The following is a 57,220-nucleotide window of genomic DNA, read 5'->3' on the forward strand; positions in this document are numbered from 1 at the left end:
ACCGATAATGCCGTCAAGCACCGATTTTTCTTTGCTAATCTTGGTGGCAAGCTCTGGATTGTTCCATAGTTCAGGATTTTCCAGTTCCAGATTGACTTCTTCTAAGCGTTCTTTTTTGCCTTCAAAGTCAAAGATACCCCCGTAGCTCTTGCCCACGAGCAGCTAGGTCTTTGATTTGTTCTTGATAAATGGCGATTTCCATAATAACTCCAATAAAACTTTTTTGGTACAAAATATACCAAACACTCATCACAGCACGATAAAATGGCAAATTATACCAAATTTTTTGCCCTGATTGCTAATTTTATGCCATTGCCCAATCTTCAATCCGCCAGCCTTGCTCTTGGGCGTATTTAGTCAATATGGCATCAGGATTGACACACACCGCCTCGTCAGCAAAAGACAACAAGGGAATGTCATTTTTTGAATCAGAATAAGCAATCAATCGGTCAAACCGTACACCTTCATCAGCATATTGGCTGATTAGGCGATTCAGATGATATAGTTTGCCCTCCTTAAAGTTTGGGCGGTCAGCAACTCGACCAGTATAAGCATCATCAATCACTTCCAGCTTGGTTGCCAAAGTATGCTTTTCATCAATCCCAAACAGACCTGCAATCGGCACGACCACAAAATCATTGGTCGCTGAAATAATAACCACCGTATCGCCAGCTTGTCTGTGTTTGTGGATTTGTTGTATGCCCAAAGGTCGCATGTTTGGCTTAATCCAACTATCCAGATACGCTTGTCGATGAGCGTGCAACTTACTCATGCTCTGCGTTTTTAGAAAACCTGCCACAAATTCATTATACTCAACTGCATCTAGCGTGCCAGCAATATAATCTTGATAAAATTTATCATTGGCATTGGCATAGAACTTTGCATCAATCAAGCCTTGCTCGACAATAAACTGCCCCCAGCTATGGTCACTGTCCATATTCAACAAAGTCATATCCAAATCAAATAATGCCAAATTTGCCATTATTTTAGCTCCTGTTTTGCTTATCAAATCCGTCCTAATTATCCCCCATCTGCCCAAAACTTGCAATAAAAAACCAGTCCATACCGACTGGTTTTTTGTAGTCAAAACAAAATTATCTCATGTTTTGCATTTGAGCAAGTAATTGAGCAATCTCATCATTTGCCGCACTTTCTGTTTGCAAATCGCCCTGCGGTGTCAGACCATTAACCACTTGGGGTAATAGTTCAGCAATGCCCTGACAAACCTCATGTTGGCTAGCACCTGTTTGTTGGCAAGCGGCATCAATCTCTTCTGCACCGAATAATTGTTGGATATCGCCAGCATCGATGCCATCATTATCTTGGTCAATATTGACCCAAGATTGAGCCTGACTGCCCATACCCTGATTGGATAGTTTGCCAAGCAGACCTGACAGACCGCCATTTTTTTGGATAAATGCCAACACGATGGGTAATAAAGCAATCAATAGCGCGCCTTTATTAAAGCCACCTTGCTGACCAGCAGACTGGCTACCAAGCACATTACCCAAAATACTGCCCAAATCAGTTGGGCTGGCGGTGGTCTTTTGACCGCCAAGTACACTGCCCAATACAGCATCTAGACCGCCTTGTTGTCCAGCAGACCGACCACCAAGCACATTGCCTAATAGACCACCCAGACCAGCATTCGACTGATTGCCGCCTTGCATAGCACCTGCCAAGCCGCCAAGCAGACCGCCTAGACCAGCTTGATTTTGGGTGGGCTGCTGTGTTTGACCTTGTACGGCATTTTGGATTACTTGGGTAACGATACTTTGTAATAGACTCATTCTGATATTCCTAAAAAAAATCATCTGGCAAGATTGCCAACTTTGACACACATCATAACAAATCCAATCAACAATCCTTGTATTTATTATGCGTTTATCTGTATCATTCTTGTTATCGTCATGCCAATCATCGATATTGACTGGGGCTAAATTTGGATAAAACAACCAATTTGGCAAACTTATTTTTTGGCAACATGTCATCAAAAATCAGTACCGTCATCGACCGCTTTTTTGGCAAAATGATAAAAAACTGCAAACCAATCACTTGTGCCACGCCCAAATCAGCGTGCCATACTTTGACCAAATAGCCTTGCCATAGCTGCTTAGGCTGAGCAAACAAAACACTCTCAATCTGCCAAAGTTCATCAATGCTTTGTGTGCCAAGTGATACAATGCGTCGCTCTATTGCCCACCATACCATCAAGCCCACACAAACCGATAGCCAAACCAACCAATGCCACCAAGACAAATTGGCTGCCAATAGCAATATCGAAAAACAGGCAACCACTCCCAATAAAATCCACCATCGGCGATAAGAAAACCCCAAATCAATCTGCAAATCCAGACGATTTTTTGAGTGTGATGATGGACGATTTGGCATAAATCAACTGGCGTATTTGAGTGCTTTTAGTTTTTGAATCAATGCCCATACCGCCTCTTCGGCTGGTCGCTCTTGCTCCAAAAAAAACAGCAGCAAATCAGGGTCTTCATAGCCAAGCAAGGTTTCAAACGCTTTTTGCTCATCAGCATCTGCATTTAGATAGTGCGACTTGACATAAGGGTCAATATAAAAATCCAGCTCTTTTAATCCACGGCGTGCCTGATAAATGATACGGCGTTGAGCATCGGTTGGGGTCATGATTCACTCCATCAAAAAAAAGGTTCTGGTTCAAAAAGTATGCTACAAAAAACCCAGTTTGGCATACTTTTTAGACCACTACCCAAAAAATCAACCACTTGCTTTGGCAAATGATAAATATTTAAAAAAATTTTAAGATAACCACAAACAGCCAGCCACATCAGCGTTTTATTTTTGGCGGTGTTATCTTGTTTTGGTGTCATCGCCATATATTAACAGATTTGGGCATCACTTGGCAAAATCGCCAAGCCAAAAAAATCATGACCTTGCAAACTAATTTCATTAAAACAATCATCTTTTTGCCCATGATTGATGTATTATTCAAAAAAAATAAACGCCCAATCATGAGCGTTTTTATATCAAATCATTGAGCTTGACTGGTAAATTTGCGTTTTAATCTGACCATCAGCCAAATCAAGACAATCACACCAATCACTGCAATCGCCATACCCAGCACAGGCATAAAAATCGTCAATGCTGACAAACCAACCGCAGCACCTGTCTCTGCCATGCCAAAAGCAGGATTGGCAGTGCCAGCTGTCGTGGCGGTCGATACCGCACGAGTGGCTGCCGAAGTACCTTTAATAGTGGCGGCAGCTCCACCGCCAGCCACGATTGCCAACGCCCAAGTGGTTGCAGGGCTAAAATCAGTCAGCGTGCTTGCCATCACCAAAGTACCAGCCACGCCCGCCAATGGCACAGCAATGGTGTCTAACAGATTATCCACCACAGGCACCAGATAGCCAATGGATTCCACCACGCTTGCCACACCCAAAATCACTAAGGCGTACACACTGCCGACCCACTGCCAAGTCTCATTGAGCGGAATGACGCCAAAATAGGACGCCAGCGACAATCCAAACAATGGCACAAAAACTCGAAAACCAGAACTTGCCGCAAGCCCGATACCTAAGCAAATACTCAATATCATCTCGATGGTCATGACGATTTCTCACTTACATTGGTTGATGGTTGCTGGGTATTGGTGGGCGATGACGATTTGCCAAAAACAGCAATCTCCTTGATGATTTCATCAATGATACTGATGCCATGTCCATTGATGCCAGCATTTTGAGCATTGACAAACACGACCACCACATACCAATTATCCGCACCATCTTTGGCATAACCTGCCACCGATGCCACATCATTGAGCGTGCCTGTTTTTAGCCATGCACGCCCAATGGCTGGGCTGTCTGGGTGTCTTTTGGCAAATGCCGCCATCGTGCCAGCCTGCCCCACCACAGGCAATGACGCCAATAATGGTTCAAATACCTCAGATTGATAAGCATATCTTAATAGGTTTGCCATCGAAGTTGGGCTGATTTGGCAATCACGGCACAAACCAGAGGCTCGGCTCATTTTAGGTGGTTTGCCATCAATCTTCTTTTGCCACCAGTCATTGATAAAAGCAAATGCCTGTGTATAATCACTGCGTGTCGCCCCAGCAAATAATGGTAGACTCAACGCCAGTTGTTCAGTCATCACATTATTAGAAAACTGGTTGATGTCGCGCACCTGCTCAGCAAGCGATTTGGAAAAATGACGCACGATGGGAAATTTGGCTTGCCGTTCTGCCAATTTGTCAGCATCAAACTGCTCGTCAATAAAACGCACCTTGCCAGCAAATGTTGGGTCCAACTTTTGCCATTCGCCCTTGACCGCTTTAATGGCAAACTCTGACGAATCCCCAAAAGCCAGCCACTTGCTATTTTTGGCACATTGATTGGAAATTACACCATGAAGGCTTAGCTGGCTTTTGCTCAACTCCATTTTTGGTTCATTGGCTCGGTTGCACTCCCCAGATGATGCAGCGATACTGCTTGGTGATTCAAAATCTGCCAAAGTTGGCGATACCTGCACCAAAGCACGACTTTCGCCAATCGCAGGAGTAATCTCCACTTCAATCGTACCAAAATTCACCAAAAACGCATGCGGTGATGCATTATAAGCACGGGACGACTGTCCGTCAAAAGCCCCTGTATCAAATGCCACATTGCCAAAAGCACGATCGTCAATGATGATGTCGCCTGTGATGTGCCAAACGCCCTTTTCTTTTAAGGCACCAAGCAGATTGCGTAGTTGTCCATAGGTCATCGCAGGGTCACCAGATGCCACGATGACAACATCGCCATAAAGCACACCACCCACGACCACGCCATGCTGATAAATGGTGGTTGTCCAACGATAATCCGCCCCCATATTATCTAGGGCGGCAATGGTGCTGACCAATTTTTGAGTAGAGGCTGGTGTTTTGACATCATCAATCTGATGATGGATTTGATAGCCTGCCACCGATTTGTCCATCGGTTCAACCAGCACGCCCACCGCCGATGGCTCAATGTGTGCCTCAGTCAGTTTGGCTTGTATATTACTGGGCAAATCAGCCCAAGCCTGAATACTTGCCAGCAAACAAATGGGTAGTGATTTTTTTATCCAGCCAGTGGCAACATTCATAGAATACATCAATCTCATGATTTATATTAGCTAAAATATTTTTGCAAACCTTCATTAATGCCAGCACTAATAGCACCTTTGAGTGGCTTGGCAAAAAACCCCAAGTTGGCTTCAAAAACAATCTTATCAGCCGTCAAAGTAGCCTTGGCATCAACGCCAGCCTTACTGATGCTGGCAGTGTCTTGCTCGACCCCTTCAACATAATTGGCTGTCAGACCAAATTGCGACTCAGCCTCTGCCAGCCACTGTTTGGCATACTGTCTGGCGGTCAAAAAATCAAATTGATGTTGTTTTTCAATCAAAATATCACTCATCATACACCTTTATCATGGTAATCAGCCCGTCTATTGTAACTGAATCTTGACCAAAATATGAGTATTATTGTGATGATAATTTGTAATCATCATCACAAAACCCCTTTAATCACAATATTTAAAGGGGTTTTGTTGATACAGACAGCGGGCGATATATCAAGTTTTTGGCAAAGTCACGCCCGTTTGTCCTTGATATTTACCGCCACGGTCTTTGTAAGAGGTTTCGCACACATCATCAGCATCTGATTGGAAAAATAGCATCTGAGCCACACCTTCGCCTGCATAAATACGAGCTGGCAGATTGGTGGTGTTACTAAATTCTAGGGTAACATGACCTTCCCATTCAGGCTCTAAGGGCGTAACATTGACAATGATACCGCAGCGAGCGTAGGTGGATTTACCAAGACAGATGGTCAAAACATCTCGTGGAATCTTAAAATATTCCATCGTCCGAGCCAAGGCAAATGAGTTTGGCGGAATGATACACTCATCGCCCACGATGTCAATGAAGCTGTTTGGGTCGAAATTTTTTGGGTCAACGATGGCAGAATGCACATTGGTAAACACTTTAAACTCTCTGGCACAACGCACATCGTAGCCATAGCTTGAAGTGCCATAACTGACCAGTTTGTCGCCCTGCTCATTATAGCGAACTTGATTTGGCTCAAATGGCTCAATCATGCCATGCTCTTGTGCCATTTTGCGAATCCAGCGATCGGATTTGATAGACATAGTTTGCCCTTTTTTGATAACTTTGGTCGATTTGGTGCATTATATGCTATTTACCATCATTTTTGTAGCCATTGATTGCAAATCATTGATTTTTGGTTGGCTGACCGACCAAGACCCTCGCTCATTAGCAACCATCGCACGCCACCAAAAAAATTCACAGTCCAGTACACAAAAAATGTCAGCACCGCACAATGGCAATTCTTGATGAATTTGACTATAATAATTCTTATCAAGTCCCAAAAAATAATCTTAACTGACGCACATCGCTAACATCTTACCAAATTTTATGAAAAAAAAGCCACGCTCAACCACCCCAAAAACCACCAATCAAGTTCGCATCATTGGCGGTATGCATAAACGCCGACTGCTTAGCTTTATTGATGCTGATGGATTAAGACCCACGCCAGACCGTATGCGTGAGACATTATTTAATTGGCTTATGGGGCATCTCAGTGATGCCACCGTGCTTGATGTTTGTGCTGGTAGCGGTGTTTTGGGTGCAGAATGCCTATCTCGTGGAGCAAAATTCGCCACATTCATTGAATACCAAACCGCCCAAGCCAAGCTACTAAGCGACAACCTAAACACCCTGCGTCTTAGCGAGCAAAGCCAAGTCATTGCAGGCGATGCCTTGACCAAATTACCCAGCTTAACACAAACTTATGACATCGTATTCATTGACCCACCATACGCACTTAATCTATGGCAAAAACTGCTCAATATCTTGCAGGACAATAAACTGATACACCAAGATAGCCTGATTTATTTGGAAGCTGATAAAAGCATTGAGACCATCATCAATCTTGATGATTATCACATCATCAAAAACACAAAAACAGGTCAAGTGCACAGCTATCTATTGCAAATCGCCTAAAAAACACACAAACAATCGCCCAAATACAAATTTTTATTGCCAAGTCATTGGGTGTGGCATAGAATAAAGCCTTCTTAATCACTATTGATAGAGCGTGATAATATGAAATCACTAAAAATCGTTATTCTGCTGACCGCTTGTTTTAGCTTGCAAGCCTGCGTGCATAAACTAGTTACCGTCCCTGCCAAAATCGCCTATAAAACCACCAAAGGCGTGGTCAAAGGTACGGTTGCTGTTGGTAAAGCCATCATTCCTGGCGACAGTAGCGACAAAGATAAAAAATAATCTGCCAGACAGCCCATCAAGCACCAAAAATTCTTTTTGGTGTTTTTGTTAAAATATGAAAAAACATTGAACGAAACAGTTGCATTAAATTGCCAAAATAGGCTATAATGTGGGCTGTTTTTTGAGAGCCCTTCGTTTCCCAACTCTGAAAAACAAATAAAATCAGGCAATCGCTTGAATTTTTTATTTGTATTACTCTCAAACTCAACTTAAATAGGTTTTATATGACTACTACTATCAGTGCCAAACCAGCTGAAGTTGTACATGACTGGTATGTCGTGGACGCCGAAGGCAAAACGCTAGGTCGCCTAGCTACTGAAATTGCATCTCGTCTGCGTGGCAAACACAAGCCATCGTACACCCCACATGTTGATACTGGCGATTATATCGTGGTTATCAATGCTGACAAGATTTCTGTTACTGGCAAAAAAGCTCAGGATAAGAAATACTATCGTCACACTGGTTATCCAGGCGGCATCAAAGAGACCAATTTCACCAAACTTCTTGCTCACAAGCCAGAAGATGTGTTGCATAAAGCTGTTAAAGGCATGCTTCCAAAAGGTCCTTTGGGCTATGCAATGATTAAAAAGCTAAAACTGTATGCAGGTACTGAACATCCGCACGCAGCACAGCAACCTAAAGTACTAGACATCTAATAAGGAGACATTATGGAACGCAATTACGGCACTGGTCGCCGCAAGACTTCTACCGCTCGTGTCTTCTTGTCTAAAGGCACAGGTAACATCGTTGTAAACGGTAAATCACTAGACGAATACTTTGGTCGTGAAACTTCTCGTATGGTTGTTCGTCAGCCGCTAGAACTTCTAGAACTAACTAATAGTGTTGATTTGTACATCACTGTTGTTGGTGGTGGTATCAACGGTCAAGCAGGTGCAATCCGTCACGGCATCACTCGTGCATTGATTGAATCTGACGAAAGCTACAAACCAGCTCTTCGCGCTGCTGGCTTTGTTACCCGTGATGCTCGTGAAGTTGAGCGTAAAAAATTGGGTCTACGCAAAGCTCGTCGTCGTCCACAATTCTCAAAGCGTTAATTTTTTATCGTTTTTTGGAAAAATCCCCATTTTATTGGGGATTTTTTTATGTCAGTCATTATTTTCACAAAAAAAATCGTCAAACACCCCTGTTTTACCCATAGAAAAATTAGGGAAAATTTGGTAAAATATTCAGTTGCAAATAAGCAATATTTCTAAACATTGGTAAAGATTGAGAGATGTTGATGTATTTGATTATTTTTTATAATCATTTTAATAAAAATATCTTTGCAATCACTCCTTTTTTATGAATTCATTAAAATTTTTGCGACTTTTTTACTCAACTTTGTAAGAGAGTAATTTATTTTATTACAAAAATAGCTTAAAATAGTCATATTTAGCAAAATAGGCACAGCAAATGTGGTTTTTTATGGCGAAATTGTTTTGCCATAGCCACACACCCAGTATGGGAATTACCCCTTTCTTTTTTGGAGGAAGTTCTAATGAGCCATGCCGAAGGCGTCAATGTAAAACGCCGTAGAGTCCTAATCGCAACCACCGCTGCCGTTGGTGCTGTCGGTGTTGGTGCGATTGCCACCCCATTTGTCCGTTCTTGGTATCCAAGTGCCAAAGCAGAAGCTGCTGGTGCAGCTGTCGTTCAAGACATTGCTGGCGTTGAAAACGGTCAAATGATTACCGTTAAATATCGTGGCAAACCAATCTTTGTTGTTAAACGCACCGAAGAAATGATTGCAAACCTAGAAAAGGTAACACCAAAACTGAGCGATCCAAACTCAGAAGCATCTGTGCAACCTGAAGAATGTAAAAATCCAACACGCTCACTACAACCGCAGATTTTGGTTGTTGAAGGTGTTTGCACCCATTTGGGCTGTGCACCAACATTCCGACCTGAGGTTGGTGCTGCTGACTTAGGCGGTGCAGACTGGTATGGTGGTTTCTTCTGTCCTTGTCACGGTTCACTATATGACTTAGCGGGTCGTGTTTATAGCGGCGTTCCTGCACCAGCAAACCTACCTGTGCCAATTTATAGTATTGATGGTACAATCCTAACTGTTGGAGAGGTGTAAGATGAGTATCGCTAAGAAATTCATGGGCTGGATAGATGCTCGCTATCCAGCAACAGAGACCTATGAATATCATATGTCAAAATACTATGCACCAAAAAACTTTAACTTTTGGTACTTCTTTGGTGTTTTGTCAATGGTTGTCTTGGTGAACCAATTGGTTACTGGTATCTGGCTAACCATGATGTTCAACCCAAGTGCCGAAGGTGCATTTGCTTCACTAGAATACATCATGCGTGATGTCAAAGGTGGCTGGCTCATTCGCTACATGCACTCAACAGGTGCATCAGCTTTCTTTATCGTGGTATATCTACACATGTTCCGTGGCTTGATGTATGGCTCGTACAAAAAACCTCGTGAGTTGGTTTGGCTTATCGGTATGGGTATCTACCTATGCTTGATGGCAGAAGGCTTCTTTGGTTATCTACTACCTTGGGGTAACATGTCGTACTGGGGTGCTCAGGTTATTCTAAACCTACCAGCGGCTATTCCATTCATCGGTGATGCTTTGGCAGAATGGGTGCGAGGCGACTACCTGATTTCTGGTATTACTCTAAACCGTTTCTTTGCTCTTCATGTAATTGCTATTCCTTTGGTATTGGTTGGCTTGGTATTCATGCACTTGGTTGCCTTGCACCATGTTGGCTCAAACAACCCAGATGGCATTGACATCAAAAAACTAAAAGACAAAAACGGTGTACCACTAGATGGTGTACCATTCCACCCTTACTACACCGTGCATGATATGGTTGGTATCGTGGTGTTCTTCATCTGTTTCTTTGCAGTGGTATTCTTTGTACCAGAAGGTGGTGGTTATTTCTTAGAAAAACCAAACTTTGAAGTGGCAAATGCTCTAAAAACACCGCCACACATTGCTCCTGTTTGGTACTACATGCCATTCTATGCCATCTTGCGTGCTGTACCACACAAACTAGGCGGTGTCATCGCAATGGGTGCTGCAATTGCTGTGTTGTTCGTATTGCCTTGGCTAGACCGTTCACCAGTGCGTTCAATTCGATACAAGGGCATTTTGTCAAAAATCGCTTTGGCAATCTTTGTGGTTAGCTTCATTATTCTGGGCTACTTAGGTGGCACGGCTTCCACACCAACAGCAACCATTATTGGTCGTATCTGTACCGTCCTATATTTCTTGTATTTCCTATTGATGCCATTCTACACCTCAATTGAGAAATGCAAACAACCACCTGAACGAGTAACCGGAGGTCACTAATGAAAGCGTTTAATTCAATGACCAAATTTGGTGCTGGTCTTATCTTGGCTACTCTTGGTGCTTTTGCTGGCACCAATGCTCAGGCTGCAGGTGGTCACGGCTGTGGCACTTACACCCAAACTGATGGTACAGAAGTTACCTTAGAATGTAGCAAAGCTCCAATTGACCTAACCAATAAAGCTTCATTGCAGCGTGGTGCAGCCATGTTCATGAACTATTGCGTTGGCTGTCATTCAGCTCAGTATGTTCGTCATTCACGCATTGCTCAAGATTTGGATATTCCACCAGAATTGGTTGAAAAATACTTGATGGTAACCACCAAATCTATCGGTGATCATGTAACCGCTCAAATCAATCCCGAAGTGCAAGGCGAATGGTTTGGTGCTGCACCGCCTGATTTATCACTAGAAACTCGCTTGCGTGGCGATGACTGGGTTTATACTTACCTACTAAGTTTCTATGAAGACCCAAGCCGCCCTTGGGGTTCAAATAACCTAGTTCTTGCCAATGCGGCAATGCCACATGTGCTGTATAATCTACAAAATGAACTGGGTAAAGCTGAATACGAAAAGCGTGTTGGCGACCTAGTGAACTATATGGCATGGATGGCAGAGCCTGTACGCCATGACCGCAAAATCTACGGTGCATTTGTGATTATTTTCCTACTTATTCTACTAATTCCTGTTTACTTGCTAAACAAAGAATTCTGGAAAGATGTCAAATAATCCAACTTGTATCATTAAGCCGATTGCCTTTGCAGTCGGCTTTTTATTTGACAATTTGCCTTAATCATCTTACAATCAGTCTAAATTTTTAAACTTATCAAAACTATGAACGAACAAGCCCACGCAATGCAATTAATGAAAGACTGCATTCCCATTTTTACCGTGCTTTCGGACGAAAACCGCCATTTGATTTTGAAATTATTGTTGGAAAATGGGGCGATGCGGGTCAATGACATTACCGAAAATCTGCATTTGTCTCGCCCTGCGGTGTCGCACCATTTGAAAATTATGCTATCCGCCAATGCCGTCAGCGTAGAACAAATCGGTAAAGAACGCTTTTACAGTTTGGCGATGAAAGATGAAATTGAAAAAATGGGCGAATTGGTGGCATTGATGAAAAAATATTGTCCGAGTAATCAAAGTGAATGAGGCAATCAAGGTAAAATAAAATGAAAGCAATTGTTATTGGTGCAACGGGGGCGACAGGCAATGCCCTGACCCAATTATTATTAAATAATGAGCATTACCAAAGTGTGATGATTTTTGTGCGAAAACCTGTGGCAATCACGCACCCAAAATTAACCGTGCATTTAATTGATTTTGACAAACCAGATGAATGGCAGGACAAAGTACAAGGCGATGTGTTGTTTTGCTGTCTTGGCACAACTTTAAAACAAGCAGGCGGTCAAGAAAATCAACGCAAAATAGATTATGATTACCCGCTTGTGTTTGCCAATATCGCCAAACAAAATGGCATTGCACGATTTTTGGTCTTATCATCGGACGGAGCGAATGCAAGTAGCCGATTGTTTTATTATCGTTTAAAAGGCGAATTGGAAATGGCTTTGCAAAATATTGGTTTAACCCATTTAACCATTTTGCGACCGCCTTTATTAAAACGAGCAAACAGCGACCGTTTGGGCGAAATGGTCAGCGAAAAAGCCTTGTCATTTTTAAATCAATTTGGTTTATTGTTATCCGCCAAACCTATGCCAACCGATGTTTTGGCAAAGGCGATGATACAGGCGGTTACCGACAATCAAACGGGAATTTTGGAGAAAGGGGAGATTTGGAGGCTTGGTGTTTGAATTTGGGTGTCTTATGACAATTATGGGATACTCTGCCAGAGAAAACCGCTTTTTTGATAAAAAAGATTGGTATGCTTGGCTTGCTTATGGGGCGAATGGTCAGCCAATAGAAGACAATGACGACCAAGTGCAGTATTTAAACGATGATTTCAAGAAAGCCATTCGTATAACTTATGAAGAATATGGTCGTTTTGATTTTGTTTATTATGTAAGCGGTTTTGATGATGGTAAGATTTTGATTTTAAATATCATCACCAATAATCTAACTATCGCCACAACCAATTTGAATAAAACCATAGAAGATTGGTTAAATGGTGTTTTGGTGGGGCTTGACTGATTAAACATCTTGCAAATCTATTTTCAGGCAGTCTGAAAACCCCTTGACTTCCCCCACTTTCCCCTTTATAATATGTTTAAATTTTTAAACATATCAACTTAAAAGAGACGTTCTATGCTATTTCAACCCTTTACTTTCCCCAACGGCACGACTGCCAAAAACCGCTTTTTTAAATCGGCGATGGAAGAACAGCTTGCCGACAACAACAAACCCACACAAAACTTGGTCAATCTGTACCGCACTTGGGCAAAAGGTGGGGCAGGGGTTTTGGTTACAGGCAATGTGATGATAAACAAAGAGGGCAAAGGCTCGGTGAATGATGTCGTGGTGTCAAACGAAGACGATTTGGCTATGCTGACAGCGTGGGCGGACGCTGGCAAAACAGACGGCACATTGATGATTATGCAAATCAACCACGCAGGCAAGCAGTCGCCCAAAGCGGTAAATCCTGTGCCGGTTGCCCCAAGTGCCGTACCGCTTATCGGAATGGACGGCTTTATCAATCCGCCACGAGAGCTGGCAGGCGATGAAATTTTAGGATTGATTGATGGTTTTGTGAAGACCGCCCAAATTGCCCAAAAAGCAGGGTTTAGCGGTGTGCAAATTCACGCCGCACACGGTTATTTGATTAGCCAATTTTTGTCGCCACACCACAATACCCGTACCGATGAATGGGGTGGCTGTTTGGATAATCGTATGCGATTTTTAATTAAAATTTATGAGGGCATTCGTGCCAGTGTCCGTCCTGATTTTTTGGTGGGGGTCAAATTAAATTCAGCCGATTTTCAAAAAGGCGGATTTGATGAAAATGACAGTCTGGCTGTGGTAGAAAAATTATCACAAATGGGCATTGATTTTATTGAAATTTCTGGCGGTAACTACGAAAGCCCACAAATGCTCACCGCCAAACAAAGCACCAAAGAGCGTGAAGCATTTTTTATTGACTATGCCAAAAAGATGAAAAAAATCAGCCAAGTACCACTCATCATCACAGGCGGATTTAGAAGTAAAACGGCGATGAATGAGGCTTTAACAAGTGGCGATTTGGATTTGGTGGGCATTGCTCGCCCCTTTGCTCTTGTGCCTGATTTGCCCAATCAAATCCAAAATGGCACTTATAGGACGCTTGCCACAAACCGCATTCAAACAGGTGCTTCGTTTATTGACAAAAAAGCAGGGGCAATGCTTGAAATGAACTGGTATATGGCACAAATGCGTTTGATTGGTGAGGGCAAATCGCCTAATCCGAAATTGTCGGCTTGGAAGGTGCTATTTAAAACTTTATGGGAAAATGGCAAGGCGGGACTCTCTACGGGGCGAAGTTAAGCAAATCACACTTGTTAATTTGCTAACAAAACCATCGGTCAAGCCCAAAGATGCCAACTCTCATTCATTGATGATGAGGTTGTACCGATGTATTTGTTTAATTTATCCACACATTCATTCACACCACCAAATTTTGGTGGTTTTTTATGGCAAATCATCAGTAAATGTCTTGTTTTCATTGCTTTTTTTCACATTCATCACTACAATAGCGTACCTAAGCGTAACCAATGAGAAACTTTATGCTAAATAAATTTTTTGAGCTGGATAAAAAAGGCTCAACTGTCAAAACCGAAATCGTGGCAGGCATCACGACATTTTTCACGATGGTTTATATCGTGTTTGTCAACCCTTCTTTGCTGGGTATGGCCGGCATGGACGCACAAGTAGTGTTCGTTACCACCTGTCTAATCACTGCTTTTGGTACGATTGCCATGGGGTTGTTTAGCAACCTGCCCATCGCCCTAGCACCTGCCATGGGTCTAAATGCCTTTTTCACTTTCGTGGTCGTTCAAAAACTGGGCTACTCATGGCAAATTGGCATGGGAACGATTTTTTGGGGCTCAGTCGGTCTATTTTTATTGACATTATTGCAAGTGCGATATTGGTTCATGTCTGCCATTCCACTTGGCTTACGAGTTGGTATCGGGGCTGGTATTGGACTATTCATCGCTTTGATTGGTTTTAAGAACATGGGGCTTGTCGTGCCAAATCCTGATACTTTGATGGCACTTGGCGAGCTGCACGACCCAAAAGTTCTGATGGGTATTTTGGGCTTTTTTATCATTGTTGTATTGGCATCTCGTGGCATTCATTCTGGTGTACTGATTTCCATCACTGCCATCACAGGTCTTGCTTTGGTATTTGACCCTGCCGTCAGCTTTCACGGCATCATCTCAGCCCCACCCAGCTTAGGTGCTGTGGTTGGTCAAGTGGACATCGCTGGTGCATTAGATACTGCATTATTGGGTATTATTTTCTCATTCATGCTGGTCAATCTTTTTGACTCGTCTGGCACATTGATTGCCGTAACCAATAAAGCTGGCATGGCTGACGCACAAGGTCGCTTTCCAAAAATGAAACAGGCTTTGTATGTTGATAGTATCAGTGCCATGGTGGGTTCTTACATGGGTACATCAGCCATCAGTACCTACATCGAAAGTGGCTCTGGCGTGTCAGTTGGTGGTCGCACAGGCTTGACTGCGGTCGTGGTGGGTATTTTGTTCCTGCTAACCATCTTCTTCTCGCCATTAGCAAGTGTTGTGCCAGCCTATGCCACCGCTGGTGCTTTGGTATTTGTTGGCATCTTAATGGCATCAAGCCTAATTGAGGTACAATGGGACGACCTAACCGAAGCTGCCCCTGCCTTCATCACTACTGCCATGATGCCATTTACCTATTCGATTACCGAAGGGATTGCATTTGGCTTCATCAGTTATTGCATTCTTAAAGCATTTGCAGGTCGCATCAAAGAAATTCACCCTGCGGTTGCGGTGGTTTCCGCCCTATTTATTCTCAAATTTATCTGGGTTGGCTAATCCCAAACAAAAAAGCGGTCTTTGATTGACCGCTTTTTTGTATGTCAATTTCATCATTTGCTGGTCAAATCATGGCTTAAATCAATCAAAGTCGCCAATTCCTCTTGCTCAAATCCATTATCCAGCACAATCGTCAGCCAATGCTCTTTATTCATGTGATATGCTGGCAATGCCAAACCTGCTTGGCGTAAAAAAATGACATGCTCTGGATGGCATTTTAGGTTCACAAAGTCTGTCTGCCCTGCCCTATCCAAACCAAGTTTTCTCCCATCAATTCGACCAACCAAAGCAAACCATTTTTGCTTAGCATTTTGGTGTCGAAACACTGCATGATTGGGGAATTTTTGCCATAGATAAACTGGCATGATGCCATATTCATCGGCAATGTACTGCTCAATCCACATTCGTTGATTCATTAACTTGACCACGCTTAAACCATCGACCACCAAACACCTGAACAACCAACGCCATCATGACAACGGCAGAACCCAACCAATGCCAACCATTTAAAGGTTCTTTTAAGGCAAAATACGCCACCATCAAAGCAATGATGGGAATCAATAATGCCAATGGCGTGATTGTTCCTGCTGAATAACGAGCCAGCAGACTGCCCCAGCTGGCATAGCCCATCAATCCTGCCACATACGCCAAAAATCCCACCGACAACCAGCCACGCCAAGTCATGCCCTCAATTTGTTGCACAACACCAGCCACACCATGCAACGCCATCGATGCCACAGCAAATAATAACACCGTGATGACATTGCCCCAAATGACCAATGACAAAGCATTAACTTGACCGACTTTTTTAACCACTGCATTACCAACCGCCCAAGACAAAGCAGCCGCCAGCGTCAGTAGCAGACCCATCATGGGTAGCTTGCCTTGATACTGACCTACTCCAACCAACATCAAGCCCACGCCTGCCAAAATCATCGCCAGCAGATGATTTACTTTTAGCGACTCTTGCCACAAAAAATAAGCAATCAATACCGTAAAAAATGCCTGACTCTGATGAGTCAAAGCAACAATCCCTGTTGGCATGCCCACCCAAATTGCCCAAAACAACAAAGTAAACTGCCCAAAACTGATTGTCACTCCATACAAAACCAGCCAATACCACGCCACCGCTGGGCGTTTGATGATAAAAACAGCTGGCACAAGCAAGCAGACAAATCTTAATAAACCCAATACCATTGGGGAAAGCTCTTGAACGCCAAGCCTAATAAAATAAAAATTAACACCCCATAGCAGTATGACCATCACCGCCAATAAAATATCTTTTTTATTCATCTGATTCATGGTACGCTCAAACTTTCATTCATATTACATCAATTACCATCTCCATCAATCATTGATGGACTGCACAAAAAACATCTTTTGGCTCAACGCCATATCCATTTGTTGGGTAAAAAAATCATTCATCAACACATCAAAGCATGGCAATATCATGCCTTTTTGCCACCAAATAAAGGCATTGACACCAAAATCAATATTGAATATCAAGAATAGTGCTGAATGGTCGTCAAAATATCCTGACGAATGATTTGACTGCTGGGCATTTTTTCAGCATGAAATCTCATGATTGGAATGCCAGCACTGGCAAGAGCCTTGTCTTTTTTGTCATCTTGTTTTTGGCGAGCCGTACTCTCATGCGTCCAATCATCAAGCTCAATGGCGACCAACACGGTCTGCAAATCATCATCTACCACCACAAAATCCACACTTTGACGGCAAATACGATTGAACCAGAACTGTCTGTCCCTACCTGTGCTATCATCAGGCTCAATGATGCGACTGAGCTGTACTTGGCTAAAAATATGATATTCTGGCAATGCTTGTTTAATTTTATGGAAAAATATCACTTCGCTGTCTGTCATCAAGGGCATCGGCTCAAATGGCCAAATAGGCAGCTCATCGCCACGCACCATCTGTCTTTTTGGGCTGGTCAGCCAAAAAACCAGCACCAGTAGCACCACCACGCCACCCACAATCCACCAAGTCATCAACCATCTCCACCAAAAAACCAAAAAAGCACGAAATACCCATCGTTTTCGTGCTTATCCTTATCAATAAAAAAACAGTGTAAATTTATTCAACCTTATGAATAAATGCACCATCTGAATTGACACGAGAGTCATTAGCAACTTTTGAACGCAGCGCTTTGGCAGCGTCAGCACTTTTTGCTCCGCCAATCAATACCCTAGTACCACGACTGGTGTTGCTAGTATTGACCGTGTAGCCAGCTGCACGATATTGCTTGACTAATTTATCCACTTTGGCACGGTCAGGCGTGATGGCAACTTGCACTGTATAACGACCCGCCAAGTGTGGATTTTGATCCTTGCCAGACTTATTGGCTCTGACATCTGATTTGATGTTTTGTTTTTTATCATCTGACTTTTTATCAGATTTTTTCTCTTCACCTTTTTTGGTTTCTACTTTTTTACTTTCAGCTTTTTTCGTTTCAGTTTTTTTTGCTTCTGCTTTTTTGGCATTTTGCTCTTGCTTGGTTTGATTTTTTGCCCAAGCTGCTTTATTGTCTTTTGTGCGAGATGCCTGTGAGCCAGATGGGATTTTGAGCGTCTGACCTTCACGAATGATGTCGCCTGTACTCATACCATTTGCCTGTGTCAAAGCCGCCACAGAAACGCCGTGTCGATTGGCAATACCTAGCCAAGTCTCACCTGCTTGAACTTGATACTGACCTGATTTTCCAGCCTTTGAATCACGGGCATTGGTGTCAGATTTTTTGTTTTGAGCATTTTTGACCTCAGCACGCTTTGCCTCTTCCGCCTTTTTGGCTGCTTGGCGTCTTTCTTCGGCTCTTTTTTCTTCTAGGCGTTTAGCCTCATCGGCTTTTTTCTTATCCGCTTCATTGGTATTGGTGGCTGATTTTTTGGACTCTTCTGGTTTTTTGGGTAGACTAGCCTCTGCTGCTTTTTTAGCAAGTTCAGCTTTTTTTGCCTCTTCTGCCAATCGTTTTGCCTCTTCTGCTTGGCGAGCTGCCTCCACCGCCTCAGGGCGAGTTTGTACTGTCGGTAAAGCAATCAGTTCGCTTTTTGCTGCTTTATCAGCGGGTAGCACCGACTCTGAACCATTTTCGGCATTTGCCTTATTTAGGGCATTTAGACGAGCCTTTTGCTGTTCAGCAAGCAGTTGTTCTGTCTGCTTTTGCATTTGGCGAGTGTGAGCCTCTCGCTCCTTTTGTTTTTGGGCAAGTAAACGCTCCTCTGTCGCCACATCGGCGGTCAAAGGCTGTACGGTTGGCTTAGCAATTTGCGGTGCCTGACCAGTCTTTACAACAGGCTCCTGTACTGGCTTATCATTTTTTGCCAAAGCAAAAAAAGTTACGCCACCACCCAGCACCAACGCTGAACCTAATAATACTTGTTTTGAAATCATTCTCACACTCCGCATCAACCCTGCATTGGCAGTCGTTATGCAAATCAAACAACCAAAATTCTATCAAAATGATGATATTTCGACCCATCAAGTACGCCAAAATCCACCATCAAATAAATCATTATACAAAATTTGTCAATCATATCATACCAAGAATTGAACTGGCTGTAATACCTAAACACATTTTTTTACAATATAATCGCAAATTATTCAAATTTTGTTCAATTCGTGGTAATTATTTAAGCAAATTTGTCAAAAACTTTTGCCTATCAAAGCAGTCAGACTCTCACCAATGGTATGAAATGACCCAAACGCCACAATCAAATCATCATCGCTACTTGCTTTAATCACCCCTTGTGTTGCCTGTGCTAGATTGTCATAGGTAATGATACATTCTGGCTCTATTTCTTTGTTTAAGTAATCAAGCAAACACGGCAAGCTCATCGCTCGCTGATGGTCAATGGCGGCAATGTGCCACATCGCCTGAGGCAATGCTTGCTCATCAATGGCTTGACGCACCTGCTTAATGACCGACGGCACATCTTTATCGCCCAGCATTGAAAATAGGAAAAACAGATTGGCATTAGGTTTATTGGTTTGATATTCTTTCCAATATCTTGTTAGTTGTTCTAATAAAAAAATGATGCCAGCCTCATTATGCCCCACATCAAAAATCCATTGGCGATTTTCTAAGACCCTTTTGTCAAATCTTCCTGCCAACTGCACCTGTTGTAATCCTGTCTTGATGGCATTCACGGAGATATTTAGCGAACTTGCCAGCACAGCACTCACGGCATTGGCGGCATTTTTTAAAGACAGATTCGGCTTAGGTAGTGATGCGGTGATGGCAGATAAGCCATAAGTCCAATTCTCTAAATTTTCTTGATAGTCATAATGCACGCCAAGCTGACAAACCTTGGCATCTAAGGATTTGGCTTGCTCATAAACACTTGCCGGCATTTGATATTCCCCCAAAATCACGGGAATATCCGCTCTCATGATACCTGCTTTTTCTCGTCCAATATCATCAAGATTATCGCCCAACCAATCCACATGGTCAATGCCGATATTGGTAATGACCGCCAAATCAGGGTCAATGATGTTCACAACATCAAGTCGTCCACCCAACCCAATTTCTAGCACCCAAACATCACAATTTGCTTGTAAAAATAACCAAAAAGCCGCCAAAGTTGTCATTTCAAAGAATGACAGGCTCACTCCCTTGTTCAGCCTTGCCTGTTCTATCACTTCAAATGCTTTGATAAGATTATCTTCACTTATCTCGACACCATCAATGCGTACTCGCTCAGTGAATGACACCAGATGTGGCGATTGATATAGGGCGGTTTTTAGCCCTGATGCTTGGCAAATTTGAGCAATGGTCGCTGTGGTAGAACCTTTACCATTAGTACCCGCTACTGTAAACACATAGGGGCATTTGCCCTGCCAAGCAGATTTTAACAGCCCAAGTTCATCAGCCACAGGCAACACTCTATCTAGCCCCATGTCAATGGCAGACACATGAATACTGCCCATATATTCTAGCCACTGGCTTAGATTTTTTTTCATAGTCAATCCTAGCTTTCTACAACAACAAACACCCAAAACCAACGAATTGGCTTTGGGTGGGTTCATATTCCAATGTAATGTTTAAGCAGCGTTTGCTTTGGTTAATTTTGCCAAAATACGATGCGTGGTGTCAATCAGCTGATGACGATGCACCACCATATCCACCGTACCTTTTTCTAACAAAAATTCTGCTCGTTGAAATGGCTCATCAAGCACTTCACGCACCGTTTGCTCAATCACTCGCTTACCTGCAAAGCCAATCATCGCACGAGGTTCAGCAATGTGTACATCGCCCAGCATGGCAAGGCTTGCGGTCACACCACCATAGACAGGATTAGTGAGAATTACAACATAAGGCACACCTGCCAAACGAAGTCGTTCAATGGCTGCTGAGGTACGAGCCATCTGCATCAAAGACAGTAAGCCCTCCTGCATTCTAGCACCGCCAGAAGCAGCAAAACACACCAAAGGTTTACGCTCAGCAAGGGCTTTTTCGGCGGCCTGCACAAAACGGTCGCCCACCACCGAACCCATCGAACCGCCCATAAAGCGAAAATCAAAGGCACAAGCGATGATGTCTAAATTTTTCAGCTTACCGCTCATCACCACCAAGCCCTCACTCTCACCCGTCTTTCTTTGGGCTTCCAGCATTCGCTCTGGGTATGGCTTGCTATCAACAAATTGTAGCGGGTTGCCAGCATTGAACTCTTGCCCCAGCTCTTTATCCACGCTATCCAAAAACCACTCCAAGCGTTTGCGAGCAGTCATGGGCAGGTGGTGGTCGCACTCTGGGCAAACATTTTGGTTCAAAATCAATGCCGTATTGGTTGTCATTGCATGACACTCAGGGCATTCGGTTGATGGTTCGGTGGCAACCGCTGATAAGGTTGGCACGGTACTTTGCTTAATGCCTGGCACGCTACGATTTAGCCAAATGGTCGGCTCTGTGCTGGCAATGTCGGCTTGATTTGACATAAAGAATCCTATTTTGTGCAATTTTGCAATTTGACATAGTTTACACTTGTATTATTTATTTGGCAAATAAATTTTATGGCAAGTGTTTACATTTATCATCGCTCATCAATCGCAGCTCGTAGCTCGTCCATTTTTGCCAAGATATTTGCTTTCGCCTGTTCGATTTTTGCCAAATCATCGCCCACATCAGCAAAGTGTCTGACAAGCTCACTCCCCACAATCACCCCATCGGCAAACTTGGCAACCGCCTTTGCACTCTCGCCATCACGAATGCCAAACCCAACACAAATCGGCAAGTCGGTATCCGCCTTAATCGCTTGTACTTGGCGGGCGACTTCGTCAGTGTCCAGTGCCTTTGAGCCTGTAACGCCCTTAACCGACACATAATAAATAAAGCCCGAACCGTGTTTTAGCACCGCTTTTCTACGCTCGCTTTGGGTGGTGGGGGCAAGTAGGAAAATTTGGTTAATCTCTTTATCAGCGAGTTTGGCGGATACACTTTCATCAGTCTCATTGGGCGGTAAATCCACCAACAGTAAGCCGTCCACGCCATTTGCCTCACACAGATTTAAAAAATCATCATAGCCGATAATCTCAACTGGATTAAGATAGCCCATTAAAAGCACTGGCGTGGTGGTGTTCGTCTTACGAAACTGCCCCACCATTTGCACGGCTTGGCGTGTAGAAGTGCCATTTGTCAATGCTCGCTCGCCAGCCAATGAAATGACAGAGCCGTCCGCCATTGGGTCGCTAAATGGCAAGCCAATCTCAATGATGTCCGCTCCGTGTGCCACCAAATCGTGCATCAAATCCACCGTAATAGCAGGATTTGGGTCGCCTGCCATAATGTAGGGGATTAGGGCTTTTTTGTTTTGCTGTTTTAAAGTCGCAAAAGTTTCTTGAATTCGGGTCATTTTAAGCACTCTCCAATCATTAAATCATATTTTTATTGACATAATTTTTCTGTATAGCTCATCAAAGGCTTTAATATTTTCTGGGCTTTCTGAAAGGTTTCGCATATACGAGTCTACATCTTCATACTTGATACTCAAAAACTCATCAAAAAATGCCTTACCACGCCTTATGTTTGTGTTTTCAGGTACATAAATATTGCCTTTCATCTTCTTATTGTTGAAGAAAAATAAAATCGGTTCAATTTTAGCGTTTGGGAACTCACGTACCAAATAGGCGTAAGTTTTGATGAATTTACGGTTAATATCAACAAATTTTCCCGTGTTGTGGTCGTCATTATACTTTACTTCAAGGTAGTAAATAACGCCTGTTTGCTTGTTTTGAAAAAGAATATCAATATCGTGCTTGATTGTTGAAAGATTGGTATCATTATCGTTTGCAATGGCGTATAACAATTTGGGAAATTCTTCATCAAGATTTATGGTGTTGTACTGGCAAGAACTTATGAAATTGTTGATTCTTGTGTCATTTTGGGTAGATAACTGAAAACTATTGCTTTTCTTACTGCTATAATCTTCCAAAATGGTATAACGCCCATCATTCTGGATTAAATTTTTCAAGAAAAAAATAGCAAAACAATCAAGATTGATGTTAAATTTTTTCATTATATCAAAAAAGCCATAATCTTGATTTTTATTTTTCTGAATGTATAATTTTCTTTTATTTAAACAACAGCTTAAAGAAAAATTAAATGCTTTATCTATATCTTGCATAGATTACTCCTTATCCAAATATTAAATTATCTATATCTTTTGTTTTAATTGTACTATCATATAGCATTTGAATTTCATCATAATTGATAAACCTAAACCTTTCTTTATTATTTTTGTGAATTTCCAAATTTATTGTTTTTTCAAATTTTTTTCGATGTTTTTCTGGAGCAATGATAAAAAATTCTGAGCGAAAATTCTGTAACTGCAAGCAACGATTAAAAGCCCCATTTAATGTTCCAATACTATCCACCACTTCAAATATTTTTTGAGGAAATACCAGCCCTTTTTTGTTTAACCAAATAACATCAATTCTTGTTGCCTCCTCCAAAATGTTGTCATATGAAAATTTTGGCAGAGTTTGTAATGATGTTAAATCCTTTAGTTTAAGATTGTCCCGATAAAATGATGAAGGATCAGCTGTGTAAGTATGGTAACCATTGAAATTACCTAACTCAATACATAGACCTTCAATAAAAGAATGCAATCTTATATCTTCTTGAAGTTTAGGCTTTTGCTCCACAATGTAGTCTTGCAAAGCATAAATACCCACACCTATTTTTTTAAACAATTTACGCTCACCAACTTCACGATATAAGACACCTCGAATGCCAGCTTGCCATTGAATGGAACTTTTGATACTGGGATAATACTTTTCAATATTATTGTAGATAATATCAAGTGTTGCAACACCCCCATTATCTTCCATTATCCTGAGAATTGCCTGAATTTTTGTCATAGGTAACTTGCCACAAATTTCACATTAAAAATAAAGAACCAATAACCCAAATTGAACCTGTTGGCCTTAAAACCCTTTTGCATTCTGTTAGCCATTCTTCACAAAAAGAGTCATACTGTTTAAAATCATTAAACTTGTCCCATTCATCTTCTACGCCTGAAAATTTTTCGCCATTAGTGCGTAGTAATTCCCACTCCGTTTGCATAAAATACGGTGGGTCAGCAAAGATTAAATCAATGCTATTACTGGGTATTTTTTTAAATTTTCTATACAATCCCCTTTTAGGATTGTATTAAGAAATTGATTTATATTGTCTTTCATAATTCTTGCTCATCTTTAATGATAAACTTTTTCAAAGTTTCATCAAAATAAATCCGCTCATCAAAAATATCGTATTTTTCCCAGTCAATATATTGATGTTCGGGTTTGGTTCTTAAATCTTGCAAATAAGCCACCTCCGCAAGACAATCATCAATATCCTCTTGCGTTAATGGCTCTTTGGCATAATGAGAAAACCGCCCAAATAAAGTATCATTTTCTACCACTTTTTGAATGGTGTCATTATTATTTGCAATGCCATACAAATCTTCAATGGAATTAAATTTTTCCATTATAATTCAATCCCATCCACTTTCATCACCGTATGCAAATCTTTATCGCCACGCCCTGATAAATTGATGACAATGGATTTGTCCTGCCCCAATGTCTTGGCAAGTTTCAATCCATAAGCCACAGCGTGCGAGCTTTCTAGGGCTGGGATAATGCCCTCCGTCTTGGTCAAAATACGAAACGCCGCCAATGCCTCATCATCGTTAATCACGCCATATTCCACACGCCCCATATCCTTTAAAAAGCTGTGTTCAGGCCCAACCCCAGGGTAGTCAAGCCCCGCAGAAATGCTATGCGTTTCAATAACTTGCCCTTCATCGTCTGCCATCAGATAGGTGCGATTGCCGTGCAGGACACCCACACGCCCTGCATTTAGGGGGGCTGAATGCTTGCCTGTCTCAATCCCATATCCGCCAGCTTCTACGCCATAGAGCTTGACGGTTTCGTCATTTAAAAACTCATAAAACAGCCCCATTGCATTTGAGCCACCGCCCACGCACGCCACACAGGCATCGGGCAATTTGTCTTCAAATTGCAAATGTTGCAGACGAGCCTCACGCCCAATAATCGCCTGAAAATCACGCACAAGTAGCGGATAAGGGTGTGGACCTGCCACCGTGCCGATGACATAATAGGTGCTATCCACATTGGTAACCCAGTCTCGCATCGCTTCGTTCATTGCGTCTTTCAATGTCCGAGAACCGCTCGTAACAGGCACAACAGTCGCCCCAAGTAGTCTCATACGATAGACATTCATCTTTTGGCGTTCCACATCGTCCGCCCCCATATAGACCACGCATTCTAAGCCCAATCTAGCAGCGATGGTTGCCGTTGCCACGCCGTGCTGACCTGCCCCTGTTTCGGCGATAATGCGTTTTTTGCCGACAAGTTTCGCCAAAAGTGCCTGCCCAATGGTATTATTGACCTTATGAGCCCCTGTGTGGTTTAAATCCTCTCGTTTTAGATAAATCTTAGCCCCACCAGTTTCTGCTGTTAAGCGTTTGGCAAAATACAGCGGTGTGGGACGGCCGACATAGTTTATCAAATCGTCATTATATTCTTTCCAAAATTCAGGGTTATTTTTAACGCTTAAATAAATGCGTTCTAATTCTTCAAGTGCCGTCATCAAAGTTTCAGAAACAAATCGTCCGCCGTGAATGCCAAAATGACCTGTGGGGTTTGGGTATTGGGTAAAGTCTGTCATATAAATTGCCTTTTTAATTGAATTTGTTTAAAAACTCATTGATTTTTTTCAAAATAACTTTGTGCCTGAGAACTTAATTCATCTAGCGTTAAATCTTCAAATAATTTTTCTTGCCATTTGGTATAATCAAAACTTTCACGGCGAATTAAAGCAATAAATCGCTCTGCCTGAACTTCACCTAATGCTTTAATTAGGCTTTGCATACCTGTTAGGCGAATTTCACTATCACTAATCATCATTTAATTTCCTGTATAAAATCAATTGGGTTTAATGCAATAATATCATTATTTGCTTGCATTTTATTCAACAATTTATTATCAGTTGATAAAAAGTATTCTGCTTGTGCATTGACAGCACAGGCAATATGCAAAGCATCTTTAATTTTGATATTTTGCTCCATTAAGATTTTGGCATAAGTTTTTATTTCTTGATTTTCACCAATCAAAACAGTGGCTAATTTTTGCCATTTTTCTATGGCAAATCTACGCTCAAAAAATGGGTTTTGGCTATTTTCATAAGCCAAAATATAAGACCAAACCAAATCCAATTCACCATTTTTTATTAACTCTTGAATATGTAATTTGCTTTCGGTTTCTAATCGCACTCTGATATTATCTTGATTGTCAAAAGGGCGATTAAACATACAGTTATCCAAATAGACAAGCATAATTACATATCCTTAACCACCGTCAATCCTGCAAAAGTTTGGGCGACAGGCATGACTTCTAGGCGGTTGATGTTAATATGGGGTGGCAAGTTAATAACATAATGCACCATATCGGCAATGTCTTCGGGGCGAATATAGTCCACCTTTTCATAGGTTTTATTAACTTTTTCATCATCGCCTTTAAAACGGACATTGCTAAATTCTGTACCGCCACAAAGACCGGGTTCTATATTGGTAACTCTGACCTTTTTACCAATCAAATCGGCTCGCAAATTTAAACTAAACTGCTTAACAAATGCCTTTGTCGCCCCATAGACATTCGCCCCAAAATAGGGATAATTCCCTGCCGTTGAGCCAATGTTAATAATTAAGCCATTGTTATTTTTTACCATATAAGGCAAAATCAGATTGGTGATATTCACAAGTCCTAAAATATTGGTATTTATCATTTGTTCCCAATCATTCATATCCGCTTTGTCGGCACTTTCTAACCCCAATGCCAATCCTGCATTATTGATAAGGACATCAATATTGGTCAAAATACCATTATCCAAACCGTCAATGGCGGATTGTGTGGCGGTCAAATCAGAAATATCAAAACATAAGGGAATAAACTTCTCGCCCAATTCTGCTTGAATGTCGCTAAGTTTATCGCCTCGTCTACCTGTGCCAATGACAGTATGATTTTCGCCAATTAAGCGTTTGGCGATTGCCAAACCAAAACCTGATGTTACGCCTGTGATAAGAATGTTCATAAGTTTTACCCCAAAAGTCAATCAAAAAATAAATTTATAAACCAAAGTTGCCATCATAAGACCAACCGTCACAACCAAAACTTTTTTGATGATTGCTCCATCACTTTTAATAGCATGCAAGCTCCCAAAATGATTACCCAACAAATTAGCAATAATCATTGGAATACCAATGGCAAAAGCCATTTTCCCTGCGATTGCAAATGCAACAAATGCTCCGATGTTTGATGAGAAATTAAAAATCTTTGAGGTGGCTGACGCTTGTAATAATGATAAGGAGTTGATTAGATATAAAGCAATAATAAAAATACTACCAGTTCCTGGACCAAAAAATCCATCATAAAATCCAACCAATAAACAAGTGACAAAAACCGCCAAAACAGATTTTTTTATTTCTCCTTGATGGTCTTTTACAATTTTACCCTTAAACAAGGTGGCCATCAATCCGATGGGCAAAAAGGCGAAAATAATATATTCAATCACATGGCTTGGAAACATCAATATGGCTTTTGCACCAATAAAAGCTCCTATCAATGCAGCAACAATCCCAATGGGTACAATCTTCCAGATGATGGATTTTGCCTTGATAAAATTCTTAATGGCTGCCACCGTACCGATGGTACTGACCAGTTTTTCTTGACCAAGTGCCAGCTGAGGAGGTAAGCCCACCAACATAAATACAGGCACCAAAATCAGCCCAGCACCACCAGCAACGGCATCAATATAACCCGCCACAAACGAAGCAATGACCAATAAAAACAAACCAATATAAAAATACTGTGCAATAATACTGCCGTCAATAAACATTGTCTTATATCCATATAGCAAAATTGAGCGAAAATAAATTGTGAAAAAACAGTTTATTATCGCCAACGCCAACGGACAGTATTAAAAGATGAGATATGAAAAAGAATGCCATCATTGCGATGGGCAATAAGAAAGGAACAAGCCGAATAAAGTGCTGCTAACAAAGCGATGACTCCCAGTCTTGTTATGACCATGCAACAGCTGTGCATTTGGTCATTGATTGACACCCATTGTAGGCTGAAACCGACGGTCTTGTCAATGGTTTTTTATACCCTGAATAAATCCTGCCATTTTTTCCTGACATTTCACCCCCTTTTCCTTTTCAATCCCACCACTGACATCAACACCACTAATCTTTGCCATTAACTGTGCATTATTTACAATATCGCCAATATTTTCAGGGGTTAAGCCTCCTGCCAGATAAATGGGCAAAGGCGAATTGTCAGGGATTTTTGCCCAGTCAAAGGAATGCCCTGTCCCACCATAAGCCGTCTCGCTAAAAGTATCCAAAATCACGCCACTTGCCCCATACGCTTGCAATTCATTGATTTTGTTTAAAATATCATTGGCGGTGTCGTCATTTTTGACACGAATTGCCTTGATGTAGCGTTTATTTACTGCCTTTGCTAAGGCTTGGCACTCGCTGGGCGTTTCATCGCCGTGAAATTGGATAATATCAAAATGGACTTCTTTTGCCAAGTCCAAAAGTTCGTCCTGTCCCATATTGACCACAAGGGCGACAATGGTGGTAAAGGCTGGCACAGATTTGACCAGCTCGCCAGCAAGTTGCATCGTTACCGCTCGTGGGCTTTTTGGATAAAACACAAGTCCAATAGCGTTCACGCCCAAATCACAAGCGGTGTTGATGTCGTGGGCGGTGGTTAATCCACAGAATTTAACGGCAAGAGATTGACTCATCATAGATACTCGCTTTATTGGTCTAAAATTGGCATCTGACACACGCCAGCACCCTGCTGATGCACCTCTATCTGTACATCAGACAATGCAAATAAACGCTCAACTTGTTCTGCTGCGTTATCCGCTGCCATCGTCAAAATATTACCTGCACAAGCCTTACTTAGCACCTCTTGCTTGGCATCTTGTTGCACTTTGGTAAATAGTTGATGGTCATGCGACATCATGCCAAACAACCCAGTTTGCCAATCATAGATTTGTATGTCGTCCAAAAATACTTCAAACACCTGTGGCGGTGGTAGCTTGACCATAATTTTGGGCGATGTGCCTGTCTGTTTGGCGTGGTGTACACCGACATCATCGGCAGTGATTTTTGTCAAGTCCACACCCGCCAAGACTCGCCCTTTGATGACAAATAGTCCTTTTTGTTCATCTTGCCACAATTTTTGCCAACTGCCCTGTTTTTGAGCAGTAACAATACTATCCACCGAATACGCCACTGTCTGCAAGCGAGATAATGATTGGATTTGGCTAACGGTTGCAGCTTGGGTGATGGTATTGGTATCATGATTCATTGTTGTCTTATAATAGTACACGCCCAAAACAACAATCGCAATCAACACAAAAAGTTTTAGCAAATTTTTCATCGATGACCTGTTTTATACATCACAATGTCTTTGGCGGTATAAAATACCACAAAAACACAGGTAAATGTGCTAAATTATGAAAAAATTCATTGTACATTATGTCAAATTTACCGTAAGATATGACGATAACTCATTATCTACTCAAATAAAAAAGGTTCGTTATGAAAGCCAGTCAGTTTTTATTTTCAACACTCAAAGAAACGCCAAGCGATGCGGACATCGTATCTAGTCAGTTGATGGTGCGTGCAGGTCTGATTCGCAAACTTGCCTCAGGACTGTATGTGTGGATGCCAATGGGGCTTAGAGTGTTACGCAAGGTCGAAAATATCGTACGAGAAGAGATGGATAAAATCGGCTCACAAGAACTGCTCATGACCGTCACTCAACCTGGCGAACTATGGCACGAATCTGGTCGCTGGGATAATTATGGAGCGGAGCTGCTGCGTTTTAAAGACCGTCATAGCCGTGATTTTGTCCTTGGGCCAACACACGAAGAAGTCATTACCGACATCGCTCGCAACGAACTAAAAAGCTACAAACAGCTGCCTGTAACTTTTTATCAAATCCAAACCAAATTCCGTGATGAGATTCGCCCACGCTTTGGCGTGATGCGTGCCAGAGAATTCACCATGAAAGATGCGTATTCTTTTCATATTGATACAGACTCTTTGGCAGTCACTTATCAAGACATGTATGATGCTTACAGCCGTATTTTTAGCCGTCTTGGACTAAACTTCCGTGCTGTACAAGCGGATACTGGCTCGATTGGCGGTTTTGCCTCACACGAATTTCATGTCTTGGCTGATAGCGGTGAAGATGATATTGCTTTTTCAAGCGATTCAGACTTTGCTGCCAATGTGGAGCTTGCCGAAGCCATCACTACTGGCACTCGCCCTGCCCCGAGTCAAGCTCGCACCAATGTATCAACACCTAATATGCCAACTTGCGAACAAGTAGCACAACATCTAAACATCGACCTAAGCCAGACTGTCAAAACTTTGATTGTCAAAGGGGCTTATAGCGAAGAAACACCAGAAATGCCAAAACTTGTGGCATTGGTACTTCGTGGTGATCATGAGCTAAACGAAATCAAGGCTGAAAAAATTGTAGCCATCGCCAAGCCGTTTACCATGGCAAGTGAAGAAGAAATCAAAGAAGCAGGTTTAATCAAAGGCTACATCAGTGTTGATTTGGATGTGCCTGTCTATGTTGATCGTGCCGCAGCCATCTTAGCAGATTTTGTGTGCGGAGCAAACATTGAAAATGAACACACCACAGGCATGAACTGGGAGCGAGATGCTACCATCACCGAAGTGGTGGATATTCGTAATGTTGTCGATGGCGACCCATCGCCAGATGGTCAGGGTGTTATTTCCATTAAGCGTGGTATCGAAGTTGGGCATATTTTCCAACTTGGCGACAAATACTCTGATGCACTGGGCTGCAAAGTATTGGGTAAAGAAGGCAAGCCTGTGACTTTGATGATGGGTTGCTATGGTATCGGTGTTAGCCGTATCATCGCCGCCGCCATCGAGCAAAATCATGATGACAATGGCATCATCTGGGCAGAACCAGAAAATCCTGCTGACAGTATTGCACCATTTTATGTTGCTATTGTGCCAATGCGTTCCAAAGATGGTCAAGCCGAACAAAAGGCTGATGAACTCTACCAAACCCTAAAAGCACGCAACATCAATGTACTGCTTGACGATAGAGACGAAAGACCAGGTGTTAAATTTGCCGACCTTGAACTGATTGGCGTGCCTCATCGCATCGTGGTATCAGAAAGAAATCTTGCTGAGGGCAAATATGAATATGTCCACCGTGCCACAGGCGAGAAACAAATGCTAAGCCTTAATGAACTACTGGCAAAATTTGCCTAAATCACAAAAGCCCAAGTTGATGACTTGGGCTTTTCTTTGTTTGATTGTATTTTTTGGTTTACCCCATCAACTCATCAATCAATTCTTTCACTGTTTTAATGCGGTCAATCGCTGAAATGCCATTACCCACCGACACATAGCCGTTTTCAAAATCGCCTTCTAACATACCCAAACGCATTCCCGTGCCAGCATTCATCACTTTGGCGATTTCAGAGCGAGTTGCCCCATTTTCACTCATTTCAAAGCATTTTTTGGCAAGTTCGGTTGGCAAGGAGCGGTAATAATACGGCTCGGTGCGGAACAAGAGTAAATCATTGGCGGTTGCATTGACAATCCATTCTTTGACTTTTTGATGGCTACGGCATTCGGTTGTGGCGATAAATGCCGTGCCAATCCACACCCCTTCCGCCCCAAGCGTTAAGGCAGCCTGCACCGCTTTTTTATCGGCAATGCCACCAGCCAGCATTATCGGCAAATCCACTTTACCCACAAATTCTGAAAGCACATTAAAACTGCCCACTTCTTTCATCGGCAAAGTACCGCCCTCATCAAATCCCGTCAGCACCAAAATATCTGCACCGAGTTCTTGGGCTTTTAGTGCGTCCGCCAAATTAGGATTAGGCAAACGGCAGATGATTTTAATGCCCGCCTGTTTGAGTTTGGCGTAAATTTCAGTGTCAAGCCAGCCATTATCCAGTACCACAGGCACACGCTCTTCAATGAATAAATCCACCATTAAGGGAATCAGCGAAAAATCATAAGACAACATAAACGGCACACCAAACGGTTTATCGGTCAAGGCTTTAACCTTGCGGATTTCGTTACGCATACGCTCTAAAACTTCTTCGTTGGAAGTGGGGTTGGTCGTCTGCCCTGCGTGTGGGGCTAAAAAACCAAGCCCACCAGCCTCAGCAACGCTTGCCACCAGATGTGCATCGGTCAGCCAACTCATTGGCGCTTGGACGATGGGGTGTTTGATGTTTAAGATTTGGGTAATGCGGTTCATTGGATTTTCCTGTTTGAATGAAAAGAATTAGGCGTATTTTAACGGTTTTGGATTTGGGAGGGAATGAGTAAAAATGGGAAGGTGGTTTTCGGATTTGGAAATATGTCATTTGAAAAAGCTGTCAAAAAAATCTATAATATCCAAAATCTCAATCAAGGAATAACACATTATGCACTTTAATCCAAGTCGCGCTCTTGAATTATTAAGACAAGGTTCAAGTAATCCAAATGCTAAATTTCGTGATGGACAAGAGGAGGCTATTACTCATCTTGTTACCAGCACACAAAGACTGCTGGTAGTGCAAAAAACAGGCTGGGGTAAAAGTTTTGTTTATTTTATTGCCACACAATTATTACGAGAATCAGGTGCTGGCATTACGCTACTTATCTCGCCATTATTAGCGTTAATGCGTAACCAAATTGCGGCAGCAAAAAGAATGGGCTTAAAGGCGGTAAGTATCAATTCGGAAAATACCGATGATTGGAAGCAAATAGAACAAGAGATTATTTTAGGACAAGTGGATATCGTTCTAATCTCACCTGAACGATTGGCAAATCAGAACTTTATCAATAATGTTTTGAGTCAAATTGCTGGAAATATTGGTTTATTGGTTATTGATGAAGCACACTGTATTTCAGATTGGGGACACGATTTTCGTCCAGATTATCGTTTAATTGAACGAATTATTAAAAATTTACCACCCAATCTGCGTGTTTTGGCAACTACAGCAACCGCCAATCAGCGTGTAATGGATGACCTTATTGCCATTCTAGGACCCAATATTGCGGTTTCAAGAGGAGATTTAAATCGCCCATCATTAACCTTACAAACGATTAAATTGCCCAGCCAAATTGAACGTTTGGCGTGGCTGGCTGAACAACTGTCTCATTTGCAAGGTAGCGGTATTATTTATACTTTAACAGTGAGAGATGCCAATCAAGTTGCTGATTGGCTTAAATTGCAAGGTTTTGATGTGGAAGCCTATACAGGCGAAAGTGGTGATAAAAGGATTGAATTAGAAGATAAACTACTTAATAATCAAGTCAAAGCATTGGTTGCCACAACTGCTTTGGGAATGGGATATGATAAGCCTGATTTGGGATTTGTCATTCATTATCAAATGCCAAATTCTGTTGTTGCTTATTATCAACAAGTTGGACGAGCTGGGCGAGCATTATCGAACGCTTATGGCGTTTTATTGAGCGGTATAGAAGATGATGAAATCAGTGCGTTTTTTATTGACAGTGCTTTCCCAAAACCAAATGAAGTGAATCAAATTTTAAATGCATTAAAACAATCGCCAAATGGATTATCATCAAATGAATTGCAAGACAACATCAATTTAAGTCAAGGCAGAATCAGCAAAGCATTAAAAGTCTTATCATTAGAATCGCCAGCACCTTTGGTTAAGCAAGACACAAAATGGCAATTAACTTCCGCTACATTATCTACTGATTTTTGGCAAAGGGTTAATCGCCTCACAGAATTAAGAAAAAATGAACATCAGCAAATGAAAAATTATGTTGATTTACCATTTGGTCAGCATATGGCATTTTTAGTTAATGCACTTGATGGTGATACACAACAAATTATGCCACCCCAATTACCACCATTACCAACTTTAATTCACCCAACTTTCGTTCAACAAGCCAGTGAATTTTTGCACAGAAGTAATGTGATTATTGAACCAAGAAAGAAATGGGCAACAGGTGGTTCAACACAATTTTCGCAAAAAGGTAATATCAATCCAAATTTTCAAGCAGAGGAAGGACGTGCATTATCCATTTGGGGCGATGCTGGCTGGGGCAAATTGGTCAAACAAGGAAAGTATCAAGATAATCATTTTGCAGATGAATTGGTGAATGCCTGTTGTGAAATGATTGAGCGTTGGCAACCCAATCCAAAACCAACTTGGGTAACTTGCGTGCCGTCTTTGCGACACCCTGATTTGGTGCCTGATTTTGCTAGGCGGTTGGCAATGAAATTGGGGTTGCCATTTATGCCAATTATCCAAAAAATCAAAGAAACTGAGCCACAAAAAATGATGCAAAATAGCCATATGCAAGCCCATAATTTAGATGGCGTATTTCAGTTGAGTGATAATCCATTGTCAGAACCCGTTTTATTGATTGATGATATGGTGGATTCTCGTTGGACTTTAACCATATGTAGCTATCTTTTAAAATTTAATGGTAGTGGTGCAGTCTTTCCACTTGTACTTTCTCAAACCAGCAATCAAGGTGAATAAGAAATGTTTATTTCAGATAATACCAAAGCCATTTTACTTTTAACTGCACCATTATTATTGGGAAAAAGTCAAAATAATATTAAATTATTAAGCAATAAAGAATATCATCAGTTAGCTGTTTATTTAAAAAATCATCATAAACAGCCTGCGGATTTACTGGGTAACGAATTAAGTGATATTTTAGCTGATTATGGAAAATTAGAATATGAGCGAATCCAGCAATTATTACAAAGAGGTTTTTTATTAAGCCAAACTCTTGATTATTGGTATTCTCGCAATATTTGGGTCATCAGTCGTGCAGATAAAACTTACCCAAGTCGTTTAAAAATTCGTTTAGGAGAACAAGCACCACCAATATTATATGGTTGTGGCGATGTTAATTTACTCAATTTTGGCGGGATAGCAATTGTAGGCTCTCGCAATATTGACGATGAATTGATTGCTTATACACAAAATATTGCTCATCTAGCTGCACAATCTGGCAAAATGGTCGTTTCTGGTGGAGCAAAAGGAGTAGATTTAGCAGCAATACAAGAGGCTTTACAGGTTGGTGGGGTTGTTTGTGGTGTGTTGGCAGATAGTTTGGAGAAAATGGCTTTGAATGCAGTAAATCGCTCTGCATTACAAGAAAATCGTTTAGTGCTTATTTCTGCGTGCGACCCCAAATCTCGTTTTATGGTTGGCAATGCAATGCAACGCAATAAATATATTTATGCACTTTCGGACATTGGCTTGGTTGTTAATTCTGATTTAAATAAAGGGGGAACTTGGGCTGGTGCTGTTGAGCAATTAGACAAATACAAGCACATTCCGATTTATGTCCGTTCAACTGGTACTGAAAATGCAGGATTAAATGCCTTGGTAAATAAAGGAGCATTATGGTGGGATAATCCAAGAGATACACAATCATTTTTAGATATTTTTAACGGCAAATTTGTATCAAATATGAATACACCAAAACCACAAACAAATTCATCCCCTAATGATAAATCAATTACACATCCGAATCTTGATTTATCTCCAGAAAAAGAGTTATTTTTATTGGTTAAAAAACTGATTGAGCAAAATTTGCAAGAACCTAAAAAAGAAAAAGAGCTGGCTGAATTATTGGCAGTTTCCAGTTCTCAAATCCGAATATGGCTTGAACGCTTAATTAAAGAAGATGTGGTTGTTAAACAAAATAAGCCTATACGATATGCCCTGCGTTCAAAATCTGAGAATTTGGAATTATTTCCTTCTTAATGGGAAAAACAAAAATGAACCTCAACACCCTCCGTCTTTTCGTTGCCGTTATCCAGCACGGCAGTTTGTCCAAAGCCTCCGAACGACTCAATGTGCCGATTGCGACCATTAGCCGTCAAATTGCCGATTTGGAAAAAGAGCTTAATATTCAACTCTTTGACCGCCAAAAATCAGGCGTTAAACCCACAATGGCAGGGCAACGCCTGTATGAACAGGTGCATTTGTCCATTGAACAGCTTGCCAATGCCAAAGAAGTACTCTTTGAAGAGCAAGGCAATTTAAAGGGTAAATTACGCCTGTCGGCAAGCCCTGCCTGCGAGCCTGTTTTGGCGTGGATAGCTGATTTTCAGGCAGCCTACCCACAGGTACAGGTGCATTGCACGCTGACCGACCGTCTTTTGGATTTGTCGGCAGACGGCATTGATGTGGCGTTTCGGATTGGGCAGTTACACGGCGAACAATTTATCGCCAAAAAAGTGGGGCAAATCGGCAGCAAATGGGTGGCACACCCTGATTTATTGACACGATTGGGTACACCCAACACCATCAAGGATTTGAAAAATTTCCCCATTGCCGCTTGGGCAAAAAATGAAGCAAGCGTCATCACGCTAGGGGTTGGCAGACAAGCGGTGGAAATTCCCTATCTTTTTGCCAGCAATGACAGCTATGCCATTGAATATATGGCAAAACAGGGCAAAGCAGTGGCTCTGCTTGCCGACAGCACGGTGGATAGACTCGTGGCAGAAAATGGCTTGGTGGAGGTCTTAGGCGAGACAGAAAACCCCAAATTTGATTTGACGATGATTTATGCCGCCCATCGTTATCCGTCTAGCATTGTACGGGCGTTTGTGGGGTTTGTGCTTGATAGGGTAAATAATGAGACTTTGGACGATTCAGCCATTTGACTGGTATGAAACACTGATGAGTGATGGCGTGATTTATGCCAAAGGTGAGCTGATTGATTGGTTAAATGAAGACAATTTTAAAACTGCCTATCATTGGCTGATGGGGCAAATGACACATAAGATCGGCAAACCGCCAATGCCTGATGTTTATCCGATTTGGGCGTGGTATCAATGGCAAAACGCCAAGAAGAACAAGCCTGATTTAAGATTTGGTGGCATTGGCATCAAAGGTCAAAAAAGCGTTTTATTGGAAATTGAAAAAAGCGATGATGAAGTCTTATTAAGCGATTTTGATTTATGGCATTGTGTATTAAATGAATGGCATATTGCCGATAACGAACAAGAAAGCGATTGGTTTGATGATTGTCTAAGGCAAGCGGGGATTGATTTTTGCGATAAACATCTTTATCCGCCCAATATTCGCCAGATTATGCAAAACAGCTGGCAAAAAATCTTTGATATGGATTATTGTGCAGAATACAGCACCAATTCATTTTCACAAAAAAGCATTCAAGCGACTTTTTGGCAATTGTCCATTGATGAGATTAAAAGCGTGCGGACTTTTATCGCCAAATAAAACACCGCTTAAACCTAACGCCAAACGGTGTTTTTGCCACACCCAAAATTAGCCCATCTCAATCACAATCTTACCCTTTGCTCGTCCGCTTTCGCTGTATTCTAAGGCTTTTTGGGTATCATCAAAGGCAAAAACTTGGTCAATGATTGGGCGTAATTTACCCGCTTCTGCCCAAGTTTTGATGATATTTAACTGCTTGCTAGACGGTTTCATAAACAAAAATTCATAACTTGTCCCATAATTTTGGGCGGTTTTGTGGATTTTGGCACTGATTAAGCCCATTATCAATTGTTTGACCCAAGAAAGCCCCATTTCTTTGGCAAAATCTTTGGTTGGTATTCCTGCCACACTGATGACTTTTCCGCCTTGTTTTAAAATTTTAAAGGATTTTAACAAAGTTTCACCACCCACCGTATCTAGCACAAAATCAAAATTCTTTAATTTTTGTTCAAAATTTTCTTGTTTATAATCAATCACTTCATCAGCACCCAGTGATTTGACAATGCCTAAGCCCTTACCACTGGCGGTGGTGGCAACATACAAGCCCAAAATTTTGGCAATCTGTATGGAAACACTGCCCAAGCCCCCTGCCCCTGCGTGAATGAGAACTTTATCGCCTGATTTGATGCCCATTTTGTCAAAGGCTTGAATGGCAGTCAAAGCGACAAGCGGTAGGCTTGCCGATTGGTTAAAGTCTAAATTGGCAGGTTTTTTGGCAAGATTGTGTTGATTGATGGCGATAAACTGTGCAAAACTGCCAATCCGCAAAGTATCCGTACGGACAAACACTTCATCGCCAATGGCAAAATTTTTAACATTTTTGCCAACTGCTACCACCACACCAGCAAAATCATTGCCTAAAATCAGGGGCAGAGAAAAAGGCAAAACCAGCTTTAAATCGCCATTTCTAATTTTAAAATCAAGCGGATTGACGCTGGCACTGACTACCTTGACCAAAACATCATCATCGCCAATTTTTGGGGCGGGAATACTGGTTTTTTGTACAGGGTATTTGCCATATTTTTGGACGGTCATTGCAGTCATTTGGGTGGGCTTAGCCATTGATATTCTCATAGGTTTAAAAATTTAAACATATTATAATGGGGAAGATGAGATGGGTCAAGACTTACTTATCATCATGACTACCCATCACTCAACAAAAAACACCGCTTTACTAAACGGTGTTTTTACTTTTAATCATTTAAAAAAATCACAAATCAAAAGTCTCAACCACATTGACATGCAAACGCACCTCAACATTGCCACGAGTGGCATTAGAATATGGGCAGACTTCGTGAGCTTTTGTAATCAGCTTTTTGGCATCATCAACGCTAATGCCCTCAACGGTAATGGTGATGTCCAAATCTAGGCTAAACGCACCGTCCGCCTTTTGACCGATACCGACCGCAACGGTGGTGGATGATTTTTTGGGTTTGATGTTTAGGCTTGGGGCAACATGGTTCATCGCACTGTCAAAACAGGCGGCATAGCCCATTGCAAATAGTTGTTCAGGGTTGGTGCCAACTTTACCGCTTTCATTTTGAAAACCAACCAAATCAAAGCCGATAGAGCCGTCATCAACTTGGGTGCGACCGTCTCGTCCGCCTGTGGCGGTGGCTGAGGTGTGATAAAAAATTTTCATAACATATTCCTTACAAAGGTTTGGTTAAATTGATAAATTTATTATAGCCTAAAATTAAATTGTGTGCAATGATTTTTTGATAAAATTTTTGCTTACATTCTTTTTGACAAATAAAGCGGTTCGCCCAATTTTTCCAGTAAAGACAACTCTTGTTCTAGCCGAGCCAAATATTCTTCTTCGTCCGCCAAAATCTCTTCAATCAAGTTGCGAGTGGTGGCATCGCCTAGCTCATCTACTTCTTTGATGAGCTTATTTAGACCTGTGCGAGCGTCTTTTTGTAGTTCATAATCGTTTTGCAAGGCTTCACGCAAATTCTTGCCGATGTTGGGCTGGCTAACCGTAAAGTTAATCACACCGCCCAAGTCCAAAAGACGATTTTACAGATTTTCAATGGTTTCTGGCTCATCAGCGATTTTGTCGGTCATTTCGCTTGCAAGTAGGTTTGCTCCTTCACTTTGGATAACCGCAATGTGGCTTTTGTGCTGAATGAGGACTTTCCAATAAACAGAAAGCAAGTTGATGATAGTATGGATTTGGTTCATTTCTAAGTCTCCTATTTGGGAATGATGTTATTATAGTTTAAAATTAAATTGTACACAATAGTTTTTTGTAAAATATATCTGGAAAGATGGTTTTTAAAAATAAAAACATCAATTTTTTCAATCAATGCTTGTCATCAGTTCATGTTTTTATCATCAAATCATCTACTTCATTATCTTTGAGACAATCCACGCATAGCCCGCCTGATGCGTTGGGAAATCTAGCCAATCTGGATTGATGTTGCTGATGATTCTTTTGCCTGATGGCAAACTTTCAATGACATTTGGCTTAGGATAATGCAATAAATCCGCCAAATACCGCATCACAACAGATGCCTCCACAGGGTCAAAATCCGTCGCCAGATACAATGATTTTGGGGTATTTTGTGTCAAAATGCACGCCAAAACCTGTATCAAATCAGTGTCCATGATGCGATTGGTGTATTGATGACTTGGCACGCCATCTTGATGAGCAGTGGCAGCCTGTCTAAGCATTCTAAGGCGAGTCTTACCATAAATGCCTGATGCTCGCACAATGACCGCTTTATCGCCAAAGCCATCTTTTAGCACCTCTTCGGCATCAAGCAATACTTGGGCGGTGGCACTGCTGGCAATCGCTGGGGTATGCTCATCAATCATCTCTCCTTGATTTTCGCCATAAACTGCCGTCGATGATAAAAACAGCACCTGCTGCAACCGATTGATGAGAGTTGGATTATCCTTTGCCAACATCGCCAATCGCTGACAGATTGCCAAATAGCTCTCTTGATAACCTGCCACGCTTCGTTCGCTGGGCGTGATGATGATGGCAATGTGCGTCACCATAGCCAAATCATCAATGTTTAGCTGACGAGCATCTTTTTGTAAAAACTGCACACGCTGCTGATAGAATTTTGGCGAACGAGCCACACCAATGACCTTATGACTGACCGCCAATTTTTCTGCCAATGGCTGACCGATTGCCCCTTGCCCGATAATCATCATCGTATTCATGTGCTACTCCTAAAAATACCGTTGTAAAGAAATGACGCTTTGGTGCTGATAATCACGATTGACTTTTTCTAGCTTGGTACTCCATCGTATCGCATGGCGATTGGATAAATCATATTGCAAACCAGCATAAATGCTAGGCTGTATATAATACGTTCGTTGATACTGCGTGGTGTCGTGATGATAATACCATGGAACTGACAGCTCAATTTGCCCACGCAATTTGTCATTGGCATGATGAATACAGCCAATACTGCCGTCCACACCCACACGATAGCCTTGATTAAGCCGACCCAGTTGCACTCTACCTCCGCCCAGTACATAGCAAATCGTGTCAGCAATCTGACCCGTACCACGCTCTGCATGTCCTATTGCCCATGATTTACCACGCTGCATGCCTGCCGCCAGCACCAAATGACGAGGGTTGTCAGGGCTTGATGCGTCAGTCTCTCTTAAAACCCCAAGTGACATACCGCTGGCATAGGCAGCTTGACCATTTTGGGCGTTATTTTTGGCGGTATTGACTGGATTTAGGCTACGGCTGGCAAAAAGTGTTGCTTCGTTGAGCATCAGTTTTTCATCGTCCGCATGAGCCTTGATGGATAATAATTGTACATCATGAAACTGCCTGACGCCCTTAGGATTATCCAGCACATCTTGATAAGCGGCATTGATGGATAATTCGGCAATCGTTTGCTTATCAAGCTGACCCACACCAAGCCCAACACGATGCACGCTGGTGGCGGTTGCTGGATTGTTGCGACTTGGCGTGATATAAGCTGGCTGCTTGTGAGCATGATTGAGTTTGGCTTGGCGAACGGTAGCATTTGATGGCAAGAACTGCTCACTTTGCACCAATCCTTGTTCGCTTAGCACTTTGGCAATCTGAGAGGGAATGACGATTTTGCCTACTTTTTTTGCCAACTGCTCAGTGGGACGCACCACATCAATGAGCCGTACAATCTCAGTAGCACAATTATCATGGGTAAAAAAATACGGTCTTTGCATGTCTTTGACCTCCCAAATGTGCCTGATGATTTGGCGGACTTCTTGGGGGTTGAGATTTAGACGATATTGCCATAAGTCTCGGTTATCCACAACCAAATAATCATCTCGTTTTTTGGTAAAAGGCAGAATCTCCATCACGCCTGCATATCGACCAAAGATTGATTTGACCGCCGCCACAGCCGCCTTATCATCAGGATTGCCCAAGACCGTATAATTGATGGCGGTTGCCAGATTTTCATCACGACTTTGGGTATCGGCACGAATGAGTACATGAGCAAACGCTGACGCCAGATTATTGGCATGCTCCTCAGCAAACACCAATGACAAGCTATCAGCATTCATCTGCTTTTCCCAAGCACTAAAATCAGCACATTGCTGCTCATCAAAATCAATCTTTTGACCATGCTGTGCCAGCCATTCTTGTAACAACGCCGTGCGAGCAACAAAACGACACATCGCATCAGTATCGTGTTTTTCGATTGCCGTCAGCATTGCCATCAATTCATCTTGGGGATTGTAATGCCCTGATTTTGACAAAAAGAACTTAGGATTGATAAGTTTGCTGGGCGTATTCTGTTGTGCTTTATCAGTAAAAAATAGCAGTCGCCGCCAAGCAGTCTGATTGGCAAACGCCTCAACCGTCTCAACTGACAAACCAAACGGCAAGACATCAACCTGCTCATTCATGGTATTTGCCAGCACATCTTTGGGGGTCAGTAGCATTAGGGTCATCAATACTGATGAGAGAAATTTTTTGGTCATCTTATACAAATTTAAGTACACTATTACCCCATTGTAGCACAAAATTCATCACAAAATAGCCGTCATCTTTTGGCAAATCATGCTACAATATTTGGTAAAAGGCAAAACAAGCCACCACTTCAACCAAAAAACCAAATACCAATCCGACACGATTTATGAATCCATCTGTTTTTATCCATGATGGCGTACTAAACATCGCCGAACAAATCCCATCGCCCAACTTCAACGCTCGCCCTGAGGGTAAAAATGGCACGATTAGTGGCATTGTTATCCACAACATCAGCCTACCGCCTGCCCAATTTTCCCAAAAAAATAAAGATGGCATTCATCATGTCAAAGCCTTTTTTCAAAATCAGCTCAACCCAGATGACCACCCTTATTTTCAAACCATCGCCACCATGCAGGTCTCAGCCCATTTGTTCATCGAGCGAGATGGTGTGGTTACTCAATTTGTCAATTTTAACAATCGGGCTTGGCACGCTGGGACATCTACTTTCTTGGGACGCAAAAATTGCAATGATTTTACCATTGGTATCGAGCTAGAAGGAAGTGACGATACGCTATACACCGAAATTCAATACCAAACACTTGCCCAAATCATTGTCGCCATTCATCGTGCCTATCCTGCCACAAGACGACAGCTGATGGGACATAGCGACATTGCCCCAACACGAAAAACCGACCCTGGCAAACATTTTGATTGGCAAAAAATCCGCCAACTGGTGCAAGATTTACTCAACCAATAAACCACCCAATGGATTTTGTTGTCATAATTTGGTAACAAATTTTTGGGCAATTATCCATAAAACCAAGTACAATATCTCTTTTTTGATTTAAGATTTAAATTATTATGGCAAAATCTCGGCTTTTTCGTTCCACCATGACCGTCAGCTCAATGACCATGCTCTCTCGTATTTTAGGATTGGTGCGAGACATGGTGCAGATGAGTGTCTTTGGTGCTGGCACTTTGATGGACGCTTTTGTGGTCGCTTTTAAAATTCCTAATTTTTTACGCCGTTTATTTGCCGAAGGAGCATTTAGCCAAGCCTTTGTTCCCATCTTAACCGAATATAAAGAAAAAAAGACTTTCAACGAAGTTCAACTGCTCATCAGTCAGGTGTCAGGTGTATTATCGTTGGCATTGCTGGCTTTGACAGTAGTGGTCATCGCCATTGCCCCTTGGGTGATGCGTCTATTTTCCCCTGGGTTTATGAATGACCCTGCCCAATTTGCCGCCGCTACTGACTTACTTCGCATCACTTTTCCATATTTATTTTTTATTTCGATGACGGCATTTTTTGGTAGCATTTTGCAAAGTTATGGACGCTTTGCCGCTCCTGCCTTTGCACCAGTTTTGCTCAATGTCTGTATGATTGTGGCGTCATTGGTGATTGCACCGCTGCTGGATAAGCCAATCATGGCGTTGGGCTATGCGGTGGCGGTGGCAGGTCTATTACAGCTACTCATCCAACTGCCCCAACTTTGGCAACAAAAGCTCTTGGTTGCACCAAAATTCGACTTTCACCACGAGGGTGTTCGCCGTATTCTAGCCATGATGTTGCCTGCGATTTTTGGTGTGTCGGTCACTCAGCTAAATCTATTGCTTAGCACGATTTTTGCCTCTTTTATGGTCAAAGGCTCTATGTCGTGGATGTACTCTGCTGAACGCCTTAGCGAACTGCCCTTAGGGTTGATTGGCGTGGCGATTGGCACGGTGATTTTGCCCAGCTTATCGTCTAGTCGTGCCAAATCCGATGATGAAACCTTCAAAAAAACCATGGACTGGGCGGCTCGTCTGATTATTTTGGTGGGATTGCCAGCCAGTCTTGCCATGTTTGCGTTGTCTGATGTGTTGATGGACGCTTTATTTGTGCGTGGCAAATTTAGCCATCAAGATGCCTTGATGAGCGGTCTTGCCCTAAAATCTTTATCTGGGGGAATCTTGGGTTTCATGCTCATCAAGATTTTTGCCCCTGCATTCTTTGCCAATCAAGACACCAAAACCCCTGTCAAAGTCGGCATCATCTCTGTTGTTTGCAACATGATTTTTAGCGTGGTATTTGTTGGTATATTCTATCTTGCCAAGCTCCCTTTACACGGTGGTCTGGCTTTGGCAACCACGATGGCAAGTTTTGTCAATGCTGGTCTGCTCTACTATATTCTGCAAAAGCGAGCGATTTTTAGCTTTGGCAGTCATTGGAAAAAAATGTTCGCCCAATTCATCATTGCCAGCACAGCGATGATGATTGCTCTATATATTGCCATACCTTACTATCCTCTTGATGGTAGTCTTTGGCTAAAAATTGCCATCTTGCTGGGCATTTGTATTCTAGGAGCGTCCATCTACGGTTTGGCACTGCTGGCGACAGGATTTCGTCCAAGACAGCTTCGCCACTAAGCAACACTGGCATCATCGCTCTACATAAAGCATACAAAACATTGGGGTGTCATGCTTGCAATTTTTGCAAAATTCCCCCAATATGCTATAAAGTATCCAGATAAATTTAATGATTGATGAAAAAGTGAAATAGGAGTTTTAATCATGAACATCAACAAACCAGTTGTAAATCACATTGACCCAACACTAAATCTAGAACAAATTCGCCACGAATGCCAAAACCTTGCCAAACAACGAGCCAAAATCTCGGCAGGTGCTGCGGTTATTCCCGTGCCATTTTTAGATGTGGCGGTTGATGTTGTGATGCTGTCTAAACTATTACCACAGATTACCCAGCGATTTGGTTTGTCTGATGAGCAAACCGAAAGCCAACGAGAAGAAAACATCAAAGAACGCATTATTGCGATGGGTAGCCTTGTGGTAACTCGTGGTGTCGTCAATAAAACCATTCAAGGCTTTGGCGGTCGTTTCATTGGTAAGCAAGTCTCAAAATACATTCCGATGGGTGGCTCTATGGTGGCAGCAACTTTGGGTTATATGATTTTTAAGAAAATCGCTTTTGACCACATTGACGAGTGCTACAACATCGCCAAAGAAGCCCAAAAGAACGCCTTGCATCAAGCGGTACAAGAGTCATTTGGTCGAGAACCAAACTCAACGCTATGATTGTTTAGCCAGTTAGTTATCCCTACAAGCTAACCCCTCATCACTGATGATGTCTGATAAATAATTATCACTATCAGTTATGAGGGATTTTTTATATTTTGGCACACATTTTTTCTATTTTGGCATAATAAAATGATGGGTTTTGTTTGAGAAAATTTGTCAAACAAGCTAAAATATAGACACTTTTGGCAAAGCGATGATGCGTTGCCCAAAAAAATAAGCCCAAGCGTTTTATCACTATTATAAACCAGCCATTTAGCCAAGGTATTATCATGACTTTTGTTGTAACCGACAACTGCATTTTATGCAAATACACCGACTGTGTCGAAGTCTGCCCAGTAGATTGCTTCTACGAAGGCCCAAATTTTTTGGTCATCAATCCTGACGAGTGCATCGACTGTGCGTTATGCGAACCTGAATGTCCTGCTAATGCTATTTTTAGCGAAGATGAGATTCCAGCAGGTCAAGAAGAATTCATCAAAATCAATGAAGAATTGTCACAAACTTGGGCAAACATCACCGAGAAAAAAGACGCCATGCCAGACCACGCAAAATGGGACGGTGTTAGCGGTAAAATCCAGTATCTGGAACGCTAATCTGATGATGATTTTAAGCATCAAAACACTGGTTTTGGTGCTTTTTTTATGAACAATACATCAAAAAAAACGGTCATCAAAAATTGACGACCGTTTTTTGGGTTAAGAATGATTACCAAACATCTGAACGCACTTTTTGTTTCATTTTTGGATAATTATCAATCTTAAATTCAGGCTTGGCAATGCCTGCTTTTAGCTGACTTTGATAATCTTTGACCAAAGTAAACGCATAGCCTGACATCAGCAAGATGGCAAATAAGTTAATAAACGCCATTGTCGCCATCGTCAAATCGCCCATGTTCCACACCACATCAACTTTGGCAATCGCCCCAAAATAGACGAACGCCAGCACAATCATTCTAAAAATGGTCAAAAGAGCTGTATTTTCTTTTAAAAATTGAATGTTTGATTCGGCATAGGCGTAGTTGCCAATGATGGTTGAGAAAGCAAACATGAACAGCACCACCGCCAAGAAATACTGACCCCACTGTCCCACATGGCTGGCAAGTGCCGCTTGGGTTAGCTGAATGCCTGATAGATTGGCGGCATTTTCTGGCAGTTGAGCCAGCAGAATGATAAACGCAGTGAATGAACAAACGATGATGGTATCCACAAATACCCCAAGCATCTGAATCAAACCTTGTTCAACTGGGTGCTTGACATTGGCAGCAGCAGCGGCATTCGGTGCTGAGCCTTGACCTGCTTCGTTTGAATACAGACCACGCTTGATGCCCTGCATCATCGCTATTGATACCATCGAACCAAACAGACCACCGCCTGCCGCTTCAAAAGTGAATGCTTTTTGGAAAATTAGAGCAAGCACCGCAGGCACTTGGGCAATATTCATCACAATGATGACACCTGCAACCACTAGATAAATCAGTGCCATCACAGGTACAATCACCTCAGCAATCTTTGCCACACGGCGAATGCCACCAAAGATAATCGGAGCAGTTAGCACCACCAAAATCGCCCCAACCACATGCTTATAAATAATCCAATCTTCATGACAAGCATCGCCATCAATGGTACAGCCAACAGCCGACTGCACCGCTTGCGTGATGGTGTTCGCCTGAATCGATTGATACACAAAGCCAAAGCACACAATCAATGACAAAGCAAAAAGCAGACCCAGCCATTTTTGTCCCAGACCCTGCTCGATATAATAAGCAGGACCACCACGAAACTGTCCTGTTTGAGTATCTTTAACCTTGAACAACTGTGCCAGAGTGGACTCAACCAATGCTGATGACATACCAATCAACGCAATCAGCCACATCCAAAATACCGCACCAGCACCACCGACACCAATGGCAATCGCGACACCTGCGACATTACCCACACCAACACGACTAGCCAAGCCAGTCACGAATGCCTGAAAGCCAGAAATGCCCTCGCTACTGTCTTGATTTTTACGGCTACCCAGCATTGTCTTGACGCTATGCCCAAATAGGCGAAATTGAACCAAGCCAGATGCCAAAGTAAAAAACAGTCCAGCACCAATCAGCACCCAAATCAAAATATCCCACATTGGGGCGTTAAATGCGTCCACCGCACAGCTTAACGCTTGCTCAAAGTCAGGCTTAGCAACGCAACTTAATGGATTTTCATACATACAATGTCTTCCAAAACAATGTTTTTCCAAAAGCAGAAGGTTTAAAAAAAGTATGTCAGACCAAATTTAATCGCCCAACCCCAATCATCAATCGAAGGTTTGACATGATGACGGTTTGATATTAGTCAGCATGAGCGATGTTGTTTGCTGTATATTTTTTAAACCTTAGCCCAAAAAGTAAGGAATGATAGACAAAGCCATCATTCCCTTGTTATTAACAAAATGCTTACAGGCTGTATTATAAGTCATTTTTTGGTAACAATCACGCAATTTATATCAATACAAGCCAGCTTATCATCAAAACCTGATGATAAAGTGATTTTTTTGATGAAAATCAATGAGCCTGTGTGTCAATATCGCCATTTGATTTTTCGCCAAGGCTTAAAAACCAATGCAAGAAAATTGCCGCAAAAGTTGCCGTACCAATACCACCCAAGTTAAAACTACCAATCATCAAACCAAAGTCGCCTGTACCCAAAATAATGGTAATGGCAGCAACCATGAGATTTTTATTGCTGGCAAAATTCACTTTATTATCAATCCAGATTTTCGCCCCAGCAATGGTAATCAAACCAAAGACCACAATCGATGCCCCTGTTAGCACAGGACTTGGAATGGTCTGAATCATCGCCCCAAATTTTGGCGAGAAACCCAGCACCATCGCAAACACACCAGCAATCACAAAAATAATGGTCGAGTACACACGAGTTACTGCCATCACGCCAATATTTTCGCCATAAGTGGTCATGCCAGTACCGCCCACGCCTGCTGACAAAGCTGTCGCCACGCCATCTGCAAAGAACGCCTTACCAAGCTGTGGGGTGAGGTTTTCGCCCGTCATTGCCCCAACAGCCTTAATATGTCCTAGATTTTCGGCAACCAAGATAAAAGCAACAGGAGCAATGATGAGCATCGCATTGGCATCAAAAGTTGGGCTACTAAAATTTGGCAAACCAAACCAAGCAGCATCAGCAATCAGACCAAAGTCAATCGGCTTGCCCATGCCAAATCTGTTTGCAACGATGGCATAAATCACATAAGCCAAAATCAGACCCAAAAGCAGTAACAATCTTTGCATAAAGCCACGACTAAATACCGCAATCATACCCATACACAGCACTGTCACCAATGCCATCAGCAGTTCAAAAGGTTTGCCTTGCACGCCAGAAACCGTTACAGGGGCAAGGTTTAGACCAATAATCATCACCACCGCACCAGTCACGACAGGTGGCATGAGTTTTTCAATCCATTTGGTGCCTGTTGCCATCACAATCAGACCAATCACTGCATACAAGATACCGCAAGCAATGATACCGCCCAATGCCACCGAAAGATTGGGATTTGCCCCAGAACCTGTGGCATGAGCCGTCGCTGCCGCCACCACACCAATGAAAGCAAATGACGAGCCAAGATAGCTAGGCACACGCCCGCCTGTCATCAAGAAAAATAAAATGGTGCAAACACCACTCATCATGATGGCAAGGTTGGCATCAAAACCCATCAACAATGGCGCAAGCACCGTCGCCCCAAACATCGCCAGCACATGCTGTAAACCAAGCATGATACTTTGGGCAGGTGGTAGATATTCGTTAGTAGCGACAGGCTGGGTGTTAATGTCACCCCGATACGCCTGCCATTTTGGAAACCAGCTCATGATTCACCTTCTTTCTTATTATCCAAATACACTTTTAAAAAACAAAATCGGAGCATTATACAATAAATCGTTGGTTTTTTGTAAAAAATTTATCATAATTTTTGCAAAAAATATTTTTAAGTTGCACGCCAAGCCTTATTGACTGCAAAAAAAAATCAGTTAGCATACATCAGAAATCTATATATGACTTTTAAGGACATTAAGTAGATGGTGTTATTCGATAGCAATCAACAGCAATAAAGCCATTAACTTAACTATATAAAGTTAATGGCTTTATTATTTTAACGATGTCGTATTTCAATGACTAAGAATTGGTTGGCAAGTTTGATTAACTTTTCATCAACCATCGCCATATTATTTTTGTCCAAATGAGCATCCCATTCGTCCAATAATAGAACTTTAATATCATCAGATGCCACTTTGCTTAATTCATCTAATTGGCTTAATAATTGTTGTCCTGATGAACCTTGATAAGACATCGTATTGGCAAAGCATAAAGAATGTTTGGCTGGTAGATAATATGCCTTATCGCCAAAGTGTTCTTTTAATTGTAATAATAATGACGATTTGCCCACGCCATTTTGCCCAATTAAAGTCATTCTACCTGTTTTGGGTAAAGTGTCTTTATCAAAGGGTAAATTGGTTTGTTTTATACTGATTTTATCATATTGAATAAAGGGTGTTAAATCTTGATGATTGTCTTTAAAAATGGTAAATAACCCATTGATTCTTGCTTTTATCATTGCAAGACCAACATTATAACTAATCAAAGTATAGCACATTTGTAAAAGCTGAATTTGTCTTGGCAAAGTAGCAATCAATACCGCCAATACTGCATTATTATGCCAGTTTTGTTTAAATAAATATAAAGACACACCCAAAACAGGTATCATCAAAATCAGCATAGCAATGGTGGCACTGACATATCTTATCTTTTCGGCAGATAGATTGGTATGGGTGGTTTTGATAAATTGCTTGTCTGTTTGATTGCTAAATAAATGATAATTATAGTGGTTATTTAAGATAATATTATCCCAGCTGTGGTGCAAAATACCAATTAAGCTTAGGCGGGTATTTTGGGCGGTGGTGGCTTTGTCATCAATATAACAATTTAAATAATAAATCAATAAAAATGACAATGCCATTCCAATGCCATACGCCCATAAAATACGAGTATCCAATACGAAAGCAATAACCCCAATATTAAGCAGGACATTTAATAATAAAGAGAATAAATCAAAGATGATATTACTAAAATCATCAATGGTATCTTTGCTTTCTTGACTTAATAGGGCGGTGGTGGTTTGTTTTTGGGTTTGGTTATTAAATAAAGTTGCCTTGCCCAAAAAGTGAGTATCAAACGCCTTGATATAATCTTGCCAAGCACGATATTTGCCTTTTTCCAAATAAATGATAGAAAAATAAGCAGGAATATAAACGATAATCAGCGAAACAATAAAGGCAATAATAAATTGGCTATTTAACACACCATTGCCAAATTGTTCGCCCAATTTTGCGATAAAATAAGTACTACTTGCAACAATCAGCTGTTGAATGATAATAAAAATACTTGCCAAAAGATAATGGCGGTTTAATAATAAATAAACATCACGCATTGGATTTTCCTTAAATTGTAAAATTTTGACAATAAAAATCCCTTACCAATCTTAATAAGATTGATAAAGGTTAAGGAAAATGGGTTAAGGTGGCGTGAGTGGTAAAAACATCGGTCAAGCTTCCAGCTTGTTTTGTTGAAAAATCGTCCAAATACACCAGCAATCTAGCAAAACCAACTCGTTAAGTCAAACACTTTATCCTTAATGCTCACAAATTTCGTCCAATTTATCTGAATAAACCTTTATCAATCAGTCATTTTGGGCTATAATTAGTGGTTTAATCCGTTATCAAAAGAGCCGCATCATGAGCCAAGCTACTGACTATAAAAATACGCTAAACCTTGCCGATACCGCCTTTCCAATGCGTGGCGATCTTGCCAAAAGAGAGCCTGCTTGGTTGGAACAATGGCAAAAAGACGATGTTTATGGACAAATCAGACAAGCTCGTCAAGGTCAAAAAAAATACACACTGCACGATGGCCCTCCCTATGCCAACGGTCAGATTCACTTGGGTCATGTAGTCAATAAAGTCCTAAAAGACATCATCATCAAATACAAAACCCTAGACGGCTATGATGCTCCTTATGTGCCAGGTTGGGACTGTCACGGTTTGCCAATCGAACAAAAAGTAGAAGGCATCTTAGGTAAAGTTGGTCAAGAAAAAGACGGTCGCATCATCAGTGCCACAGAATTTAGAAAGGCGTGTCGAGACTACGCCAAAAGCCAGATTGAACTACAAAAGGCAGATTTTAAGCGACTTGGCGTGCTGGGCGATTGGGAAAACCCCTATTTGACCATGAATTTTGGGCAAGAAGCTGACACCGTGCGAGCCCTTGCCAAAATCTATGACAACGGACACATCACTCGTGGCATGAAGCCTGTGAATTGGTGCTTGGACTGTGGCTCTGCCCTTGCCGAAGCCGAAGTGGAATACGAAGATAAAACCTCTGATGCCATCTATGTGGGCTTTGATATTGTTAATCGTGAAAGTTTGGCACACACTGCCCATTTGGACGGCAAATTACAAGCAGTGATTTGGACAACGACCCCTTGGACACTCCCTGCCAACCAAGCCATTTCTGTTCACTCTGAGCTTGATTATGTGATTGTCAAAAGTGAAAAAGGGTATTTTATCATTGCCGAAAGTCTAAAAGACGACTTTGCCAAAAATACCCATTTGGAAAATTACGAGCTTATCGCAACCATTAAGGGCAATGAATTCACCGCCCTAAATGCCCAACACCCTTTGATTGCCGAGCGTCAAGTACCCATCATCACAGGCGAGCACGTGACTGCCGATAGCGGTACTGGTCTTGTGCATACCGCCCCTGCTCACGGTGTGGACGACTACAATGTTGGTAAACTCTACAACCTACCCACCGAAAATCCTGTGGGCGGTAATGGTGTATATTTACCAGAGGCCAAAGTCTTTGTGGGCGAGCATATCTATAAAGCACAGCCAAAAATCATCGAAACCTTGCAAGCAAGCGGTCATCTACTGGCTCATAACAAAATTCGCCATAGCTATCCGCATTGCTGGCGACACAAGACACCGATTATCTTTCGTGCCACACCACAATGGTTCATCAGCATGGAAACGCAAGGTCTGCGTGAACAAGCATTGGCTGACATTAGCAAGGTTACTTGGACACCAGCATGGGGACAAAACCGCATCGAATCAATGATGAACGGTCGTCCTGATTGGTGTATTTCTCGCCAACGCACTTGGGGTGTGCCGATTACTTTCTTTATCCATAAAGATTCAGGCGAACTACATCCACGCACCAGTGAACTGATGGAACAGGCTGCCAAGCTGATTGAGCAAGGCGGTGTTGAGGCGTGGTTTGATGCCGATGCTAGCCAATTCATTGGTGATGATGCTAACGATTATCAAAAATGCACCGACACGCTAGATGTTTGGTTTGATAGTGGAGCAACCAACTTTGCTGTACTGGGCAGCCGTGCAGAACTGGACAGCCCTGCTGACTTATACTTAGAAGGCAGCGACCAACATCGTGGTTGGTTCCAGTCATCGCTTTTGGTGGCAGAAAGTGTGTATGGTCGTCCGCCCTACAAACAAGTTTTGACACACGGCTTTACGGTAGATGCCAAAGGCTATAAACTTTCTAAATCTAAGGGCAATACCAAAGGCTTTGAACCTGCCGAGCTTGCCAATAAATATGGCATTGACATTGTGCGTCTATGGGTGGCAAGTAGCGATTACCGCTATGAAATGGCAGTCAGCAAAGAAGGCTTTGACCGTGTTAGCGATATGTACCGCCGTATTCGTAACACTCTTCGCTTTTTGCTTGCCAATACGGACGATTTTGACCCGCAAAAGGACATGGTTGCTGACGATGAATTGGTTAGCCTAGATAAATTTATCCTTAATCGTACCAAGACCGTACAAGACAGCATCATCGCCGCCTACAATGAGATGGATTTTCATCAGGTGTGTCAGGCAGTGATGGATTATTGCTCACAAGATTTGGGTGGTTTTTATCTAGACATCATCAAAGACCGCACCTATACCACCAAGTCAGATGGTCAGCCTCGTCGCTCAGCACAGACCGCCATTTATCACATTGCTCACGCCCTACTTCGCTGGATTGCACCAATTTTGTCATTCACGGCACAAGAGGCGTGGCAAGTGCTTAAAGGTACTGATGGCTACATTTTTACCCAAGAATGGTACAAGCTACCAGTCATTAGCGATGCCATCACAGTTGAAGATTGGCACACCATCATCACCATCAAAGACACTGTAAACAAATCTATTGAAGAAGCTCGTACCGCCAAAGTTGTCAGCAGTAATTTGACCGCCAAAGTTGTCATCACTGCACCAAAAGAATTGGCAGATATTTTGGGCAAACTGGGCGATGAGCTGCGTTTTGTCTTCATCAGCAGTCAGACCATTGTGCAAGCTGGCACAGAATTTGTGGTCGATATCAGTCCTGCCGATGGCGAAAAATGCGTGCGTTGCTGGCATATTTTGCCAACCGTGGGTAGCCATACAGAACATCCAGAGCTTTGCCCAAGATGTGTGGAAAATGCCTTTGGTCATGGCGAACGCCGTCAATTTGCCTAATTTAATCAGAAGAAACGGTGCATTAGGCATGCTTATGCACCGTTTGTAAAACCATTCTTAAATCGTTGATAAAAATACTGCGTCTGATTTGGGTCAAATTTACCACCCCAAACAAGATTGCTGTGTCTGGGCAGATGTTGTTGATGATTTTTATGGCGGTGGGCAATCACACAAAAAAATCGTTATTCTTTGGTGAATATTTATGTCAAAGCGTTTAAAACTGACCAAAAAAGCATTAAGCCTATTGATGGGCAATGCGTTTATTTCGGCAGAAACAATCAAACAAAAACGCTCTTTTAATACACCAAGAGCAGATATCACAAAGACATTAAAAAAACTTAGTCGTATCAAGATTGATTATGTGGACAACAGAGAAGTTATTGTTTTAAACCAAAAGAATGACACACAGCCAAGATTGATTTATATTCACGGTGGAGCTTATGTCAATGATTTGATTAAGCCGCATTGGGATATGATTGAATATTTAATCAAAAAAGCTGATTGTTGCGTTATCGTACCGATATATTGGCTCGCTCCCAGAAGCTCTTTTGATGATGAATTGCCTTTTATTTTGAACATATATGAAATTTATGGCAAAAATGATTGCTTTATCGCAGGCGATTCGGCTGGGGCTGGCTTTTCGTTGGCATTCACCATTTATTTACGCAATCAGCACAAACCTTTGCCAAAATCCGTATTCTTATTCTCGCCTTGGCTGGATGTTACCATGACCAATCCTGGCATTAAGGCATTAGAAAAAGATGACATCATGCTGGCTGCCGATGGTTTGATTTGGTGTGGTAAACAATGGGCAAAAGAGCGAGCAACCACCGACCCACTGATTAGCCCAATATATGATGAATTAACTGATTTGCCTGCTTTGTATATTTATCAGGGTACAGCAGACATCTTCTTGGCTGATGTCAAAAAATTTGATGAAAAAATCAAAACAACCAACACCTCTTGTCAAACAAAAATCTATCAAGATGGATTTCATGTTTTTATGGGGGCGACTTTTTTACCAGAAAGTCGTCAAGTGCTCGATGAAGTGGCCGATGTCATTCAAAGAAAATAGTCAGCAAGGTGTAAGGCATGTAATACGCACCATTTAAAGCACGATACCCAAATATGGTCGTTACACCACCCGACAATTTAACCTGTTAAGAAATAAATTATGACCCAAAACACCCCTAATACCCAACACACCTCCAAGCCAAAATTAAACGGCAAATCTGCCTTTATTTATTATATCATTGGCTTAATTGTTTTAATTTTTGACCAAGTCAGCAAAATTGGCTTTCAAAACTGGTTAAAAGTAGAATACACTTCTGTGCCTGTCATTGAACCGTTTTTTAATTGGACTTTGGCATATAATCGCGGGGCGGCGTTTAGTTTTCTTGCCAATCAAGGCGGTTGGCAAAAGTACTTTTTTGCTCTTTTGGGCATTGCCGTATCCGCCTTTATTGTCTATTATTTACGCAAAATCCCCAAAAGTGCCAAAGTCCTAGCGTTGGGGCTTGCTTTGGTGCTAGGCGGAGCGATTGGTAATGTCATTGACCGTTTGTTATATGGCTATGTGATTGATTTTATTCATATTCATTGGTACGATGTTTGGCATTATCCTGTGTTTAATGTGGCGGATATTGGCATCAGTATTGGTATGGTGCTGGTGCTATTTGACATGTTATTTTTAGAAAAAAGACGCAACCAAACCACCATTTAGTCGCCATCAAATCTTAATCAATATTTTATAATCCAAAGAATATTTATGAATAGCCCTATTTTACCCAGCGAAGAGATTCGCATCACAGATGGCAGTACCGTCAGCCTGCATTTTGAAGTCAGCCTACCCAACGGCACGGTGATTGATTCTACTTTTGGCAGAGATACTCCCGTCAGTCTTACCATTGGCGATGAAAGCCTTTTGGAGGGCTTTGAAAAGGTACTCATCAATCTAAAAGCAGGTGACACTCGCACCGCCCATCTACCACCAGAACAGGCATTTGGCGAATGGAATCAGGAAAATGTACAGTGCTTTAACAAAAGCCAATTTATCCTATCCGAACCCAATCCTGTGGTCGGCATGATGATGGAGTTTGCCGATAAGGGTAATAATTCTTTGGTAGGTGTGATTAGCGAGGTTAGTGATGATGAGGTCAAAGTTGATTTTAATCACCCCTTGGCAGGTCAAGAAGTACTGTTTAAAGTACAGATTTTCAAGGTAACGCCACAAGGTCAAACCGCCTTTGAAATCCGCTAATAAAACAGCACAAAAAACGACCCATCACGGTCGTTTTTTTGATTTAGGCGGTTACCACTTGTGCGTGCAGTCGTGCCAAGCCCTCCTCCATGGCTGACTGCAAGATGGCAGTCAGCTCTTTTTGGGTCTTATTGGCAGGATTGATGGCATCAAGCGGTAATACATAAGCGGTAATCTGCCCATTATCCGCCACTCGTTTTAGGCTATCAACCATCGTGCGATTGCCATAATAAGCAGCATCATCGGAAAGTTTGCCATCTTTATCCACATAAGCGATGACCATGGGGCAAATTGGCAATCCTGTATCCATCGAGGCTTGTAGTAGCTTGCCATAGATTTTTTTGATTTGCTTGCCGTCTGTGGTGGTCGCCTCTGGAAAAAACACCACCGAAGACCCACCCTGCAAGAATTTGGCAATCTGCTCAGATACAGAGCCTGTGTCGCCCGAGCCACGCTTGATGAATAGCGTACCGCCTGCCTTTGCCAGCCGTCCAAAAATCGGCCACTCGCCAATTTCTGCCTTTGACAAGAAAAATACAGGAGCCACACTACCCACCACAGGAATGTCCAGCCATGACACATGGTTACTGACCCATAGACCATGCCTTTGGGGAATGGGAGCAACCTGCACTACCTGAACACCAAATGAACCTGCCATTTGTCGACAAAATGCCTGAATATGTGGCGGTAGCTTATCCCTAGGTGGTTCATCGCCAAATGCACCAACACGATATGCCGCCCCAAAACCTCTGATGAGTGTTGTTGTTAATCCCGTGATTGCCTGTGTGCGTTTTAATTGTCTGCCAATAAAGCCCATTGTGTCAGCCTTTTTTCTTACCAAAGTTAAGCGTACAAGCCTAAACCCAAATCTTAAAAAAATCAAGTATTTTAGTGAACAATTATACACTTTATTGTAAATAT

64 protein-coding genes (1 of these 64 only partly in view) are annotated in these 57,220 nt (G+C 42.0%); 26 read left to right on the forward strand and 38 right to left on the reverse strand.

The genetic code is table 11. The annotated features are described in order from the left end of the window. From prfB to dcd, 9 genes are all read right to left on the reverse strand, one after another. A protein-coding gene (gene prfB / locus LU297_RS01695; RefSeq protein ID WP_263076692.1) for a peptide chain release factor 2 occupies positions 1–202 on the reverse strand; the annotation gives its coding sequence in 2 pieces (ribosomal slippage) (positions 1–129 and positions 131–202; 1,095 coding nt in all) (it extends 894 nt beyond the left edge of the window). A 102-nt stretch (positions 203–304) separates the two neighbouring features. Then, positions 305–982, reverse strand: a complete 678-nt coding sequence (locus tag LU297_RS01700) for an HAD family hydrolase (RefSeq protein WP_263076693.1) — start codon at positions 980–982, stop codon at positions 305–307. A 112-nt stretch (positions 983–1,094) separates the two neighbouring features. Beyond that, positions 1,095–1,790 carry a YidB family protein gene (locus LU297_RS01705; RefSeq protein WP_263076694.1) on the reverse strand — a complete coding sequence of 232 codons (696 nt, stop codon included), beginning with the start codon at positions 1,788–1,790 and terminating at the stop codon, positions 1,095–1,097. Positions 1,791–1,917: 127 nt separating this feature from the next. After that, positions 1,918–2,391, reverse strand: a complete 474-nt coding sequence (locus tag LU297_RS01710; protein ID WP_263076695.1) for a hypothetical protein — start codon at positions 2,389–2,391, stop codon at positions 1,918–1,920. Positions 2,392–2,394: 3 nt separating this feature from the next. Then, positions 2,395–2,649: an FAD assembly factor SdhE gene (locus LU297_RS01715; protein WP_263076696.1), complete on the reverse strand. Its 255-nt coding sequence runs from the start codon at positions 2,647–2,649 to the stop codon at positions 2,395–2,397. 364 nt (positions 2,650–3,013) lie between these two features. Continuing rightward, a complete protein-coding gene (locus LU297_RS01720; protein WP_263076697.1) occupies positions 3,014–3,592 on the reverse strand; it encodes a DUF4126 domain-containing protein in 579 nt (192 codons plus the stop codon). Then, positions 3,589–5,106, reverse strand: a complete 1,518-nt coding sequence (gene dacB, locus LU297_RS01725) for a D-alanyl-D-alanine carboxypeptidase/D-alanyl-D-alanine endopeptidase (protein ID WP_263076698.1) — start codon at positions 5,104–5,106, stop codon at positions 3,589–3,591. The genes LU297_RS01720 and dacB overlap by 4 nt, the downstream gene beginning before the upstream one ends. Before the next feature lie 26 nt (positions 5,107–5,132). After that, positions 5,133–5,420 (reverse strand): polyhydroxyalkanoic acid system family protein, encoded by a 288-nt coding sequence (locus LU297_RS01730; RefSeq protein WP_263076699.1) that lies wholly within the window; start codon positions 5,418–5,420, stop codon positions 5,133–5,135. A gap of 156 nt (positions 5,421–5,576) precedes the next feature. Beyond that, on the reverse strand, positions 5,577–6,152 hold the full coding sequence (gene dcd, locus LU297_RS01735; protein WP_263076700.1) for a dCTP deaminase: 576 nt from the start codon (positions 6,150–6,152) through the stop codon (positions 5,577–5,579). Positions 6,153–6,195: 43 nt separating this feature from the next. Between dcd and LU297_RS01740 the strand changes: the two genes are divergently transcribed. The 13 genes from LU297_RS01740 (at position 6,196) to LU297_RS01800 (ending at position 15,633) form a co-directional block, all read left to right on the forward strand. Further along, the gene (locus LU297_RS01740) at positions 6,196–6,357 is read left to right on the forward strand and encodes a hypothetical protein (protein ID WP_263076701.1); all 162 of its coding nucleotides are present in this window, start codon (positions 6,196–6,198) and stop codon (positions 6,355–6,357) included. Positions 6,358–6,438: 81 nt separating this feature from the next. Continuing rightward, entirely contained in the window at positions 6,439–7,026 is a 588-nt protein-coding gene (gene rsmD, locus LU297_RS01745) for a 16S rRNA (guanine(966)-N(2))-methyltransferase RsmD (RefSeq protein ID WP_263076702.1), read from the forward strand. A gap of 102 nt (positions 7,027–7,128) precedes the next feature. After that, complete coding sequence (locus LU297_RS01750) at positions 7,129–7,311, forward strand: NF038104 family lipoprotein (RefSeq protein WP_263076703.1); 183 nt, start codon at positions 7,129–7,131, stop codon at positions 7,309–7,311. 224 nt (positions 7,312–7,535) lie between these two features. Then, positions 7,536–7,967: a 50S ribosomal protein L13 gene (gene rplM / locus LU297_RS01755; protein ID WP_263076704.1), complete on the forward strand. Its 432-nt coding sequence runs from the start codon at positions 7,536–7,538 to the stop codon at positions 7,965–7,967. Positions 7,968–7,979: 12 nt separating this feature from the next. Continuing rightward, positions 7,980–8,366, forward strand: coding sequence for a 30S ribosomal protein S9 (gene rpsI, locus LU297_RS01760; RefSeq protein ID WP_263076705.1), 387 nt, complete (start codon positions 7,980–7,982; stop codon positions 8,364–8,366). A gap of 443 nt (positions 8,367–8,809) precedes the next feature. Continuing rightward, positions 8,810–9,394 carry a ubiquinol-cytochrome c reductase iron-sulfur subunit gene (gene petA, locus LU297_RS01765; RefSeq protein ID WP_263076706.1) on the forward strand — a complete coding sequence of 195 codons (585 nt, stop codon included), beginning with the start codon at positions 8,810–8,812 and terminating at the stop codon, positions 9,392–9,394. 22 nt (positions 9,395–9,416) lie between these two features. Continuing rightward, positions 9,417–10,622 carry a cytochrome b gene (locus LU297_RS01770; RefSeq protein WP_263077304.1) on the forward strand — a complete coding sequence of 402 codons (1,206 nt, stop codon included), beginning with the start codon at positions 9,417–9,419 and terminating at the stop codon, positions 10,620–10,622. Then, the gene (locus LU297_RS01775) at positions 10,622–11,347 is read left to right on the forward strand and encodes a cytochrome c1 (RefSeq protein ID WP_263076707.1); all 726 of its coding nucleotides are present in this window, start codon (positions 10,622–10,624) and stop codon (positions 11,345–11,347) included. The genes LU297_RS01770 and LU297_RS01775 overlap by 1 nt, the downstream gene beginning before the upstream one ends. Positions 11,348–11,452: 105 nt before the next feature. Next, positions 11,453–11,776 (forward strand): ArsR/SmtB family transcription factor, encoded by a 324-nt coding sequence (locus LU297_RS01780; RefSeq protein ID WP_263076708.1) that lies wholly within the window; start codon positions 11,453–11,455, stop codon positions 11,774–11,776. 20 nt (positions 11,777–11,796) lie between these two features. Beyond that, complete coding sequence (locus LU297_RS01785) at positions 11,797–12,435, forward strand: NAD(P)H-binding protein (protein WP_263076709.1); 639 nt, start codon at positions 11,797–11,799, stop codon at positions 12,433–12,435. 13 nt (positions 12,436–12,448) lie between these two features. Next, entirely contained in the window at positions 12,449–12,772 is a 324-nt protein-coding gene (locus tag LU297_RS01790) for a hypothetical protein (RefSeq protein WP_263076710.1), read from the forward strand. 114 nt (positions 12,773–12,886) lie between these two features. Next, complete coding sequence (locus LU297_RS01795) at positions 12,887–14,098, forward strand: NADH:flavin oxidoreductase/NADH oxidase family protein (RefSeq protein WP_263076711.1); 1,212 nt, start codon at positions 12,887–12,889, stop codon at positions 14,096–14,098. Positions 14,099–14,337: 239 nt separating this feature from the next. Further along, entirely contained in the window at positions 14,338–15,633 is a 1,296-nt protein-coding gene (locus tag LU297_RS01800) for an NCS2 family permease (protein ID WP_263076712.1), read from the forward strand. A gap of 53 nt (positions 15,634–15,686) precedes the next feature. On the opposite strand, the gene LU297_RS01805 is transcribed toward LU297_RS01800, so the two are convergent. From LU297_RS01805 to LU297_RS01885, 18 genes are all read right to left on the reverse strand, one after another. Continuing rightward, positions 15,687–16,049, reverse strand: coding sequence for an MmcQ/YjbR family DNA-binding protein (locus LU297_RS01805; RefSeq protein ID WP_263076713.1), 363 nt, complete (start codon positions 16,047–16,049; stop codon positions 15,687–15,689). Then, positions 16,027–16,926: an EamA family transporter gene (locus LU297_RS01810; RefSeq protein WP_263076714.1), complete on the reverse strand. Its 900-nt coding sequence runs from the start codon at positions 16,924–16,926 to the stop codon at positions 16,027–16,029. The genes LU297_RS01805 and LU297_RS01810 overlap by 23 nt, the downstream gene beginning before the upstream one ends. Before the next feature lie 209 nt (positions 16,927–17,135). Continuing rightward, positions 17,136–17,639, reverse strand: a complete 504-nt coding sequence (locus LU297_RS01815; protein WP_263076715.1) for a DUF2726 domain-containing protein — start codon at positions 17,637–17,639, stop codon at positions 17,136–17,138. A gap of 85 nt (positions 17,640–17,724) precedes the next feature. After that, on the reverse strand, positions 17,725–19,038 hold the full coding sequence (locus LU297_RS01820) for an SPOR and LysM peptidoglycan-binding domain-containing protein (RefSeq protein ID WP_263076716.1): 1,314 nt from the start codon (positions 19,036–19,038) through the stop codon (positions 17,725–17,727). Positions 19,039–19,290: 252 nt separating this feature from the next. Next, complete coding sequence (gene folC / locus LU297_RS01825) at positions 19,291–20,607, reverse strand: bifunctional tetrahydrofolate synthase/dihydrofolate synthase (RefSeq protein ID WP_263076717.1); 1,317 nt, start codon at positions 20,605–20,607, stop codon at positions 19,291–19,293. Between the two features lie 81 nt (positions 20,608–20,688). Further along, the gene (gene accD / locus LU297_RS01830; protein WP_263076718.1) at positions 20,689–21,582 is read right to left on the reverse strand and encodes an acetyl-CoA carboxylase, carboxyltransferase subunit beta; all 894 of its coding nucleotides are present in this window, start codon (positions 21,580–21,582) and stop codon (positions 20,689–20,691) included. Between the two features lie 95 nt (positions 21,583–21,677). Continuing rightward, positions 21,678–22,496: a tryptophan synthase subunit alpha gene (gene trpA, locus LU297_RS01835; protein WP_263076719.1), complete on the reverse strand. Its 819-nt coding sequence runs from the start codon at positions 22,494–22,496 to the stop codon at positions 21,678–21,680. Positions 22,497–22,520: 24 nt separating this feature from the next. After that, positions 22,521–23,267, reverse strand: a complete 747-nt coding sequence (locus LU297_RS01840; protein ID WP_263076720.1) for a HinfI family type II restriction enzyme — start codon at positions 23,265–23,267, stop codon at positions 22,521–22,523. Between the two features lie 10 nt (positions 23,268–23,277). Then, entirely contained in the window at positions 23,278–24,003 is a 726-nt protein-coding gene (locus LU297_RS01845) for a type II restriction enzyme NmeDI-related protein (protein ID WP_263076721.1), read from the reverse strand. 19 nt (positions 24,004–24,022) lie between these two features. After that, entirely contained in the window at positions 24,023–24,208 is a 186-nt protein-coding gene (locus LU297_RS10095) for a DNA methyltransferase (protein WP_432806275.1), read from the reverse strand. A 112-nt stretch (positions 24,209–24,320) separates the two neighbouring features. Beyond that, positions 24,321–24,614: a hypothetical protein gene (locus LU297_RS01850; protein WP_046696257.1), complete on the reverse strand. Its 294-nt coding sequence runs from the start codon at positions 24,612–24,614 to the stop codon at positions 24,321–24,323. Continuing rightward, positions 24,614–25,816, reverse strand: coding sequence for a tryptophan synthase subunit beta (trpB, locus tag LU297_RS01855; RefSeq protein ID WP_263076722.1), 1,203 nt, complete (start codon positions 25,814–25,816; stop codon positions 24,614–24,616). Before trpB ends, LU297_RS01850 begins: the two co-directional genes overlap by 1 nt. A 35-nt stretch (positions 25,817–25,851) precedes the next feature. Beyond that, the gene (locus LU297_RS01860; protein WP_263076723.1) at positions 25,852–26,055 is read right to left on the reverse strand and encodes a hypothetical protein; all 204 of its coding nucleotides are present in this window, start codon (positions 26,053–26,055) and stop codon (positions 25,852–25,854) included. Next, positions 26,052–26,459, reverse strand: a complete 408-nt coding sequence (locus LU297_RS01865) for a PIN domain-containing protein (protein ID WP_263076724.1) — start codon at positions 26,457–26,459, stop codon at positions 26,052–26,054. Before LU297_RS01865 ends, LU297_RS01860 begins: the two co-directional genes overlap by 4 nt. 26 nt (positions 26,460–26,485) lie before the next feature. After that, positions 26,486–27,238, reverse strand: coding sequence for an SDR family NAD(P)-dependent oxidoreductase (locus tag LU297_RS01870; protein WP_263076725.1), 753 nt, complete (start codon positions 27,236–27,238; stop codon positions 26,486–26,488). Positions 27,239–27,259: 21 nt separating this feature from the next. After that, positions 27,260–28,042: a sulfite exporter TauE/SafE family protein gene (locus LU297_RS01875; RefSeq protein ID WP_263076726.1), complete on the reverse strand. Its 783-nt coding sequence runs from the start codon at positions 28,040–28,042 to the stop codon at positions 27,260–27,262. 255 nt (positions 28,043–28,297) lie between these two features. After that, positions 28,298–28,960 (reverse strand): phosphoribosylanthranilate isomerase, encoded by a 663-nt coding sequence (locus LU297_RS01880; protein ID WP_263077305.1) that lies wholly within the window; start codon positions 28,958–28,960, stop codon positions 28,298–28,300. 14 nt (positions 28,961–28,974) lie between these two features. Beyond that, a complete protein-coding gene (locus tag LU297_RS01885) occupies positions 28,975–29,604 on the reverse strand; it encodes a DUF4230 domain-containing protein (protein ID WP_263076727.1) in 630 nt (209 codons plus the stop codon). A gap of 161 nt (positions 29,605–29,765) precedes the next feature. Here LU297_RS01885 and LU297_RS01890 point away from each other — a divergent pair, with 161 nt between their 5' ends. Next, complete coding sequence (locus LU297_RS01890; protein WP_263076728.1) at positions 29,766–31,487, forward strand: proline--tRNA ligase; 1,722 nt, start codon at positions 29,766–29,768, stop codon at positions 31,485–31,487. A gap of 58 nt (positions 31,488–31,545) precedes the next feature. Here the strand turns inward: LU297_RS01890 and LU297_RS01895 are convergent, their stop codons facing one another. Then, on the reverse strand, positions 31,546–32,493 hold the full coding sequence (locus LU297_RS01895; RefSeq protein ID WP_263076729.1) for an NAD(P)H-dependent flavin oxidoreductase: 948 nt from the start codon (positions 32,491–32,493) through the stop codon (positions 31,546–31,548). Between the two features lie 169 nt (positions 32,494–32,662). Here LU297_RS01895 and LU297_RS01900 point away from each other — a divergent pair, with 169 nt between their 5' ends. The 4 genes from LU297_RS01900 to LU297_RS01915 are packed head-to-tail and all read left to right on the forward strand — an operon-like array spanning position 32,663 to position 37,465. Beyond that, the gene (locus LU297_RS01900; protein WP_263076730.1) at positions 32,663–34,741 is read left to right on the forward strand and encodes a RecQ family ATP-dependent DNA helicase; all 2,079 of its coding nucleotides are present in this window, start codon (positions 32,663–32,665) and stop codon (positions 34,739–34,741) included. A gap of 3 nt (positions 34,742–34,744) precedes the next feature. Then, complete coding sequence (locus LU297_RS01905) at positions 34,745–35,983, forward strand: DNA-processing protein DprA (protein WP_263076731.1); 1,239 nt, start codon at positions 34,745–34,747, stop codon at positions 35,981–35,983. A gap of 14 nt (positions 35,984–35,997) precedes the next feature. Continuing rightward, positions 35,998–36,888 (forward strand): LysR family transcriptional regulator, encoded by an 891-nt coding sequence (locus tag LU297_RS01910; RefSeq protein ID WP_263076732.1) that lies wholly within the window; start codon positions 35,998–36,000, stop codon positions 36,886–36,888. Continuing rightward, positions 36,860–37,465 carry a DUF3841 domain-containing protein gene (locus LU297_RS01915; protein WP_263076733.1) on the forward strand — a complete coding sequence of 202 codons (606 nt, stop codon included), beginning with the start codon at positions 36,860–36,862 and terminating at the stop codon, positions 37,463–37,465. Before LU297_RS01910 ends, LU297_RS01915 begins: the two co-directional genes overlap by 29 nt. A 48-nt stretch (positions 37,466–37,513) precedes the next feature. Here LU297_RS01915 and LU297_RS01920 read toward each other — a convergent pair whose 3' ends face one another. From LU297_RS01920 to LU297_RS01945, 6 genes are all read right to left on the reverse strand, one after another. Beyond that, positions 37,514–38,527: an NADP-dependent oxidoreductase gene (locus LU297_RS01920; RefSeq protein ID WP_263076734.1), complete on the reverse strand. Its 1,014-nt coding sequence runs from the start codon at positions 38,525–38,527 to the stop codon at positions 37,514–37,516. A gap of 148 nt (positions 38,528–38,675) precedes the next feature. Continuing rightward, on the reverse strand, positions 38,676–39,107 hold the full coding sequence (locus tag LU297_RS01925) for an organic hydroperoxide resistance protein (protein ID WP_263076735.1): 432 nt from the start codon (positions 39,105–39,107) through the stop codon (positions 38,676–38,678). 92 nt (positions 39,108–39,199) lie between these two features. Then, positions 39,200–39,475, reverse strand: a complete 276-nt coding sequence (locus tag LU297_RS01930; protein ID WP_349773718.1) for a ferritin-like domain-containing protein — start codon at positions 39,473–39,475, stop codon at positions 39,200–39,202. Between the two features lie 9 nt (positions 39,476–39,484). Continuing rightward, complete coding sequence (locus tag LU297_RS01935) at positions 39,485–39,649, reverse strand: hypothetical protein (protein ID WP_263076736.1); 165 nt, start codon at positions 39,647–39,649, stop codon at positions 39,485–39,487. 162 nt (positions 39,650–39,811) lie between these two features. Further along, positions 39,812–40,639 (reverse strand): NAD-dependent epimerase/dehydratase family protein, encoded by an 828-nt coding sequence (locus LU297_RS01940; RefSeq protein WP_263076737.1) that lies wholly within the window; start codon positions 40,637–40,639, stop codon positions 39,812–39,814. Positions 40,640–40,648: 9 nt separating this feature from the next. After that, on the reverse strand, positions 40,649–42,406 hold the full coding sequence (locus tag LU297_RS01945) for an Lnb N-terminal periplasmic domain-containing protein (protein ID WP_263076738.1): 1,758 nt from the start codon (positions 42,404–42,406) through the stop codon (positions 40,649–40,651). Positions 42,407–42,561: 155 nt separating this feature from the next. Here LU297_RS01945 and ampD point away from each other — a divergent pair, with 155 nt between their 5' ends. The 4 genes from ampD (at position 42,562) to fdxA (ending at position 46,066) form a co-directional block, all read left to right on the forward strand. After that, positions 42,562–43,152, forward strand: coding sequence for a 1,6-anhydro-N-acetylmuramyl-L-alanine amidase AmpD (gene ampD, locus LU297_RS01950; protein ID WP_263076739.1), 591 nt, complete (start codon positions 42,562–42,564; stop codon positions 43,150–43,152). Between the two features lie 104 nt (positions 43,153–43,256). After that, positions 43,257–44,804: a murein biosynthesis integral membrane protein MurJ gene (gene murJ, locus LU297_RS01955; RefSeq protein ID WP_263076740.1), complete on the forward strand. Its 1,548-nt coding sequence runs from the start codon at positions 43,257–43,259 to the stop codon at positions 44,802–44,804. A gap of 144 nt (positions 44,805–44,948) precedes the next feature. After that, positions 44,949–45,470 carry a hypothetical protein gene (locus LU297_RS01960; protein WP_263076741.1) on the forward strand — a complete coding sequence of 174 codons (522 nt, stop codon included), beginning with the start codon at positions 44,949–44,951 and terminating at the stop codon, positions 45,468–45,470. A gap of 272 nt (positions 45,471–45,742) precedes the next feature. Beyond that, positions 45,743–46,066: a ferredoxin FdxA gene (gene fdxA, locus LU297_RS01965; RefSeq protein WP_263076742.1), complete on the forward strand. Its 324-nt coding sequence runs from the start codon at positions 45,743–45,745 to the stop codon at positions 46,064–46,066. A 112-nt stretch (positions 46,067–46,178) separates the two neighbouring features. Here the strand turns inward: fdxA and LU297_RS01970 are convergent, their stop codons facing one another. The 3 genes from LU297_RS01970 to LU297_RS01980 form a co-directional block, all read right to left on the reverse strand. Then, positions 46,179–47,681: an alanine/glycine:cation symporter family protein gene (locus LU297_RS01970; RefSeq protein ID WP_490713783.1), complete on the reverse strand. Its 1,503-nt coding sequence runs from the start codon at positions 47,679–47,681 to the stop codon at positions 46,179–46,181. A 334-nt stretch (positions 47,682–48,015) separates the two neighbouring features. After that, complete coding sequence (locus LU297_RS01975) at positions 48,016–49,338, reverse strand: solute carrier family 23 protein (RefSeq protein WP_263077308.1); 1,323 nt, start codon at positions 49,336–49,338, stop codon at positions 48,016–48,018. Positions 49,339–49,616: 278 nt separating this feature from the next. Beyond that, positions 49,617–50,951: an ATP-binding cassette domain-containing protein gene (locus tag LU297_RS01980; RefSeq protein ID WP_263076743.1), complete on the reverse strand. Its 1,335-nt coding sequence runs from the start codon at positions 50,949–50,951 to the stop codon at positions 49,617–49,619. A gap of 304 nt (positions 50,952–51,255) precedes the next feature. Between LU297_RS01980 and ileS the strand changes: the two genes are divergently transcribed. The 4 genes from ileS (at position 51,256) to LU297_RS02000 (ending at position 56,299) form a co-directional block, all read left to right on the forward strand. After that, positions 51,256–54,039, forward strand: a complete 2,784-nt coding sequence (gene ileS / locus LU297_RS01985) for an isoleucine--tRNA ligase (protein ID WP_263076744.1) — start codon at positions 51,256–51,258, stop codon at positions 54,037–54,039. 202 nt (positions 54,040–54,241) lie between these two features. Continuing rightward, positions 54,242–55,114, forward strand: coding sequence for an alpha/beta hydrolase (locus LU297_RS01990; protein WP_263076745.1), 873 nt, complete (start codon positions 54,242–54,244; stop codon positions 55,112–55,114). A gap of 99 nt (positions 55,115–55,213) precedes the next feature. Then, on the forward strand, positions 55,214–55,762 hold the full coding sequence (gene lspA, locus LU297_RS01995; RefSeq protein WP_263076746.1) for a signal peptidase II: 549 nt from the start codon (positions 55,214–55,216) through the stop codon (positions 55,760–55,762). 45 nt (positions 55,763–55,807) lie between these two features. Further along, positions 55,808–56,299, forward strand: a complete 492-nt coding sequence (locus LU297_RS02000; RefSeq protein ID WP_263076747.1) for an FKBP-type peptidyl-prolyl cis-trans isomerase — start codon at positions 55,808–55,810, stop codon at positions 56,297–56,299. A 43-nt stretch (positions 56,300–56,342) separates the two neighbouring features. Here LU297_RS02000 and LU297_RS02005 read toward each other — a convergent pair whose 3' ends face one another. After that, positions 56,343–57,116, reverse strand: coding sequence for a lysophospholipid acyltransferase family protein (locus LU297_RS02005; protein WP_263076748.1), 774 nt, complete (start codon positions 57,114–57,116; stop codon positions 56,343–56,345). Positions 57,117–57,220: the final 104 nt, after the last annotated feature.

It is taken from the genome of Moraxella nasicaprae (assembly GCF_025643275.1).
Lineage (GTDB): Bacteria > Pseudomonadota > Gammaproteobacteria > Pseudomonadales > Moraxellaceae > Moraxella > Moraxella nasicaprae.

Excerpts from the sequence above, each read along its gene's own strand:
- LU297_RS01910 (WP_263076732.1), top strand. The coding sequence starts at position 35,998 with ATGAACCTCAACACCCTCCGTCTTTTCGTTGCCGTTATCCAGCACGGC.
- LU297_RS01860 (WP_263076723.1), bottom strand. The coding sequence starts at position 26,055 with ATGATGATTAGTGATAGTGAAATTCGCCTAACAGGTATGCAAAGCCTA.
- LU297_RS01775 (WP_263076707.1), top strand. The coding sequence starts at position 10,622 with ATGAAAGCGTTTAATTCAATGACCAAATTTGGTGCTGGTCTTATCTTG.
- trpA (WP_263076719.1), bottom strand. The coding sequence starts at position 22,496 with ATGACCCGAATTCAAGAAACTTTTGCGACTTTAAAACAGCAAAACAAA.
- rsmD (WP_263076702.1), top strand. The coding sequence starts at position 6,439 with ATGAAAAAAAAGCCACGCTCAACCACCCCAAAAACCACCAATCAAGTT.
- LU297_RS01940 (WP_263076737.1), bottom strand. The coding sequence starts at position 40,639 with ATGAATACGATGATGATTATCGGGCAAGGGGCAATCGGTCAGCCATTG.
- ileS (WP_263076744.1), top strand. The coding sequence starts at position 51,256 with ATGAGCCAAGCTACTGACTATAAAAATACGCTAAACCTTGCCGATACC.
- fdxA (WP_263076742.1), top strand. The coding sequence starts at position 45,743 with ATGACTTTTGTTGTAACCGACAACTGCATTTTATGCAAATACACCGAC.
- LU297_RS01805 (WP_263076713.1), bottom strand. The coding sequence starts at position 16,049 with ATGAATCAACGAATGTGGATTGAGCAGTACATTGCCGATGAATATGGC.
- LU297_RS01915 (WP_263076733.1), top strand. The coding sequence starts at position 36,860 with ATGAGACTTTGGACGATTCAGCCATTTGACTGGTATGAAACACTGATG.
- lspA (WP_263076746.1), top strand. The coding sequence starts at position 55,214 with ATGACCCAAAACACCCCTAATACCCAACACACCTCCAAGCCAAAATTA.
- LU297_RS01870 (WP_263076725.1), bottom strand. The coding sequence starts at position 27,238 with ATGAACATTCTTATCACAGGCGTAACATCAGGTTTTGGTTTGGCAATC.
- LU297_RS01770 (WP_263077304.1), top strand. The coding sequence starts at position 9,417 with ATGGGCTGGATAGATGCTCGCTATCCAGCAACAGAGACCTATGAATAT.
- dacB (WP_263076698.1), bottom strand. The coding sequence starts at position 5,106 with ATGAATGTTGCCACTGGCTGGATAAAAAAATCACTACCCATTTGTTTG.
- LU297_RS01780 (WP_263076708.1), top strand. The coding sequence starts at position 11,453 with ATGAACGAACAAGCCCACGCAATGCAATTAATGAAAGACTGCATTCCC.
- LU297_RS01750 (WP_263076703.1), top strand. The coding sequence starts at position 7,129 with ATGAAATCACTAAAAATCGTTATTCTGCTGACCGCTTGTTTTAGCTTG.
- LU297_RS02000 (WP_263076747.1), top strand. The coding sequence starts at position 55,808 with ATGAATAGCCCTATTTTACCCAGCGAAGAGATTCGCATCACAGATGGC.
- LU297_RS01700 (WP_263076693.1), bottom strand. The coding sequence starts at position 982 with ATGGCAAATTTGGCATTATTTGATTTGGATATGACTTTGTTGAATATG.
- accD (WP_263076718.1), bottom strand. The coding sequence starts at position 21,582 with ATGTCAAATCAAGCCGACATTGCCAGCACAGAGCCGACCATTTGGCTA.
- LU297_RS01890 (WP_263076728.1), top strand. The coding sequence starts at position 29,766 with ATGAAAGCCAGTCAGTTTTTATTTTCAACACTCAAAGAAACGCCAAGC.
- LU297_RS01795 (WP_263076711.1), top strand. The coding sequence starts at position 12,887 with ATGCTATTTCAACCCTTTACTTTCCCCAACGGCACGACTGCCAAAAAC.
- LU297_RS01705 (WP_263076694.1), bottom strand. The coding sequence starts at position 1,790 with ATGAGTCTATTACAAAGTATCGTTACCCAAGTAATCCAAAATGCCGTA.
- LU297_RS01885 (WP_263076727.1), bottom strand. The coding sequence starts at position 29,604 with ATGAAAAATTTGCTAAAACTTTTTGTGTTGATTGCGATTGTTGTTTTG.
- LU297_RS01880 (WP_263077305.1), bottom strand. The coding sequence starts at position 28,960 with ATGAGTCAATCTCTTGCCGTTAAATTCTGTGGATTAACCACCGCCCAC.
- folC (WP_263076717.1), bottom strand. The coding sequence starts at position 20,607 with ATGAAAAAAAATCTAAGCCAGTGGCTAGAATATATGGGCAGTATTCAT.
- LU297_RS01815 (WP_263076715.1), bottom strand. The coding sequence starts at position 17,639 with ATGACTTGGTGGATTGTGGGTGGCGTGGTGGTGCTACTGGTGCTGGTT.
- LU297_RS01905 (WP_263076731.1), top strand. The coding sequence starts at position 34,745 with ATGTTTATTTCAGATAATACCAAAGCCATTTTACTTTTAACTGCACCA.
- LU297_RS02005 (WP_263076748.1), bottom strand. The coding sequence starts at position 57,116 with ATGGGCTTTATTGGCAGACAATTAAAACGCACACAGGCAATCACGGGA.
- LU297_RS01920 (WP_263076734.1), bottom strand. The coding sequence starts at position 38,527 with ATGGCTAAGCCCACCCAAATGACTGCAATGACCGTCCAAAAATATGGC.
- petA (WP_263076706.1), top strand. The coding sequence starts at position 8,810 with ATGAGCCATGCCGAAGGCGTCAATGTAAAACGCCGTAGAGTCCTAATC.
- LU297_RS01810 (WP_263076714.1), bottom strand. The coding sequence starts at position 16,926 with ATGAATAAAAAAGATATTTTATTGGCGGTGATGGTCATACTGCTATGG.
- LU297_RS01715 (WP_263076696.1), bottom strand. The coding sequence starts at position 2,649 with ATGACCCCAACCGATGCTCAACGCCGTATCATTTATCAGGCACGCCGT.
- LU297_RS01865 (WP_263076724.1), bottom strand. The coding sequence starts at position 26,459 with ATGTTTAATCGCCCTTTTGACAATCAAGATAATATCAGAGTGCGATTA.
- LU297_RS01945 (WP_263076738.1), bottom strand. The coding sequence starts at position 42,406 with ATGACCAAAAAATTTCTCTCATCAGTATTGATGACCCTAATGCTACTG.
- LU297_RS01820 (WP_263076716.1), bottom strand. The coding sequence starts at position 19,038 with ATGATTTCAAAACAAGTATTATTAGGTTCAGCGTTGGTGCTGGGTGGT.
- LU297_RS01800 (WP_263076712.1), top strand. The coding sequence starts at position 14,338 with ATGCTAAATAAATTTTTTGAGCTGGATAAAAAAGGCTCAACTGTCAAA.
- LU297_RS01740 (WP_263076701.1), top strand. The coding sequence starts at position 6,196 with ATGCTATTTACCATCATTTTTGTAGCCATTGATTGCAAATCATTGATT.
- LU297_RS01980 (WP_263076743.1), bottom strand. The coding sequence starts at position 50,951 with ATGCGTGATGTTTATTTATTATTAAACCGCCATTATCTTTTGGCAAGT.
- LU297_RS01925 (WP_263076735.1), bottom strand. The coding sequence starts at position 39,107 with ATGAAAATTTTTTATCACACCTCAGCCACCGCCACAGGCGGACGAGAC.
- LU297_RS01790 (WP_263076710.1), top strand. The coding sequence starts at position 12,449 with ATGACAATTATGGGATACTCTGCCAGAGAAAACCGCTTTTTTGATAAA.
- LU297_RS01840 (WP_263076720.1), bottom strand. The coding sequence starts at position 23,267 with ATGCAAGATATAGATAAAGCATTTAATTTTTCTTTAAGCTGTTGTTTA.
- rplM (WP_263076704.1), top strand. The coding sequence starts at position 7,536 with ATGACTACTACTATCAGTGCCAAACCAGCTGAAGTTGTACATGACTGG.
- LU297_RS01875 (WP_263076726.1), bottom strand. The coding sequence starts at position 28,042 with ATGTTTATTGACGGCAGTATTATTGCACAGTATTTTTATATTGGTTTG.
- trpB (WP_263076722.1), bottom strand. The coding sequence starts at position 25,816 with ATGACAGACTTTACCCAATACCCAAACCCCACAGGTCATTTTGGCATT.
- dcd (WP_263076700.1), bottom strand. The coding sequence starts at position 6,152 with ATGTCTATCAAATCCGATCGCTGGATTCGCAAAATGGCACAAGAGCAT.
- rpsI (WP_263076705.1), top strand. The coding sequence starts at position 7,980 with ATGGAACGCAATTACGGCACTGGTCGCCGCAAGACTTCTACCGCTCGT.
- LU297_RS01785 (WP_263076709.1), top strand. The coding sequence starts at position 11,797 with ATGAAAGCAATTGTTATTGGTGCAACGGGGGCGACAGGCAATGCCCTG.
- LU297_RS10095 (WP_432806275.1), bottom strand. The coding sequence starts at position 24,208 with ATGCAAACGGAGTGGGAATTACTACGCACTAATGGCGAAAAATTTTCA.
- LU297_RS01845 (WP_263076721.1), bottom strand. The coding sequence starts at position 24,003 with ATGACAAAAATTCAGGCAATTCTCAGGATAATGGAAGATAATGGGGGT.
- LU297_RS01850 (WP_046696257.1), bottom strand. The coding sequence starts at position 24,614 with ATGGAAAAATTTAATTCCATTGAAGATTTGTATGGCATTGCAAATAAT.
- LU297_RS01900 (WP_263076730.1), top strand. The coding sequence starts at position 32,663 with ATGCACTTTAATCCAAGTCGCGCTCTTGAATTATTAAGACAAGGTTCA.
- LU297_RS01710 (WP_263076695.1), bottom strand. The coding sequence starts at position 2,391 with ATGCCAAATCGTCCATCATCACACTCAAAAAATCGTCTGGATTTGCAG.
- murJ (WP_263076740.1), top strand. The coding sequence starts at position 43,257 with ATGGCAAAATCTCGGCTTTTTCGTTCCACCATGACCGTCAGCTCAATG.
- LU297_RS01960 (WP_263076741.1), top strand. The coding sequence starts at position 44,949 with ATGAACATCAACAAACCAGTTGTAAATCACATTGACCCAACACTAAAT.
- ampD (WP_263076739.1), top strand. The coding sequence starts at position 42,562 with ATGAATCCATCTGTTTTTATCCATGATGGCGTACTAAACATCGCCGAA.
- LU297_RS01990 (WP_263076745.1), top strand. The coding sequence starts at position 54,242 with ATGTCAAAGCGTTTAAAACTGACCAAAAAAGCATTAAGCCTATTGATG.
- LU297_RS01720 (WP_263076697.1), bottom strand. The coding sequence starts at position 3,592 with ATGACCATCGAGATGATATTGAGTATTTGCTTAGGTATCGGGCTTGCG.
- LU297_RS01970 (WP_490713783.1), bottom strand. The coding sequence starts at position 47,681 with ATGTATGAAAATCCATTAAGTTGCGTTGCTAAGCCTGACTTTGAGCAA.
- LU297_RS01895 (WP_263076729.1), bottom strand. The coding sequence starts at position 32,493 with ATGAACCGCATTACCCAAATCTTAAACATCAAACACCCCATCGTCCAA.
- LU297_RS01730 (WP_263076699.1), bottom strand. The coding sequence starts at position 5,420 with ATGAGTGATATTTTGATTGAAAAACAACATCAATTTGATTTTTTGACC.
- LU297_RS01935 (WP_263076736.1), bottom strand. The coding sequence starts at position 39,649 with ATGAACCAAATCCATACTATCATCAACTTGCTTTCTGTTTATTGGAAA.